We start from the raw sequence: 57,671 nt of genomic DNA on the forward strand, positions 1-57,671 counted from the left end.
CAGCGTCCCGGCGCTCCCGCACCAGGGTGCGGGCAATCTCCAGTGCGCGGCCATAGCTCACCATGGCCGCCTCGCGCTGGCCCAGGTTGGAGGCGGAAGGATCGCCCTGCACGTCCCCCACTTTCAAATATGCAGACGCGAGTTCCAGTTGCAGCGACCGGTCGCCGCCCGATTCGGCGGCCAGGCTGCTGAGGTAGGTCAGCGCCTTGTCGACCACCAGTTGCCGCGCCTCGGTCGAACCCGGCAAATTCGCGATCCTGTCGTGAAACTCGAACAGGAATGAGTTGGCGAGGCTGCGGACCTGCTCGAACCGGCGCTCGGCGCGGCGCGCCTGATGCAGGCTGACGGCTATGCCACCTGCGAGGCTCGCGATGACGGTCATACCGGCGGCCACGCCCCACACATTGCGCCGGACAAACTTCGAGAGGCGGTAGGCCGGCGTGTCGGGGCGGGCCCGCACAGGCAGTCCGGCCAGGTGGCGGCCGATGTCGGACGAGAACTGCTCCACTGAGGCGAAGCGGCGCGACGGCTCCTTCTGCATCGCCTTGAGGATGATGTTGTCCAGGTCGCCCCGCAGTGCCTTGCGATGGGCCGGCACGGCGGCCGTGCTGGGTTTCGGGATCTCGCGCTGGCACACGACCCGGGCGACGGACAGCGGGTCGGTGGTCGTGATGCTCTGCGCCTTGGCACCGGTCATCAGTTCGAACAGTACCGCACCCAGCGAGTACACATCGGTGGCCGCCGAGACGGGTTCGCCGCGCACCTGCTCAGGGCTCGCATACTCGGGCGTCATCATGCGCATGCCGGTAGCGGTCTGGGCCGCGGCCTCGGGATGCCACTCGGGGTCTTCCAGCTTGGCGATGCCGAAGTCGAGCAGCTTCACCCGGCCGTCTGCTGTCACCAGGATGTTGGAAGGCTTCAAATCACGATGCACGACCAGATGCTGATGGGCATATTGGACGGCTTCGCACACCTGTTGGAAGAGCTCCAGCCGCTGGGGCACGGTCAGTCTGTGATTCTCGCAGTAGGTGGTGAGCGATTCACCCTCGACGAACTCCAGCACGATGTAGGGCAGGCCGCCGGATTCTCCGCCGTCGATCATGCGGGCGATATTGGGATGCTCGAGATTGCTGAGAATCTGGCGTTCGTAGCGGATGCGGGCCAGCGCGAACTCGCTCTCCAGGCCGTGGCGCAGCACCTTAATCGCCACCTGTTTCCTGTACTGGTCATCGGCGCGGATAGCGCGGAAGACTGAACCCATGCCGCCTCGACCCAGCACACCCGTAATCAGCCACGGGCCGATGCGGCGCCCGTCCGCGGGTTCATTGCCTGCCTCGGCCACGGTCCGCAACGCTTCCGAGTCGACCACCTGGCGCAGATCGCGCCCGTCATCGGCATCGGCGGCGAGCATGCGCTCGATTTCGACGCGCAACTCCTGATCTTCGGCGCATTCGTGTGCCAGGAAGGCGGGACGCTGTTCCGGTTCGAGTGCCAGCGCGGCTTCGAATAACGACTCCAATCGCTGCCAGCGATCGGGCGTCATTGCATGAGTCTCGCCTTCAGCCAGGCCTGCGCCATGCGGAGGTCCCGCGCCACGGTGTTGACATGGATCCCCAGGACCGAGGCGATCTCTTCGCGGGTCATGCCGCCGAAGAAATACAACTCCACGACCCGGGCCTTGCGCGGGTCCACAGTGGCCATTTCCGATAATGCGTCATCCAGGGCGAGAAGGTCGCCCGACCGCTCGGGTTGGAAGATGGTCGCATCCTCCAGGGCTACCGGTTGAACGCCGCCACCCCGCTTGTCCGCGCGGTGGCGCCGCGCATGGTCCACCAGCACCTGGCGCATATGCTGGGCGGCCACGGCGGTGAAATGGGCGCGGCTCTCGTAGTCCGGAACGGACTCCTTCACGAGCTTCATGTAGGCCTCGTGCACCAGCGCGGTGGGCTGCAGCGTGTGCCCGGGCCGTTCGCGCCGCATGTACGCGCCGGCCAGGCGGCGGAGTTCCTGATAGACCAGCGGAGCCAGTTCCTCGGCCGCTTCCTCGCGTCCGTCCTTCCACTCCCGCAGCAAGCGCGTCACATCCGGCATTTCCAGAAGAGTTTAGCTGAAAAGGAGGGATTCCGTATGAAGGGGTGAGTTTTGCTGGATTGATTCCGGTCTCAACCGGTAATTACGTCCTGGAAGAAGTCCAGGCTGCGGGCCGCAATGCGCGACCAGCGGTAGCGTTCCAAGGCGCGCTGACGGCCGGCCTGACCGCGCCGCACGCGTTCTTCCGGGTTCTCCAGTAAAGCGGTGATGGCGTCGCGGATCTCGGACGGGCTCCTCGGGTCCACCAGGCGGGCCGCTTCACCCGTGACTTCCGGCATCGAGCTGACATTCGACGTCACACAGGGGACACCGGCCGCCATGGCCTGTGCGAGCGGCAAACCGAAGCCTTCGTAGAGGGACGGGTACGCCAGCAGTGAGGCGCCGCGGGTCAGTTTCGGCAGGTCGTCCTCAGCGACATAGCCCAGCCAGCGGATGCCCTCCGGTACTGATTGCAGCCGCGCCACGGTCTTCTCTGATGCCCAGCCGGCAGGCCCGACGATCAGGAGATCGTAGGCGTGGCGCAGATCCTCGCGCATCAAGGCCCAGGCGTCCAGCAGGCCGTCGATGTTCTTGCGCGGCTCGATGGTGCCCACCGTGAGGACATAAGGCTTGGAGCGGACTGGCGGGCCGGAGACGTCGAAGTAACTTTCGCTGATGCCATTCGGGATGGCGACGATTTTGTCGGGGTGGATGCCCAGGATCTCGATGGCATCCTTGCGCGTATGTTCACTGACGGCGATGAGGCCGTCGGCGCGGCACAGGACGCGCTCGGCGTAGCGCTTGTCGGCGGTCACGTTTGCGGCGGTGTGCAGTTCCGGCATCTTCCAGCAGGTGAGGTCGTGGATGGTGGCCGTGAGCTTCATGCGGCGCGGCGGGGTCCGCACCTGGTTGGAGCAGTGGAACACATCCATCCCGTGCGCCGCCAGGGCAGGGAAAGGCAGCCCGAGGCGCTGGTTCAGCACGGCCATGGAAATGCCTCGGATGGTGGCCCACTGCGAGGTGACGCTCTGCTGGTGATCGAGGCCACCGATCTCGGGCATGGGCGGATAGACGCGGATCGACTTTCCGCCGGCGAGTTCCCGCATGGCGAGAATCCAGTGGTACAGCACGCTCTTCACGCCCGCGCTGCGCAGCAGCAGGGCCGTGGCGTCGATCATCACCTTCATGGTTGCTGGTTCACGAACAGGTACTTGCCTCCGCTTTCCAGAACGAGATGGAGGTCTTGTTTGCCGAGCAGCGATTCAATCGCAGGCAGCTTGGGCCCTTCCAGGATCAGGTAGGCGCGCTGCGGAGCGTGCCAGTAGGCACGTAGCTGCGCGTCATCGACAAAGACGTTCGGTGCGCCGGGCGCATAAGAGCCGTACTCCAGGTTATTGTACCGGCCGTTGAGCAGCAGAGCTTGTTTTAAGTTGGCGTAAAAGAAGACCGAGCTGAAATTGTAATACTGATCACCGAAAATAACGAGCCCCGGCTGCGACGCCGTCAGGCGCGCCGCAATCGGCTGGGAGCTGAGGTAAGGGTCGAAGGTCTTCATCGCCACTCGCGCGGCGTTGAGGAACAGGACCATCATCAGAGCCAGCCCGTAGTGCGTCATCCGCTCCCGGTAGCGCAGCGTGACAACGGTTCCGCAAAGGAAGGCGAGACCGGCCATGACCAGGGGCAGCTTGAGGTAAGCGAACGACTTCAAGGTGAGGTCGCCCATGTGCCCCAGCGAGAGCGTATACATGTCGGGATTCTGCGTCAACGCCTGCGAGATATCACCCGGCGTGGGCAGATTCCAGACATTGACCAGGATGAAGCCGATAGCCGCAAACGCCAGGCCCGAAACCACGGCCAGCACCTTGGTGGCATGACGCGCGTAGTTGTTGCGCTCCGCCATGGCGCAGCCGATGAGCAGCGCAAAGGCCGGGTAGGTCGGCATCGAGTAGTATTCCTGCGTCGTCGAGAACGTGAAGAAGATCAGGATGAAGCCGATCCAGCACAGGCACAGCAGCCGCAGCCGCTCCGCCCGGCCCGCGCCGCGGTAGTTGAACTTCACGAGCCTCGGCAGGTAGATGGACCACGGGAAGAACCACAACAGATGGAACAGCCAGAACAGGTAGCGCGGCACGGTATTGTAGTCGCGCGGCCAGCGGCGGTTCAGGAAGCGCAGAATGTGTTCGTTGAAGAAGTAGAACCAGAAGAAGCCACGGTAATTGCCCGGACCCGAGGTCATGGAGAAGTCGAAGTAGGGAGGATTGGCCAGCGTGGCCAGGATGTGCCAGGGAGCGGCCACCAGCAGGATCAGCAGCGTGCCGGAGAAGGGCCGCAGCCGCTGCCACGTCTTCCATTGAAAGAAGAGACCCGAGAACAGCAGGTAGCAGAGACCCGCAGCCACCGGGAAGACCAGCGCGATCAGTCCCTTCAGGAGCAGGCCGACCCCCATGGCCACGGCCATGATGGCCGCCCACAGGCGCGGGTGCTGCTCGTTTTCGTCGAGAGCCCGCAGCAAGCCCCACAGGGCCAGGGCGATGGTTCCAGTGAGGATGATGTCGGGAATGAGGATCCGCGTGAAGAGGAATAGCCCGATGCAGGTGGAAAAGGCCAGGGCCGCGTAGAAGCCCGCCAGTTCCGAAAACGCCCAGCGGCCCATGTAGAAGATCAGCGCGGCCAGGGCCAGGATCGAGAGCACGACGGGAATGCGCGCCGCCCAATCGTGTACGCCGAAGATCGCGTAGGAGCACGCCATCATCCAGTACTTGAGCGGCGACTTCTCCAGATAGAGAACGCCATCGAGCCGCGCCGAGACCCAGTCGCCCGAGTCCAGCATGTTGCGCGCGATCTGCGCCTGCACGGCATCCACATCGTCCATCAGATGCGGCGGAGCGAGCAGGGTCGGGATATAGATGGCCGCCGCCACCAGCAGGACAAACGCGACTAGGTAGCGGTTTCGACTTTCCATCTTTTCATCCATAGGAACAGCGTCAACAGGCCCCACAACTGATAGCCGAGGTTAGCGCGCCGGCCCACGTGGTCGCGCTTCACCTTTTCGATCACTTCACTCCGGAACAATCCGGTTTCGTCGACGTTCGCCTTCGAGAGCGTCTCTTCCATCAGCGGACGCAGGACGCCGCGGAACCAGCGGTGTGCCGGAATGTCGAAGCCTTCCTTCTTACGCGTCAGTACGGCCGGCGGCAGCTTGTCGCGCATCAACTCGCGCAGCACGTGCTTCAGTGAGCTGCCCTGGATCTTGAGCGACTCCGGCAGTTGCCCCGCGAAATCGACGATGCGGTGGTCCAGGAACGGCGGCCGTACTTCGAGGGAGTGCGCCATCGACATGCGGTCGCACTTATACAGAATGTCGTCGGAGAGGTAGTAGCGCTGATCCAGCCACAGGAACCTGTTCAGCTCGCCGCTGGAGAATGCTTCGGTCGGCAGCGTGTTGATCAGTTCGCCCGGATTCGGATAGCGCCGCGCCTGGTAGAGCGCCCGCTTGGTCTCCTCGTTGAAACTGCCGTTCCAGAAGAGGTGGGCCTCGGCCGGCTTCAACAATGAGCCTTCCAGGAACCGCTTGGCTTTGTACTCGAAACCGATCTTCTCGTCGGACACTGGCAGCATGCGCGCTACACCCAGGCCCAGACGCCGCATCCAGCGGGGATACTTCTGCGCCTGCGCCGCGTAGCCGTCGGCGACATAGGTCAGATAGCCTCCGAAAAGCTCGTCCGCGCCTTCGCCGCTGAGTGCCACGGTGACATGTTTGCGCGTCATTTCGGACAGGAACCACACCGGCAGCGCGCCCGCGTCGGCGGAAGGCTCATCGGAGTAGTAGCTGATCTTGCCGATCGCATCGACCAGTTCCTTCTCCGGATTCAGGTCGAACTCGTTGTGGTTCGTCCCATACTGGGCGGCCACCTGGCGGAAGTACTCGCTCTCGTCATGTCCCTGGCCTTTGAACGAGACCGAGAACGTGTTGAGCTTCGGAACTTCCTGCGCCGCGTAGTGCAGTACCGCCGACGAGTCCAGTCCGCCGCTCGCCCATACCCCTAGGGGCACGTCGGAGATCAGGTGCTCGCGGATGGAAAGCCGCAGCAGGCGGTCGAGCTCCTGCTTCCCGTCCTCCAGCGTGATGGTGGAGTCCGGCTTGAACTGAATCGACCAGTAGGGAGCGCGCTGGATGTAGCCGTTCTGCCACTCCAGGAACTCGCCCGGCAGCAATTTCTCGAGTCCTTCGATCAGCGTGTACGGAGCGGGCACGTAATTCAGCGACAGGTAGTAGCTGAGCCCGTTCAAGTCCAGCTTGCGCGGGATCTCCGGATGTTCGAGGATCGTCTTCAGCTCGGAGCCGAAGTACAAGTCCCGCCCGCGATGGAACATGTACAGCGGCTTGATGCCCATGCGGTCCCGCGCCAGCACCAGCCGCCGCTTCGACTCGCTCCAGATCGCGATGGCGAACATGCCCCGTAGCTTCTTGAAGCTCTGGGTATCCCACTGGACGAACGCCTTCAACACCACTTCGGTATCGCAGTGTGTTTCAAAGGAGTGGCCCAGTTCTTCCAGCTCCCGGCGCACGTCGGCGTGGTTGTAGACCTCGCCGTTGTAAACAATGACGAGATCGCCGTTCTGCGCGTAGATCGGCTGGTTGCCCTGCGACGACAGGTCGATGATGGAAAGCCGGGCGTTGCCCAGCGCGATCAGGTCGGACTCATGCGTCCCCTGGTGATCCGGGCCCCGGTGATGAATGGTCTGCACGATCCTGTCGATTCGGCCGCGTTCGACGGGATGATCCAGCTTGGTAAAACCTGCGATTCCACACACAAACTCCCAGGATAGCGAATACGGCTCGATCAGAGGTATTCTTGCGACATATGAAACACCTGCTGTGTCTGGGTTTGTTGGCCGTATCGGTGCTGTCTGGGGCCGAACGCGACAAGAAAATCGGAGAACCTGGCCAGTTTGATTACTATCTGATGACCATGTCCTGGTCGCCGGCCTACTGCGCGGGAAAGACGACCAGGCCCAACGATCCGCAATGCGGGACGGGCCGCAGTTTTTCTTTTGTTCTCCATGGGTTGTGGCCGCAATACACCCAGCCGAAGAACGGCAGCGGCTGGCCTCAGTTCTGCACCACCGACAAGGGATTGTCCGATCCCAAGACCATGCTCGACATCATGCCGTCCCTGTCACTCATTAACCACGAGTGGACCCGCCACGGCACGTGCAGCGGCATGAATGCGGACAACTACTTCAAAACCGCGCGCAAGGCCCTGCAGAGCATCAAGGTGCCCGCCAGGTTCCAGGCGCCGAAGGAGTACTTCACCATCAGCCCCGTCGAAGTGAAGAAGGAGTTTCTGCAGGCGAATCCGGGCCTGACCGCCGGCATGATCGCGATTTCGTGCAGCGCGAACTTCCTCAGCGAAGTCCGGGTCTGCCTGGACAAGAATCTGAAGCCGATCCCGTGCACCGGCCAGCGGGAGTGCAAGGCGAGCAGTGTGCGGGTGCCGCCCGTCCGCTAATTGACCGCCAGTTGAATCTCCGTCGTGGCGCCGTCGCGAAGCATCCGCTCGATGGGCGCCTGCGACGGGGTGGTTGCCACAACCTTCAGTTGGGCCCCTTCCCGCGTCACGGCCAGATCAAACGATCGGCCGAACGCCTGCACGCCCTTTAGCTTCATCCCGGGCCAGTCTTTGGGGAGCCTTGGAGTCACGCTGAACGAGTGCAGCCCAGTGGGCCGGATCCCGAACAGGCCCTCCGTGAAGATCCGGCAATACAGGGCGCTCTCCGCCGCGAGGTGCCGCTGGTTGCCCTCCGGCCAGGCTTCCACCGGGTAGGGCACGTGATTGCCCAGCAGGCGCAGTCGGGAGTAGTAAGACAGGAACTCCATCGCCTTCTCCGTGGCGCCTGCCGCCAGGACACCGCGCAGGGCGTAGAGGGTCGACCGGTCCCAGAACGTCTTGTCGCCCGCCTGCGTCGCCAATCCGTTCACGGTCCATAAGGTCGGCGAGAACAACGCGTCGATCGTGCCCGGCGCGCGATCCATGATCCCCATTGCCAAGGGGATGCAGATCCAGGACCGTAGCACCGTGTTGCTGTCGTAGTAGCGGTAGGTGTGAAAGCCCGAGACTTCCGCCCCGAAGTAGCCTTCTATCGCGGCCCGCACGGCCTTGGCGCGATCGGCATACTCTACCAGCTTGCCCGCGGGTTGCCCTAACTGCCGGCCCAGCATCGAGGCCGACAACAGCGCATCGTAATACAGCGAGGATGTGGACAGATTCGCCTTGCCTGCCGGGAAGCGGCCCTCCAACTCATCGCTGTCCGAGGCCACCACGCCAGCCGGCGTGACCTTTCGCTTGCAATACTCCAGGCACCATTCGATCAGCGGCCAAAGTTCCCGGGCCGTCTTCTCGTCGCCATTAGCCAGAGCGAAGCGGGCTGCTCCGTAGGCGATCATCGCCATATCGCCGCGATCGCCCGCGCCGTTCCAGAACGACAGCCCGCCTGCGATGATCGAACTCGGGATCGGCTTGTACTCCGGATTCATGTAGCGGGCGAAGTGCCGGTAGGCGTTCAAGGCGGATTCGTTGCCCGCCGCATCGCCCAGGAACGGGAAGAAGGGGTTGGCGTACTCCGCCTGGTCGTTGGCCCAGATTGCGGCGTAATACGCTCCGCCGCCCGGACCGTGCATCAGCCCGCCTACCGTGTCGTAGATGCTCTCTGTCGTCCGGATCTTCGCGAACGCAAAGGCCGTGTTCAGCACCGGATCCGGGGTCTCCAACTGGAGTTTGGAGAGGAACCCGGCCACCAGGGCCTGGCGGTCGCGTTCCTCGGCCGGTACGTCGAATTGAGGTTCTGGTTCCGCCGCGCGCCCGGCGGTAAAGACCACGCTGAAAGTCGTGCTGCCTCCGGGCTGCAGGGTACGCATGCCCGCGTCCAGCGTTTGGGCCGAGATCAGGAACGCTCCGTCCACCCCGCGTCCCGCCGCTGTCGTCACCACCTGGCGAGTCTCTTCCAACTCCACCGTCAAAGGCTTGGTCGACTTGTTCGCAAAGGTGTAGGTGTTGAACGCCGCGGGGCGGCGGGTGGAGGGGAAGATCCTGCGGGTCACCGTCACGTCCTGCTGCCGCCCGATCGCGCTTTCCATCGTCAGCATGCCCAGGTGGTGCATCCGTGTCGTCACTTCGCCTCGCACCGGCCGCCCATTCACGAAATAGCGAGGCGCTGCTTCCGCGGCGAAGGTATAGGAAAGGCTGGCGTGCGTGTCGTTCGGGACAGTCCGCAGGGAAGGGAACACCAACTGGTGTCCGGCGTAGGGCGTCCCATCGTTCCGGACGCCATAGGTGACGATCACCGACACCTGCCGCCCGCTCATCTCGATCTGGTCCTGATGCGCCTCGCCAGGTTTGACGTTCCAGGCGATACCGCCATCCGGAGCCAGGCTCCAGCGCGGCGCGGTCTGTCCGGATACAAGGGATCCCAGCAGGAACGAACTCAGGGCAAGGTGGCGGAACATCGGCGAACTCCCCTGCCAGGGTATCGTAACCGCCCGTCGTGGATGGAGTTTGTTAGCGTCCGGCCCAGCGCCGGCCTTTGCGCCCGTTGACGATCATCAATCCTATGACAACCGCGCCCAGCAACATGAGGAGGAGGAGTGGCAGGCCCATTCGCAGTTAGAATAGGCCAGCCATGTGACAGTTTGATGAATCCTCACCGTTACACTTCGCGGTCGCGCACACCCACCAGATAGAGGATGCCGTCCAGCCCCAGGCTGTTCAGGGCCTGCTTCGCATTGGCCCGCACCACCGGCTTCGCCCGGAAGGCAATCCCCAATCCGGCCAGCCGCAACATGGGCAGGTCGTTGGCTCCATCGCCCACTGCGATCACCTGCTCGAGGCTCAGGCCTTCCTGTGTGGCCAACTCCTGCAGAAGCTGCGCTTTGCGCGCCCCATCGACCACGGCGTCCACCACCTCGCCGGTGACGACCCCGTCCCGGATGGCCAGTGTGTTGGCATGCAGGTAATCGATGCCGAGCTTCTGCTGCAGCACGCGGCCGAAGAAGGTGAAGCCGCCGGAAAGGATCGCGGTCTTGTAGCCCAGCGTCTTCAGCGTTGATACCAGCCGTTCTGCTCCGTCGGTCAGGGGAATCCGATCGATTACGTTCTGCAGCGCCGACTCCGGCAAACCCTTCAATAGAGCCACCCGGCGCCGGAAGCTCGCCTGGAAGTCCAGTTCGCCGCGCATGGCCGATTCCGTGATCGCCTGCACCTGCTCGCCCACCCCGGCCTCGCGCGCCAGTTCGTCGATCACTTCGCCCTGGATCAGGGTCGAATCCATGTCGAACGCCACCAGCCTGCGGTTCCGCCGGAACACCGAGTCGTGCTGGAACGCGATGTCGATTTCCGCATCGTCCGTCAGCGCCGCCAGTTTCGTGCGGACTTCGTCTTCGCGCACGGCCGCTCCGCCGCTGGTGCTGAACTCCACGCAGAACCGGCCCGGCTCTTCCGGAGCCGTCAGCGGCGACCGCGAGGAAAGCCGGTCAATCCGGTCAATATTCAGACCGCCCTCGGCCAGGATGCCGCTCACTTTGGAGATATGGCTGGCCTCAATGGTTGGACCCAGCACGGTGACGATGAACCGCTGTTTGCTCGCTGCCGCCACCCAGGTGTCGTACTCATCCGCCGACGAAGCAGAGAATCTGATCTGGACGCCCAACTGGTGGGCCGTGAGGAGCAATTCGGTCAGCAGGGCCGAGGAACGCATCTCCTGCGTGAGTTCCACCAGGATGCCCAGCGCCAGGCCGTCGTGAATCACTGCCTGGCCGATGTCCAGGATGCGGACGTTGTACCAGGCCAGGATTTCGGTCAGGGCATGGGTCAGACCCGGCTTGTCGTGGCCGGTAATGTGGATCAACAGGGCGCCGGACGCGCCGGAATTGCTCATACTTCTAGCTTACAGGTGAGGCCCGGCGCCGGCCTACATGCGGGCCAGCCGGATAGGGCCATCCCCCGTGCGGATCCGAAGCGTCGGTCCGCCGCCGTTCAATTTCCCGTGCACGTCCTTGCCGCTGTCCAGCTTGGAGGTGCTGATGGGAAACTCGAGTTCCACCTTGCCATCGCCAGTATGGGCATCCAGATCGGCGGCGAACTTCTCGGGCAGGCGCACCACTACGTGTCCGTCGCCGGTATTCACCTCCCAGCCGCTGGCCATCTTCGAGCCGGGCATGACGTCGGCTTCGATCCGCCCATCTCCTGTACGTAGCATGAGCACATCAAAGCGTCCTCGGGTGCGGATGCTGCCGTCGCCGGTCTCGGCGTCCAGCTTTCCATCCAAGCCTGTCGCTTCGATGCTCCCATCGCCCGTCCGCAGCCGGATCGACCCTTGCAGATCTTCCGCCAGGACCGAGCCGTCGCCGGTGCGGATGCTCGCCACCAGGTTCCGGGGCACCCGCAGTTCCACGCGGAGCGACCGGTTGTTATTGCCCATCCAGTTATTGAATCGGGGTGTCCGCACGTCCAGTTCGATCCGCGAGCCTTCCTGCCGCGGCGTGACCTGCACTCCGCCCGGGCCGATCTTCCAGCCGGTCGTGATGATGCGCGCCTCAATCTGGTTGGTATCCGCGCCGCGGACAATCACCCGGCCGTCGTCCACTTCCACCCTGAGGTCGGCCTGCCCCTTGACGGGCCACTGCTTCGTCCATTCTTCGCCCATCGCCGGCGTTGCGACCATCGCCGCCACCGCCGCTACCGTCATCCAAAGCACGGGCACACGCATTGTCAGCCTCCCCAATTGTTCATGGTACTGCTGTGAGTACGATTGGGACCGCTCCGATGTTCCAATCAACCGGATAGACGTTACAATCGCTCATACCCTGGTGGCACGCCCCACAACTCTCGCCCGCTGGATTGCCTTGGCCGCGCTTTTAAGCACGCTCGCCCAGGGCCAGTCTGCCCGTGTGCGGATTGGCGCCATTGAGTTCTTCGGCGCCTCGGGGCGCGACATCGCGGCTCTCCGCGCGGCGCTTCCGTTGCGCGAGGGCACTGAGGTCGACGCGCGGGAAATGAATGACCTGGTCGCCAGGATGCGTGCCACAACTAAGGCTGCCGATGTCGCGGTTGTCTGCTGCGAGCGGCAGTCGGCGGAGGAGTCCTGGACCATCTTCATCGGCTGGCCGGATGGACCGGGCGAGGGGTTCCGCTACGCCCAGGGCCCGCGCGCCAAACTGCGGTTGCCCGCCGAGGGCCTGAACCTGGCCCAGGTGTCCTGGGCGGTCTGGCAGGAGGCCCAGTCGGCTGGTCTTTCCGAGAACGGGAAGCCCTCCTCCGACCTCGATAACAAACTCCGCGCCACCGAACTGGCGATCCGCCAATACACGATGCGCCATGTGGAGGAGCTGCGCCGCATTCTCCGGACTTCGAGCGACGCCCAGCACCGCGCCATCGCCGCTCATTTCCTCAGTTATGGGCGACGGTCGCGCGCCGTCGTGAGCACCCTCGCCGGGGCTTGTCACGATCAGGATGAAGGCGTACGGGACAATGCCGCCCGCTCGCTGATGGTGCTGATGCGGACGGATATGCGTGTTTCTGCCTGGGTTCCGGCGGCGGATTTCGTGGCGATGCTGCACTCCGGGCACTGGTCCGACCGCCAGAGAGCCGCGGTCCTCCTGCTGCACCTCAGCGCGGAGAACAATCCGAAGCTCCTCAGCGAGATCCGAGGCCGTGCCTGGCCTGTACTGTTGGAGATGGCCCGCTGGCGCGGCGCCGACCAGGCGGGGCCGGCGAGGCAGCTTCTCGGCCGCGCTGGCGGACTCGACGAGCCTCGGCTGCAGGCCCTGCTGCGCGGCGGTAATGTCGATGCGCTGCTTGAAGCCGTCGCTACGATCCACTAACTAAGCGCGCAGGTACCAGCCCTTGCGATGCAGCCCGTAGGCGACTGCGAACATGGAAAGAGTGAAGGCCACGGCGTACAGCAGCGAGGCGTTGTAGGGCGAGGCGATCGGCGTGAACACGCTGGAGAAGATTGCGGATTTCAGTGAGCCCGAAGCGGTGTGAATCGAACCCAGCGATTCCGCCACCAGTTCCGACACCATATAGATGCTGATCGCGTTCATGCCCAGGATCACGAAAGGCCGCGTCCAGCGCTTGTAGCCCTGCGCATCCACCAGCCACACGAATGACGCAAACACCACGAAGTCCATGCCCGCCATGAACAGGGCAAAGGAACTCGTCCATAGCTTCTTGTTGATGGGCAGCCAGGGATCGATCATCAGGCCTAACGCGATCAGCACGAGTCCGGTCAGGAAGAGCCAGTTGGTGCGTTCCGCCAGTTCCTTGCGCAATCTGAGGATGTGGCCGGCCATGACTCCGAACAAAGCCGTCGCAATGGAGGGCAGGGTACTGACGATCCCCTCCGGATCCCAGGTCCTCGTCGAAGCGTAGTTGTGCCGGCCCAGCACAATGCTGTCGATGTAATGGGCGAAGTTGCCTTCCACGTCCAGCCGCCCGGCGCCGAACCCGGGTACGGGCGCATAGGCCATCAGCAGCCAATACGAACCCAACAGTCCGACGATCCAGGCGATTTGCCCCCGGATTCCGCATGTAAGGTAGATTACAGTTACGATCAGGTAGCAAAGGGCAATTCTCTGTAGTACGCCCAGTACTCGCTGCGTCGAAAGATCGAAGTGCGGGAACGCATAGACCAGCAGCCCGAGTCCGTAGAGGATGATGGTGCGCTGCACCGCCTGACGCAGCAACTGCATTTTGGCCGCGCCGTTAGCCAGCCGCTTCGCCATGGCTAGCGTCATGGCGACACCGACTATCCAGAGGAAGGAAGGGAAGACCATGTCCGTCAAGGTCCAGCCATGCCATTCCGCGTGGTTGAGCGGCCCGTAGGTGTGCGCGCCGTCGCCGGAATTGTTGACCAGAACCATGAGGGCCATCGTTGCGCCGCGAAAGGCATCCAGTGAGGTGAGGCGGTCTGAAGTGCTTGTTGTGGGCATGTGGCGAAGTGATCTATAGAATAGCTTGCCTCACCGCGGTTGCACTCTGGTTCTCTCAACCTCTCTTCTGATTCCGTACTTAATAATCCGAAATTAAAATCTTAAGTCGCGATAGAAGATTCTGTTAAGTCTGTGACACATTCTGCCGATGGTGCACGGGAAAGCAGTTTGACGGGTATTACATGATCTCCTTGCGAAAGCACATCCTGGAAGCCGACGACCGGCATCGACTCTGTTCTGACCTGGAGTCGAGCTACGTTGCGGCGGTAAGCACCATTGGCGAGTCCCTCGTGCCAGTCTCCGAGACACTCACTGCCCATCACCGCCAGCAGTTGCGGCAGTTGGCGTCTGAGCTGAAGGAGGGCATCACGATCGACTCTCTCCAGTCGGCCCGTACGAGGCTGGAGCAGGAACTGGCAACGTACGCTGAGAAGTCATGCCGTTTGCTGGGCCACCAGGAGAAAGAAGTCAAAAAGATCCTCCTGTGCCTGTCCCAGGTAGCCTCCGTTGTCGCGGCCCAGGGCCAATCCAATAGCAGCCGGTTGGGCGAGTTCACCAAGAATCTTGAGACCATCTCCCAGATGTCCGATCTGCCCGAGATCCGGAAGCGGTTGGCGCGCGAGATCGTGGAACTCCGCCAGGTGGCGGTTCAGGTCAGCAAGGGGTCAGAGGAAGCAGTGGAGAAGTTGCGGGAAGAGCTTCGCACGTTCCGCAGCAAGCTCGACGAAACCGAACAACTGGCCAACACGGATCCACTCACCAAGGTCGCCAACCGGCGGGCCGGGGAACAGCGCATTCAGGACCTGATCACGAGCAATCGCCAGTTCTCGTTGTTGATCTTCGACATGGATCGCTTCAAGGGGGTCAACGATCGGTGGGGGCACCAGGCCGGCGACCATGTCCTGCTTGAGTTCTCGCAGCGGCTCTCCTCCGCGGTGCGAGGGCAGGATACGATCTGCCGCTGGGGCGGCGACGAGTTTCTGGCCATTCTGCCGGACTGCGGCCTTGTGAAGGCCAACGAACGGGCGACCCAGATCCGTTCACAGTTCAACAAAGAGTACACCTTCAAGGCCGACGGATCCTGGATCAAGGTCATGATTCTCGCGTCCGTCGGCGTGGCTGAATGGAAGCGCGGTGAAACCGCCGACTCCATCTTTCGCCGCGCCGACGAACAGCTTTACCTGGCCAAGGCCCGCCGCATCGCCTGAGCGCTAGAAGCTCAGGCGCAATCCCAATTGAATGGTCCGGGCCGGACGGGAACTTTGAATCGTCCCGAAGTCGGCTGCCCCGAAGGTGTGCCCCGGCACATCGAAATTCACCGTATTCAGCAGGTTGTAGAACTCACCGCGCAGGTCCGTCCGGAACCGCTCAGTCAGTTTGAACTGCCGCGAAACCGTGGCGTCCACCGTTTTCTGGAAGGGACCCCGCAGGCCCGAGCGGGGGCTGTTCCCAAAGGTGAACTGACGCGGCGACTGGAACGCCGCCGTATTGAACCACCGCGAGAGAGTGCGCGTGCCGCTGGAGGGATCGGCAACCAGGTCGGGGCGAACGGCACCGGCCGGGAAGGCGTTGGTCGTGTTCGAGGCGGTGACCACCGTGTAGGGGGCACCTGACTGCAAAGTGATGAACGTACCCAACTGCCAGCCGCCCAGCGCCTTGTTCCAGAGGCCGTGCAGCACGGGCACTTCGTAGAGCGCGCTGACCACCGTGCGGTGCGTCACATCGGAACCGCTCAAGCCCTTGTCCAACCGGCGGTTGTAGGCGTCCATGTAGCTCTGCGGGTCACCGTACTCGTTGCCGGAGGCCACATCGTCGATGAACTTCGAGAACGTGTAATGGGCCAGGAACGATACGCCCCGCGCGAAGCGCTTCTCCGTCCGGATGAATCCGGCATGATAGGTCGAGTTTCCAATGGCGGGGTTGATCCAGTACACGTTGCTGAACTGCGGGAAGGGCCGGCGGGCCTGCGCGTCACCGGCGCCCATCAGTTCGGGCCGTACCTGGTTGAGTGTCAGGTCGTTGGCTGTCAGGTGGTGGGAGACATTGGCCAGATAGCCGGTCTCCAGCACCGTGCCCCCAGCCAGTTCTCGCTGCACGTTGAAGTTGTACTGGTAGCTGATCGGCGTGGGCCGGTCGAGTTCGAAGAACCCGACCGAAGTGTTCGGCTTCTGGCCCAACGCCACGGCGCCAAAGCTGGAGTTCAGCGGCTGGCGCGGCAGCAGCGGGACGCCGTTGCGCAGTTGGATGGCGCTTTGCAGGTCGGCTTGGGGCACGACCAGGGAGATCGCATCTGAGAAGCCCGTGGAGGCCGTGTCTCCAATGGTGTTGCTCACCGTGGGTCCGTAGAAGACGCCGCCGCCGCCGCGCACCACGAAGCCATGTGCGGCCTTCCAGGCGAAGCCCAGCCGGGGCCCGAAGTTGTTCAGGTCTGTCTTGAAGGCACGGCGCGGAATGCCGTTGACGCCGGAAAACGTGACTACGCCCGGGGTACCCGAGACGGGGTTGATGGCCGCGACGTCGAACGAATTCTGGGCGTTGTTGTCCACATAGCGCGGCAGTTCGGATTCCCAGCGCAATCCGTAGTTGATGGTCAAGTTAGAGGTCACGCGCCAGTCGTCCTGCACATACCACGACCAGTAGGAGGCTTTCGACAGGATGGGATCGGAGGCCTGGATGTTCACCGAGTTCACTTCGCCCAACAGGAAGGAAGCCAGCGAGTTGCCTGTGTTGGCGACACCCGGCAGGCCGGTAATGAGAGGGGTGATGCCGAAGCTGCCCGACGAGGTGCGGTCGCGCGTCTCGTTGTTCGAACCCATGCGGTATTCGGCTCCGAACTTGAAGGCGTGCTTGCCGCGCAGCCAGGACAACGACTCCAGGAACTGCGTATCCCGGATCGGGGTCTGGTGCCGCGACATCGAGTTCGAAGAGAGGGATGCGTAGCCGGGCAGATTGAAGTTGGGGAAAGCCGCCGCGCTGACGCCGGTCAGGCCGACCTTGGAGGCCAGGTTGTCAAAGGCGCCAAAGCGGTCGTCGATGAACTTGCGCTGCAAATAGGAGACTTTCAGTTCGTTCACAAGGTCCGGACGGAAAATGTGCGTGTGGCCGACGAGGATGCTCTGGATACGGGCGTCGTTCCAGTTGGCGTCGGGCGCCGCCACGGGATTGGTGAATGAACCGGTGTTGGCGATGTAGGAGTCGTTGATGTAATAGCGGGCCGAGAGCTGGTCGGAGGATCGCAACTGGTGATCCAGGCGGCCGACGACAATGTTTCTGGTCAGTGAGGAGTTGGCGTTGGCGGCGTAATTGTTGGCGCCGTTGGCCGAACCGGCGCGGTTGGGCAGCGGGTAGTAGCCGAGAACATTGCGAGCCACCGCATCGAAACGACTGTCGGGGATCGTGTTGTTCACGAAGGGCTGGCGGACGCGACCAACCGTTGTGGCGGGGTCGTAGATCGCCGGCAAGCCCGAAAAGTCGCCGGCTCGCTGGGCAAGGGTGGGGACCGTCTGCAGGGCGATGGTCGACGACACCTGGCGCGTCTGTTCCCAGGTTAGGAAGAAGTGGGTCTTGTCCTTCTGGATGGGTCCGCCCAGGGAGGCGCCGTACTGGTTGAGCCGCAGCGGCGGGCGCTGCGCTGCGAAGAAGTTCCTGGCATCCAGCACGTTATTGCGAAGAAACTCAAAGACGCTGCCGTGGTACTCATTGGTGCCGGAACGCGTGGAAAGCGTGATCACACCGCCCGTGGAATGGCCGTTTTCCGCCGAGTAGTTGTTGGAGATCACGCGGAACTCCTGCATGGCGTCCATTGGCAGGGAGGTCATCTGCTGCGGCCGCGTCAAGCCGACCGCGTTCGTCACGTTTCCACCGTCCAGGGTGAAGTTCTGGTTGCGGGCGCGGCCGCCGGCGATCGCGAAGACGGGATAGTTTTCCGCGCCCTGGCCGGAATCGATCATGACGACGCCCGGAGCCAGCGCCACCAGGGAGGTAGCTGCGCGGTTTGGCATCGGCAGACCGGCCACCATGCGCCGGTTCACCAATTGGCCGGTGCTTGAGCTTTGTGTCTCGGTCAGCGGCAGGTCTTCCTGGACAGTGACGGTATTGGAGGTCTGGCCGAGCTGCAGCGCGAAATCCACCGCCAGCACCTGACTGACATTCAATGGGATTGGGGTGCGCACGAAGCGGTCGAAGCCGGCGAGTTCCGCTTCGAGTTTGTAGGTGCCGGGCGGTAGTGAGCCCAGGCGGTAAGTGCCTGATTCATTCGTCACGCTGGAAGAACGTGCGCCGGTGTCGTTGTTGGTGAGGGAGATGACGACGTTGGGCAGGGCGGAGCCACTGGCATCAGTGGCGGTGCCCGTCAATACGCTGGTTCCAGTTTGCGCATACGTAGCGCAGAGGAAGACTCCAACAAGGAGCGGCAATCTAAGGTTCACTAGTGGTCTCCGGTGGTAAGGCGTTGAAATACTTGCTGTGCGGCAGGACGGCTTTCGTTGTTCAGGAGATGAAAGACTTCGCTGTCAAAGCGATTGCAGTCGCGCTGCAGCAGCCCTTGCGACTTGTGCTCGGCGATAACCCAGTTGACGACGATGGAGTAATCCAGCTCGCGGTTCTGGGGTAGGGGAGCGTGGCGGTTCAGAACGAAATCTGCGCGGGGATCGGGGCCATTAGGGGCAGTAACGGCCCCGAGAACCGCTGGCCGCGTGGCGTCAGGAAGCGCCGCGACGGCATCCAACACCAGCGCTGCAGCTGCCTGGTGATGACCGTGAGTGGAGGCTTCGGGATACAGCGTCAAAACGGCTTGGTAGTGCTCCTCCTCCAGGAGCGCCACCAGGCGATGGCGGATCAGCGCCGTATCCCAAAGTCGATCGAGCGCTTCTTTGGAATCGAGCGTGAAGCGCTCGTCCCGCTGCTGGAGGAAGTAGTGCTTGCGGACGCCCAGGATCCGGCCGGCGCTGCGGGTTTCCTTCTGGCGGATCTCCGGCAACCGTGAGCGGCCCGTGGCTTCGTCCGTCAGAGAGGCGCCATAGAGCGATTCGGCCAGTTTCGAGTAACGATAGCCGCCCTCTCCGTTGGTGATGACGACATGGTCGACGATGGCGCCGAGTTCGTGAGTGAGGCGGTAGACCGTAGCGGCCACCACGGACTCGTCGTCTGGGTGGGCGAAGACCAGCAGCACCTTCAGCGGTCCAGCGGCTTGCAGTGCCGCCACGCCGGCCAGGCTGATCACGAACTCCTTGCGCGTCAATTGCATGGGCTTAGGCGCTCAGGCGCACCGCGCGGGTATGCAGCAGGACCAGTTGTTCCGCCAGGACTGAGGCGGGTTTGCCGCTGGAGCGGCTTTGCGATTCCAGCCAATCCCGCGCCTGCGCTGAGGTGAGACCGTGACGGCTGGAGAGGATCCCTTCCGCGCGGGAGAGGATCTTGCGGTCGTCGAGCCGGGCCCTGAGCTGTTCCAGTTCCTGCCGCAGGCTGCTGCGACGGGAGCGCAGGCGTGCCCGGCCCAGCAGGGAGCCGAGTTGCTCGCCCAGGAAGACGGCGAGACGCTGAGCAGCCTCGGGCGACAGCGGTGGATCGACGAAGCCGACAACGATGCGCCCGATTTCCTGTCCTTTGTCCTTCAGCGCAGCGGTATATAGAAGTTTGGCCTGATTGGGGGCAGACAGGAACTGCTGCACCTCCTGCCGTGCAAGCGGCGAACTGGTTTCCAGATCCACCAGCAGCAGCTTCAGGCCGGCTTCCCGCTGGAGCAGCGACTGCGTCTTCTCGACGGCCCAGGTGAAGGCCGGAGCGTTGTGCGCTATGTGGCTGATTTCATGAAGGATGGATTCTTCCAAATTGGAAACAGTGCGAGTAGGGGCAAGTAGTTCGGACATGATTAGATTCCTCAAACGACCGCGGTGAAGGGGATTTGAATTGCGTTGAGGCAGGGTCAACAACAACAGCTGCCGGTTGTGGGGAGAACCGGTGGTTGCAGACGGCGATGGGAGTGATGGGTCATCGGCGTTTCTAAATTCAAAATACCTTTAGTGGACAGGAAATGTCAACTATAAAATATGAATGTCGATAGGCTATGTGTAGATTGAGCGCGGCGACGATGGTTGGCGCGGTTGCGACTCCCTGACACGCCTGGCCGGAAGGCCTTTTGCAGCTGAGTCTCGCGGTGGGCTCCAGATGGGTGTGCGCAATGCAGTAATGTAGTTGCTTGGCTTGTCACGATCCTGGTGCGATCTGCCGAGATCGGGTTTCCTGTGCGAGGCCTTGGGCGGTATGGTCCACGTCGAAAAGGAGTCCGAGTGAATTCGATTGTTAGCGCCATTGGCTGGCACATGGTGGGCGCCGCGTCGGCCGCCTCTTTTTACGCTCCGATTGGCAAAGTGAAGAAGTGGTCGTGGGAGACCACCTGGGCGGTTGCCGGTATCTTCTCCTGGGTTCTGCTGCCCATTGTGGTGAGCTTCTGCCTGCTGCCCGACTTCCGGGCGTTCTACGCCGCGCTGGATTCGAGCGTCGTCCTGAAGGCATTCCTGTTTGGTTGCATGTGGGGCGTCGGCAATGTGAACTACGGCCTGACGATGCGCTACCTGGGCATGTCGCTCGGGATCGGGATTGCGATCGGCACTACTCTTGTGGTCGGTACACTGCTGCCGCCCTTCCTGCACGGGCAGTTCCTCTTCCTGTTCACTTCGAACAATGGGCTGGTGACGCTGGCAGGCATCCTGGTCGCGCTGGTGGGCGTGGGGGTTGTGACGTACGCGGGCCATCAAAAGGAGCAGCAACTGGGGCTCACCGCCGCGGAGTTCGACCTGAAAAAGGGCCTCATGCTGGCGCTGATGTGCGGATTCTTCTCTTCCGGGATGTCGTTCGCCATCGACGCGTCGAAGCCGATGGAGCAGGCAGCGCTGCAGTTGGGTGTGGATCCGCTGTATGCCGCGCTGCCCAGCTACGTCATCATCATGGGCGGCGGCGCGCTGGTCAACTTCGCCTACTGCATCGGGCGGTTGGTGATGAAGAGCGAGCTGTCCTTCCGGGCCGACTGTTCGCAGCCGATGGCTGTGAACCTGAGAAACGGCCTGCTGGCGGCGACCGGCGGGACCATGTGGTACCTGCAGTTCTTCTTCTACGCCTGGGGCGCGGCCAACATCCCGCAGAACCTGTCGTATGTGAACTGGATGCTGCACATGAGCGGGTATGTGCTGTTCGGCGGGTTGGTCGGCCTGGCGCTGGGCGAATGGGCCCACGTGAAGCGGCGCCCGATCGTGATCCTGTGGATCGGGATGTTGATCATCATCCTGGCGGCGAACCTGGTGGGATTGGGGATGGCGATCTAGGCCGGGTCGACGTCGCGCCGCCTAGTTGCGGACGCCGTCTGGAGCCACCAGCGCAGTTCAGAGCATTGCAAGAGAAGGCGGGACGGCGTCCATCCGCGGGCTTCAATAACGATTTCCACGGCCATCCCGCCGACTCCGTTAGCTGCTGCGATATGTCCCAAACGCAAGTGCGTGCTTGTAGCTACTCGCCGACAATGCGAAGATCAAGCGTATTTGGCGAGTTCGGGCAGGAATTCTCGTGATAGATCCAAATCGCTTTGCCGTTGTCTGCCGCCAGCATGTTCAATACCTTCGAGATGGTCATATTTCTGATCTCAACAGGTCTGGGAGGTGTCTTGGGTTTGTCCGTTGCCCAGATGGAGCGGGGAAGTCTATAGTTCAGCTTTGTATCTTCAAGATATTTGCGAGCTTCTGCGGATTGTATCAGGTGATCCAGTGAAAGCCAGAGGTTTGTGGTGTCCGTAAAAGAGAGGCGAGCTATGGGGACGTCGAGGAATCTCGGCCGGTCGGCTTGAAGCGCAACGTTGATCACCCCGTCGGCAACCGTCCAATGGGCGCCGCCGCCGGTGATGGTGGCGATATGCGTCAGAGCATCGCCGAGCGTCATTTCTCCCGTCGCTCGGAACGCAACACTAGCTTCTGGCTTGCACGAACGGGCCGAGATGATTCCTCCTGGAACTCCGGCGGCGAGTAGCGTATGGAACACTGCCTGGGTGAAGGGGCGTGTCCCCTCGACGGTATGTCCCAGTCGCCGCTCCTGAGGCTCAGAAGATGGCGTGGTGACCGGTTGTGCCAGGAGTGACAGAGCAAAGAATGGCAGGGCCGCCAACTTGACGGAGGTTTTGGAGTTAAGCATTGGTGAAATTCTCCTGCTCATTGTTACGGAGTCGTGATCGTGCCAGCTACATTAGGGTCCCCGGAATAATATCCGCGCTGAATGTTGATGATTGTTGTAAGGTTGTAGGACTTACCTTGAATCACTATTAGGGAGAATGCGATTAAAAATTACCATGCAAAATGAGAGATGTCAATGGATGTTTTATTTGATATCTATCGAAACCGAGAACCAAGAGGTCAAGATAGGAGAAGTGGACGAACTGCCGTATGACATATCCTCGCGCAAAGCACTGCGCGGATTATCAGGCCGCGAATGGTGCGATCATCGCAAAACGGGTTCAAGCTAGCGGTCGCTGCCGTTCTCGGTTGTGACAGTGCCTGCATGTTTGACCCATGGAGGGACGCCTTTCGGCTGGGGGCGTTGAACACAAGGGTCGCGGGCTTAATGTCCGTGGAACCCGGCGGAGCGTGGCGATCTCAGCCCAGAACTACGACCCTGGCCGTACTGTTTGCGAGGCTTTCCAGTTTGCGATCAAACGTGAGAAGGGCGGCATGGTGGGTGGCCGCGACTTGCAGGAGATAGGCGTCCGTCACCTGTTGATGTCTGAAGAGCCCCGCAAACGCACTCCGCCACTCTCCGGAAGTTGGTGCGGGGAGGGAGTCCAGGTAGACATGCAGGGGATCGCCGACCAAATCCGCCAGCAGAGCGACGGCTTGCTGCGGGCTCTTGGCCGGTCCGACGACGGCGGGATTTGAGGACAATCGGACAGACCCGAGCTGCGGGAGAGCGCAGGTTGCCCAACGGTTGCGGCGGGAAAGCGCCGCAATGGCCGCGGAGTGGAACTGGTGGTTCGGCCAGGCGATGGCCAGCAGGACATTCACGTCCAGCAGCAATAGTTGAGAAGAGGCCGTCTTCATCGATCGCTCGCCGAACCCGCGAGGCCGGGATCACTGGAGCATTATCCGGGACGTCAAACACCGGGAATCGCCGTGTTGAACGGCGCGGCTGCGAACTCTCCGGATTGAGCGCGCGACGTGCAAGGGCGGACAGCACCTTCCCGAGGCGCTCGCCCGACGAGCGCGAAAGGTGCATCGCCGCCTCATAGACGTCATCGTCGAGTGTGACAGTGGTCCGCACGATTTTCAGTGTGATGTAGTGATGCACTGATGCCAAGCGATCATCGGCCAAGACATTGACGACACAGTGTCCCGATGCTGATAACCTTCTGGTGGTCACGAAGGCCGCCAGTGGGGCATGCGCGGGCGGTCGGGCTCATCGAGGAGAGAATGGATGTTTGCTCATCTTGATCGGGTATTCTGGGCGCCGATCGGCTTTGCCGTGATACTGCCCTGTTCGGCTGCTGCTGTGGAACCACCAGGACCGTGCGCCATCGAGCTTCAGCGTGAGACCGGCCGGCGGATCAGCGACTTCGCTGAAAGCGGATCAACTCCGGAGGTTTTGCGCAAGCTCGTGCGAAGTATGTCGATGCGCGGAAGGATCCTAGGGGTCTTTGGATTTGAGAATGTTGAGGGCCCAGTCCGCAAGGTTTTTCTGGCTGCGAACGACGAGGATCTTGATACCCTAGTTCGGAAACTCTGCACGCAGGACCCTCGCCTGCGGCTCATGGAGACGGGCAATCCTCATCTCGTAAATCTGCTGGCCGCTGATGCCGGTGGTCCGGGGCGCGCGATCCTGGACTTCAAGCTGTCCAAATTCGACGTCGAAACCGACGCCTCGCCCGAGGACTTGGTCGTTACGCTGCCCACGTATTCGGCGGACCTGAACGATTACCTGACGAAGGTCTTTACGGCGGGCGGCGGGTCGCCGGGTGGCGGGGCGGTGATTACGGGGATCGGGAACGCGAACCCCCCCCATTTTTCCATTCACCGGAAGAACCTCACCGTCCGGGATGCCTTGAACGCGATCGCGGCTGAGTCGTACCGGCTGTATGTGGCGAACGGGTGCCGGGACCCACGGTTGGTATCGGATCACAACGAACTGTCGTTCGGCCCGACGGGTTGGGAGTTCCACTACGTGCCGCCCGCCGGAATGGGCTATCCGCAGTGGGTTTGGACGATCTTCCGGCCGTTGCAGTAGTTCGCGGCAGTCCGCGAGCCACCATGGCTACTCGTATCGCAGCGTCTCGACCGGCGTGATCTTCGTTGCCGAGCGCGCCGGATAGAGCGTCGCGGCCAAGGTGACGGCCAAGGCCGTGGCCGAGATCCAGAGCGCGTCGATGGGACGGGCCTCGAATGGCACGTAGGAGAGGGAGTAGATCTCCTCATCCAGCGCAAAGAGCCGGTAATGGTCGGCCAGGTAGGACAGGCCATAACCGAGGGTCAAGCCAAGGACAATGCCGGCGGCCGCGATCATCAGGCCTTGCGCGATAAAGATCTGCGCAATCTGGCGGCGGCGCGCGCCCATCGAGAGCAGTACCGCGATGTCTCGCCGCTTCTCCATTACGCTCATGAAGAGAGCGGTGAGGATGTTCAGCGCGGCGACGAGCTGAATCAACGAGATGGTGACAATGGACACGATGCGCTCCATCTTGAGCGCATTCAGGATCTGGCGGTTCTGCTCCATCCAACTGGTGGCGCCCAGTTCCTTGCCGGCCTGCGCTTCCGCGAGGCGGGCCGTTTCGGGTGCGGCTTCCAGGTCGTTCACCTTCAACTCGATGGAGTTGACGACATCACCCAGCGAGAAGAGCTTCTGGGCCGCGGGCAGGGTAGTGAAAGCGAACTGGTTGTCGAGGTCGTAGAAGCCCGATTCGAAGAGGGCCGCGACGCGAAAGCGCGTTTGGGAGGAGCGTAGTCCAAACGGGGTCAATTCGCCTTGGGGACTGATGAGACGGACGACATCGCCCACACGCATACCGATGCGGCGCGCCAGATGCGTCCCCAGGACGACACCGGGCAGGCCGCGGACATTGCTGAGATCACCGACTTCGCCGGCCGTGATGTGTTCACGGAAGTCCTGTCCATCCAATGGCATGCCCTTGATGGTCGCCTCGGCGGACTGGATGGGCCCGGCGGCCAGCACCTTGCCGTAGAGCGCCGGAGCGGCGCGCCGGACGTTGGGTACTTTGGCGAGCCTGGCACACAGATCGCGCCAGTTGGCGATGCCGGAGCTGGGCTCCTTTTCCAGCAGCACGACGTGGGGCGTGGCGCCCAGCAGGCTGCGCTCGAGCGAGGTGCGGAAGCCGTTGTTGATGGCCAGCGCGATGACCAGCGCCATGACGCCCGCCGCCACCCCGATCACCGAGATGACGGTGATCAGGGAGATCACGGCCTGACGGCGCTTGGCCCTCAGGTACCGGGAGGCGACGAAAAGTTCAAAGGCCTGAGTCACTTGGCAGATGCTTCCCGCAACCACTGGGCGATACCGATCTCGCCTTCCGGCCGCAGGAGCGGGAAGAGGATGACGTCGCGAATCGACTTCGCGTTGGTCATCAGCATGGTCACACGGTCGATACCGATGCCCTCACCGGCCGTGGGCGGCATGCCGTAGCACAGGGCTCGGATGTAGTCCTCGTCCATCTGGTGGGCTTCGTCGTCGCCCTTTTCCCGCATGGAGAGCTGCATTTCAAAGCGCTTGCGCTGCTCGTCCGGGTCGTTCAGCTCAGTGAACGCGTTGCCGATTTCCATGCCGGCGGCGAAGATCTCGAAGCGGTCGGTCATGGCCGGCTCTTCGGGGTTCTGCTTGGCCAGCGGGGAAACTTCCACGGGGTACTCGTGGATGATGGTGGGCTGGATGAGCGCGTCTTCACAATGACGCTCGAAGATGTCGACCAGCGCCTCGCCGGCCGTGGTCTTTTCCGAATGGGCCAGCAGCCATTCCGGGTCGCGCACATTGTCCATGGAGGGCTTCACCGGACCCTTCCAGTATTCACAAACGGCTTCGCGGATGGAGTAGCGGCGGACGTTGCCGAAGTCGAGCGATTGGCCCTGGTATTCGACCACGGTGTTGCCAGTGGCGTCGAGTGCTACCTGCTTCAACAGGTCGCCGGTGAGCTGCATAAGGTCGCGGTAGTCAGCATACGACTGGTAGAACTCGAGCATCGTGAACTCGGGGTTGTGCCGGGTGGACACGCCCTCGTTGCGGAAGTTGCGATTGATTTCGAAGACGCGCTCCATGCCGCCGGCAATCAGGCGCTTCAGGTAGAGTTCGGGGGCGATGCGCAGGTAGAGATCGATATCCAGCGTGTTGTGGTGGGTGACGAAGGGTCGCGCGGCGGCGCCGCCGTAGAGCGACTGCATCATGGGCGTTTCGACTTCCGTGAAACCGCGGTCCTCCAGTTGGCGGCGGAACGAGCGGACGACCTTGGCGCGGGTCTGGAAGGCCTGCTGCACCTCGGGGTTGGCAATGAGGTCGAGGTAGCGCTGGCGGTAGCGGATCTCGACGTCCTCCAGGCCGTGGTACTTCTCTGGCATCCCCATCAGGTTCTTGGAAAGGAACGTGAGGGTTTCGGCGTGAACGGAGAGTTCGCCGGTGCGGGTGCGGAAGAGGTAGCCCTCGACGCCGATGATGTCGCCCAAGTCCAGCAACTGCCAGAGCTTGTATTCGTTCTCGGTGACCGCGTCCTTCTTGATATAGACCTGGAGGCGTTCGCCCGACTGCTGGATGTGCGTGAAACCGGCCTTGCCCATACGGCGGATGGTCTGGATGCGGCCGGCGACTTTGACAGTGACGCGGTTGGCTTCCAGCTCTTCTGCGGTCTTCTCTGTGTACGTGGCGAGGATGGCGCCGAGGGTATGGGAGAAGTCGAAGCGTTGGCCGTAGGGGCGGTAACCCAGGGCGGCGATTTCACGGATGCGCGCGAAGCGCTGGTCGAACAGATCCTGTTCCAGGGACAAGGCAAAACTCCTAGGGAAAACCCCATTATAATAGGGAGCTTGCGGTCTCTTTCGATCATCATTCCGGCATACAACGAAGAGCAGCGTCTCCCCGGTAGTCTCGAGACGGTCAAATCCTATTTAGATTCAAAGGGTTTCGACTTCGTGGAAGTGGTGGTGGTCGATGACGGATCGAGGGACAGAACGGCCGAAATCGTGCGCGAAACAGCGCTGCGGGACAGCCGGGTGCGGCTGGTTTCGAATCCTGGCAACCGTGGCAAGGGCTATGCGGTGCGGCACGGCATGCAGGAGGCGAAGGGCGACTGGGTGCTGTTCAGCGATGCCGACCTTTCCGCTCCGATTCAGGAACTGGACAAACTGATCGCCGCGGTGCGGCGCGAGAAGGCCGATGGCGCGATTGGGTCGCGCGCGTTGGACCGCTCGCTGGTGGGGAAGCACCAGTCTTTTCTGCGGGAGTTCGCCGGACGTTTCTTCAACCTGATCATGCGCCTGGCCACGGGATTGCCCTATCGCGACACGCAGTGCGGTTTCAAGATGTTACGCGCCGACGTTGCGCGCATCGTGGCGGCCCGGCAGCAGAGTGAAGGCTTCGGCTTCGATGTCGAGATCCTCTATATCGCTCATAAGCATGGTTTTCGCGTGGTGGAAGTGCCTGTCCGGTGGTTCAATGCCGAGGGCACGAAGGTCAGCATGTGGAATGGCCTCACCGCGTTCGCGGATCCGTGGCGCGTCCGCCTGAACGATCTGAAGGGCCTGTACAAGTAGACACTCCGAAAACGGAAGAGGAGAGTGAGTGATGCGCAGACGCACGTTCCTGCAGAGCCTGCCTGTGGCGGCCGCGGCCGCTCCGATGCCCCCGGTGAAGAAGAAGAGCAGCTTGCGCATCTGGTTTGATGAACCGGGTTTGAAGTTCCAGCAGTCGCTGCCGCTCGGGAATGGGCGGTTGGGCGCCATGGTCTTTGGTGGGGTTCCTGAAGAACGCATCGTCCTGAACGAAAGCTCGGTGTGGGCCGGGAGCAGGCAGGACGCGGACCGGCCCAATGCGGCGGAAGTGCTGCCGGAGATCCGCCGGCTGCTGCTGGAAGGAAAGAACTTTGAAGCCGAGGCGCTGGTGAACAAGAACTTCATCTGCCAGGGGGCCGGTTCGCACAATCCCAAGGGCGGCATCGTGCCGTTCGGCCGGTACCAGATCCTGGGCAATCTTCGATTGAAGTTTCCCCAGGGCGGCGAAGTGAAGAACTACCGCCGCGAGCTGGACCTCGAAACCGCCATGGGCCTGGTGGAGTACGAGCAGGACGGAGTCAAGTACACGCGGGACGCGTTTGTCAGTGCTCCGGACCAGGCGATCATCGTGCGGCTGACGGCATCGAAACTAAGGAACTTGACGTTCGAAGCCAATTTGGACCGGCCAGAACGAGCTGCGGTGAAGGCCGAAGGGCGCGACACCCTGTTGATGACAGGGCAGTTAGACAACGGGACGGACGGGAAAGGCGTGAAGTTCGCGGCGCGGCTGCGGCTGATGGTGCGCGGCGGGACGATGACCGTGGACGGAGACGCGATCAAGGTTCAGGGGGCGGACGCGGCGATTCTGTTCATCACCGCGGCGACCGACTACCAGGGATTTGGAGGACGGAACGTCAAGGACCCGGTGGCCGCGACACGGGCGGACATGCTGAAGCTGGCACGGCGTACGTATGTCGGGCTAGTGAGCGCGCACCAGGCGGATTACCGGAAGTACTTCCAGCGGGTCTCGATCGATCTGGGGCCGGGCAACAACGAGTTGACCACGCCGAAGCGGCTGATCAAGGCGTTTGAAGGAGCTCAGGATCCGGGGCTGGCCGCCCTTTATTTTCAATACGGCCGGTATCTGCTGATCTCGTCGTCGCGGCCGGGCGGGCTGCCCGCCAATCTGCAGGGTGTCTGGGCCGAGGAGTTGGAGACGCCCTGGAACTCGGACTGGCACCTGGATGTAAACGTCCAGATGAACTATTGGCCGGCTGAGTCGGGCGGGCTGAGCGACCTGCATGCCCCGCTGTTTGCCCTGATTGAGTCGCTGGTGGAGCCGGGATCGAAGACGGCCAAAGCGTACTACAACGCGCGCGGCTGGGTGGCGCATGTTGTGACGAATCCCTGGGGCTTCACGTCGCCGGGGGAGAGCGCTTCCTGGGGTGCGACGACGAGCGGATCGGCGTGGTTGTGCCAGCATTTGTGGGATCACTACCTGTTCACCCAGGACCGGGCGTATCTCGAGAAAGCCTATCCGGTGATGCAGGGTTCAGCGCGCTTCTACGCCGACATGCTGATTGAAGAGAGGTCGCACCAGTGGCTGGTGACGGCTCCGGCCAATTCGCCGGAGAATGCCTTCCAGTTGCCGGACGGGCGTCGGGCGCATGTATGCATGGGGCCGGCGGTGGATATGCAACTGCTTCGCTACCTGTTCGGGGCCTGCATCGAGGCGTCGAAGGTTTTAGGCATTGATGCCGACTTCCGCAAAGAGTTGGAAGCGAAGCGGGCGCGGCTGGCACCAACGCGAGTCAGCTCTGACGGACGGATCATGGAATGGCTGGAAGAGTATCCTGAGCCGGAGCCACACCACCGGCACGTGTCGCATTTGTGGGGGCTGTATCCCGGATCCGAGATCACGCCGGACGGGACGCCTGAACTGGCAAAAGCCGCGGTGAAATCGCTGGATGCGCGTGGAGACGCTTCGACGGGCTGGTCGCTGGCCTACAAGATCAATCTGTGGGCGCGGCTGGGGGATGGGAACCGGGCGCATAAGTTGTTGAAGATGCTGCTCGCTCCGGTGGGTTCAAACAGTACAAAGACGAACTACTCGTCGGGCGGCGGCAGCTATGAGAATCTGTTCGACGCGCATCCGCCGTTCCAGATTGACGGCAACTTCGGTGGCGCGGCCGGGATCGCCGAGATGCTGTTGCAGAGCCACAACGGGGTGATCCGCCTGCTGCCGGCCTTGCCGGACGAGTGGAGCAAGGGCAGCGTGAAGGGTTTGCATGCCCGCGGCGGCTATGTTGTCGATATGTCCTGGAGCGGCGGAAAGCTGGAGTCGGCGACCTTGCATTCGACTTTGGGGGGCACCTGCAAGGTGAGCGCCGGGGGTAAAGTGACTGAACACACGACCAAGCCGGGCGAGACAGTACGGATTGGTTAGGATTCGTGAGATTCTAGAAGCATGCCTTATCCAGAGCCATTGATCATTCCCATGCGGGAAGATCTGACCAAGTTCGGTGTGGTGGAAGCGCGGACGCCGGAAGCGGTGGACGAAACCGTAGCGACGCCCGGCACTGTGTTGATGATCACAAATTCGGTGTGCGGTTGCGCCGCCGGTAAGGCTCGTCCGGCGATCGGCATGGCGCTGCAGCATACCAACCGGCCCGACGTGGCCGCGACCGTTTTCGCAGGTGCGGACGTGGCGGCTACGGCTGCGCTGCGCGAGAAGCACCTGAAGGGGATTCCGCCCTCGTCGCCGTCGATGGCTTTGTTTCGTGACGGCCAGTTGGTTTGGGCGCTGCACCGCTTCGAGATCGAGAGCCGCCAAGCTCCTGAGATCGCGAAGATCCTGGTGGAAGCGTTCGACCGTTTCTGCACGAAGACTCCTGCGTAAGCAGGCGGCTGGGATGACGAATTTGAGAGCCGGCCCCTGTGCCGGCTTTCTTTTTGTCTGAGGGCCGCGGTTAGCGGAAGAAGATCATCTGGGCCAGCAGTACGATGACCAGGCCGACTCCGGACGTGATGACCTTCATTGCCGTCCAGGAGCGTAACGTCTGCGGCACGGTCATTTCAAAAGACTGATTGACCAACCAGAAGCCGGCATCGTTCACGTGCGACAGGATGGTGCCGCCACAGCACAAGGCGAGGACGATCATCTCCGGCGTGTAGCCGGGGATTCCCTTCACCAGCGGTGCAACGATGCCCGCGGCGGTGATGATGGCCACGGTGGCGGAGCCCTGGGCCACGCGCATGGCGGCGGCAACCAGATAAGCCAGAACCAGCGGGGACATGTTGGAATCCGCCAGCAGCTTGCCGGCGTACGGTCCGACACCGGAATCCACGATCACCTGCTTGAACGCGCCGCCGCCGCCCATGATGGCCAGCAGCGCTCCGATGGGGGCCATGGACTCGTTGGCCATGCGGGCGATATCGGCGCGGTTGAGGCCGCAGCGGAAGCCAAGGAAGAACATAGCGGCCAGGGCCGTAACGGTGAGCGCGGTGAACGGGTGTCCAAAGAAGGCGAACACCTCTTTGCCCGCGAGAGCGTTCGCGTTGGAGATGGTGGCGGCGAAGATCAGAATCACCGGCAGCAGGAGGAGCAAGATGACCAGGGGCACGGGCGGAGCGGGGCGATTGGAGCACTCCACCACTTTGGCGGCGCGCTCCGGTACGGGGATGAAGAGGCGCCTGGCGATCCAGCGGCTGTAGAAGATGCCGCCGGAGATGGCCATTGGGATAGAGACCGCGATGCTGAAGAGGATGGTCTTGCCGAGATCCGCGCCCAGCAGTTGGGCGGCAGCGGCCGGCGCCGGGTGCGGCGGGACCATGGCATGCGTGACAGTCAAGGCCGCGGCGAGCGGCAAGCCGTAATACAGGAGAGACTTTTTAGACTCGCGCGCCAGGCTGTAGACCAGCGGCACGAGGATAATGAAGCCCACCTCGAAGAAGATGGGCAGACCGATCAGGAACGAAGAGAGCAGGACGGCCCAGGTGGCGCGGCCGGGCCCGAAGCGGGCGAGGACCCAGTCGGCCAGTGCGCGGCCGCCGCCTGAGTACTCCAGGAACCGCCCGATCATGGCGCCGAGCGCGACCACCACGGCGATGAAGCCCAGCGCCTCCCCAAAGCCGTTCTGGATGGACTTCAGGAGTTGGAGCGGCTTCATGCCGCACGCCAGCCCGAGCGCCATGCTGGTGATCATCAGGGCGAGGAAGGCATGCAGCCGCGCCCAGAGGATGAGGACCAGAAGGAGTCCGATGGAGCAGAGCGTAAACAGGACAAGCGTATTGCCGTTAGGCATGAGCAGCCATTCTATTACGCATCCTGGTCAGCGCGTCAGCAGGGGGCGGCTGCGGCCATCACTACGGTACTGATCGAGTAGTGCTGTCAGCGACTGGACCACGCTGGGTTTGTCCGCCCAGAGATTGCGTGTCTCCTGCGGGTCGTCGGCCATATTGTATAACTCGCCCTGCGGTTCGCCTGCCGCGGGGGTGATGGCGGCCGGTTGAGTGAAGCCTCCGGAGCCGCGCCCCAACGCCAGTTTCCAGGGGCCGCGGCGGACGGCGAAGAGTCCCTGGGCAGAGTGATGGATGACGGCGTCGCGGACCGCGGTGACGGGCCGGGTACCAAGCAGGGCAGGGGCGAGGGAGAAGCTGTCTTCGGCGGAGTCGCGGGGCAATCCGACGCCAGCGAGTTCGGCGGCTGTGGCGCAGAGATCCGTGAGGCAGCCCAATTGTTTGGATACGCCGCCGGGTGTGATCCGGCCGGGCCAGCGGGCGAGGAAGGGGATGCGGTGGCCGCCGTCGTAGATGTCGGCCTTCATGCCGCGCCAGTTGGCATTGGCGCGATGGCCGGTTTCGTCGATGTTGGCGGGCTTCCAGTAGGCCCCGTTGTCGCTGGCGAACAGGACGAGCGTACTGGCGGCGCGGCCGGACTGTTCGAGGGCCGTGAGGATGCGGCCCACCGAGTCGTCGACCTGGGTGACGAAGTCGCCGTAGAGCCCGGCGCGCGACTTGCCTTGCTGCTCCGGCTTGGGCGCCCAGGGGGTGTGGGGCGCTGTCAGGGGCACATAGAGGAAGAACGGGTTGGCGGCGGCCCGGCGGGCGCGAAGGAACTCTTCAGCCTTGCGCGTGATGGTGGGGAGGACTTCGTCGATTTTGAAGGAAGGAGAGATGGCGCCGCCGCGATAGAAACGGCCCTGGGAACCGCCGAAGCCGGTGTCGCCGGGCGTCTCGGCAGTGGGCGGTTCGGCTGCGTGGTCCTGGTCGACCCAGAGGTAAGGCGGCATGTCGAGCGAGGCGGGAATCCCGTAGAAGGTTTCGAAGCCGTGGTCGACGGGGCAGGGATGCAGCGGCCTGGAGTAATCGGTCTTGGCGGCCGTGCCCAAACCGAGGTGCCATTTGCCGAAGGCGGCGGTATTGTAGCCGGCGTTCTTCAGTAGAGAGGCCACGGTGGGGCGGCCGGGCTCGATGAGATTGGGGGAGTAACCCTGGAGGACTCCGGACTTGAGGGAGGAGCGCCAGCAGTAGCGGCCAGTCAGAATGCCATAGCGGGTGGGCGTGCACACCGAGGAGGGGGAGTGCATGTCTGTGAAGCGGACGCCCTGCGCGGCCAGTTTGTCGAGGTGGGGGGTGGGAATCTTTGATTCGGGATTGTAGCAGCCCAGGTCGCCCCAGCCCATGTCGTCGGCCAGCACATAGAGGATGTTTGGGCGGGCCGCGGCGGGTTGCGCGGCCCAGGCCGCCGCTGGTAGGGCCTGGAGGAAGGATCGGCGCAGCATGGTGGTGGGGCGAGCATATCACAGCGTTCTCCATCAGGCCGCGGAACGGGTTATTATTGCCAATGACCGGGTCTACTGAGTCTGATTTTGGAATTAACCACAAAAGGGTGAACGAATGCTTTTGAGAAATGCCGCAGTGTTCCTGCTGTGTCTCTCGCCAGTCTGCTTCGGCCAACTGACGACGGATCAGAAGGTATCGGATTTTCTACAACTGGCGGGGTTGTACGCGAAAAACTACGCTCCGTATGAGTGGAAGCGCGACGTGATGGGCTTTGACCTGTACAATGTCAAGCCCTGGGTAGAAAAGGTCAAGACTTCAAAGAGTGATATAGAGTTTCTGGATCTGTGCGTGCGCTATGTGGCGAGCCTGCAGGACAGCCATGACGAGTTCTATATTCCCTCGGACTTCGTTGCGGATATGCGGATTCTGGTGGATATCTATGATGGCAAAGTCCTGATTGAAGGTGTGGACCGGACGACTCTGCCAAGGCGCCTCTTTCCGATTGATGTGGGCTCCGAACTGGTTTCGGTGGACGGGATTCCAGTTGAGGACCTGATCCAGCAGTTCGTCCCCTATGCGGCTGACGGGTCGGGCAACGTGATCACGCGCCGCCGGCTGGCAGCCGATGCGATCACATACCGCCTGCAGACGCTGATGCCTCCGGCCGGCCTGATCGGCGATTCCGCCGTGATTGTGGTGCGCGGCCTGGATGGCACGGAAGCGACCTACACCGTGCCGTGGGTGAAATCGGGCACGCCCATGATCACCGTCGGGCCGGTGCCCGGCTTTGACCTGAGCTCCTACAAACGGCCGGATCCGGTGGCTGCCACCCGTGCGCTGCTTTCCCGGCGCGGCATCGACAAGATGGATCGTCATTCCACGGGCAGTGCATTTCGCGCCGCGGTGGCTGCCGGCCGCAACGACCGTGGCCTGACTCGGGAGAAGGCCGCACCGGTGGAAGAGTCAGTGCCCGAGTACATGGTGCCGCTGAAGGAATTTCAGACGATGGAAGGCATCCACACGAAGGTGGGCTCCACGGGGTTCAGTTACTTCTATCCGATGTTCGACCTGCCTGGGAACTTCCAGTACCGGCTTGGGTTTGGCAGCACCGATGAGTTCTTCTCCGGCACGTACAAGTCCGGCGGCTATAACATCGGGTTCATCCGCATTCCGGATATGACGCCGACGAACTCGACTTTGGCGCTCACGCAGTTCGCTTCGGAGATGGCCTACTTTAACGCCAATACGGATGGTCTGGTGATAGACGTCATGAACAATGGCGGCGGAAACCTGTGCTATACGCAGTCGTTGGAGCAGTATCTATTCCCGCAGCCGTTTCGCGGCGTCGCCTACGAGATGCGCGCGACGCAGACCTGGGTGAACTTCTTCTCTACGACCCTGACCGCGGCGAAGAAGGCCAATGCTCCGCAGTACGCGATTGACCTGTATACCGCGTACCTGAACGAGGTGAAGGCGGCGCTGTCGGAGAATCGCGGCCGGACCGGTTCGCTGCCCGTTTGCACGCTGAGCTTCGAGAACGTTCCTCCGGCCACGGACAAGACGGGCGCGGTGGTGGCGTACAAGAAGCCGATTCTGGTGGTGACCGATGAGTTTACCATCTCGGCGGGCGAAGCCTTCACGATGATGCTGCAGGATGGCGGCCGCGCGACTGTGTTCGGCATGCGGACCGATGGCGGCGGCGGCAATCCAGCCGCGTACAACGCCACCACGTACTCCGAAAGTGCGACCCGGGTGACGCGCACGTTTGTCACGCGCAGCAAGCTGGCGGTAACTCCCGACTTTCCTCCGGCCAATCACATGGAGAACGTCGGAGTGTATCCCGACATCCTCATGGACTACATGACGAAGGAGAACTTCGACACGTTCGGAGGTCCGTTCGTGGATGGGTTTACAGCGGCGATCGTCGACAAGATCGCGAAGGGTCAGTAAGCGGAGAGGACCGGGGCGGGCGGTACGCCGCTCGCCCCGATTCAGACTGAGTGGTCCGGAAACAGGCTAAAATAGAATCATGCGCACTCCTTTGATGGCCGGCAACTGGAAGATGTTCAAGACGCCGGCGGAAACGAAAGCATTCTTCGAAAAGTTCCTGCCGCTGGTGGCCACGTCCACGCATGCGGACGTCGCGATTTGCCCTCCCTTTGTCGACATCGCCGCCGCCGTGGAAGCGGCCGCGGGCAGCCGCGTGGGTATTGGTGGCCAGAACTGCTACTGGCAGAACAAGGAAGGCGCTTTCACCGCGGAAGTTACGCCGGCCATGTTGAAGGCAGCCGGTTGCACGTATGTGATCATCGGCCACAGCGAACGCCGCCAGTATTTCCACGAGACCGACGAGACGGTGCTGAAGCGCACCAAGGCCGCTCTGGAAGCCGGGCTGATCCCCATGGTTTGCGTGGGTGAGCTCCTGGAAGAGCGCGAATCCGGCCGCACAAACGAAGTGCTGGCCACGCAGTTCAACGGCGGGATCGCCGGCCTGACGCCGGAAGAGTTCGCCAAAATCGTGATTGCCTACGAGCCTGTTTGGGCCATCGGCACCGGCAAAGTAGCTACCCCCGAGATCGCGCAGGACACGCACAAGGCGATCCGCGACCTGGTGGCGGCGAAGTTCGGGGCGGAGGCCGCGGCGGCGGTTCGCATCCTCTATGGCGGCAGCGTGAAGCCCGACAACGTGAAGGGCCTGATGGCGAAGCCGGATATCGACGGCGCGCTGGTGGGCGGAGCCGCGCTGAAGCCGGAAGACTTCGCGGGCGTCGTGAACTTCTAGTCAGCTCTCCAAGGATTCAGGGCGCGGCTCCGGCAGCGGGGCGGCGCCCTTTTTCTTTTGTTCTTCCAATAGCGATTTAAGTAGCACTTTGATGTCCGCGACATCCTTGCTCATGGCGTAGACTCGCCACAGGATGTAGGGGACCACACCCACCCAGAAGGCCAGAAGAACGAATTGAATGATCCACGCCACCGGGCGTGCCACATTGGGAGACATGGCCGGAGTCTAGCAGTTTAGTCCGGCAGAGCGAAAGAGTAGTAAGAGCCGCCCGAGTGGCCCTTCCACTTGCCCCCGCCCGCCCCCATGACAACGTATTGCTTTCCGTTCACTGTGTACGTGGAAGGGGTGGAGTTGCCGGCGGCGTCCATGGTGAATTCCCACAACAGTTTGCCGGTGCGTTTGTCGAAGGCGTGGAACTTGTTGTCGGCGTTGGTGGCTCCGATGAAGAGGAGGCCGCCGGCCGTGACGACGGCCCCGCCGTAGTTCTCGCTGCCGGTGTTTCGCACCCCCTGGGCGACCAGTTCAGGGATTTCGCCAAATGGGATCTTCCAGGCGTACTCGCCGGTGTCGATGTTGACGGCGTTGAGGGTGCCCCATGGCGGTTTCACGGCTGGGTAGCCGTCGGGGTCGAGGAACTTGTTGTAGCCATCCATCGTGTACTTGAGGTCGATGGGGGAGGGCGGACCCGAGACGGTCTGGATGACCTCCTTGTCTTCACCCTTCAACAAGTAGCGGAGGATGGCGTCGAGGGCGGGTTCCTTGAGGTGAGCGAAGCCGGGCATGCGGCCGGCGCCTTTGTGCATAATCTGGGCAACCTGTTCCTCGCTACGCCTGGAGATCAGGTTTTGGAGGGAAGGGAACTCGGGCGGACTGCCTGCCATGTCTTCGCGGTGGCAGCCGGCGCAGTTGCGGTTGTAGAGGATGCGGCCGGTGGCGATCTTGCCTGCGTCCTTGGGGACGAGGCGGAGGATCCAGGCCATCTCGTTGGCGTTGATATAGAGCAGGTTAGTCTGGGGATCGTAGGAGGCTCCACCCCATTCGCCTCCGCCGTCGAAGCCAGGGAAGACGACGGTGCCCTGACGGCTGGGGGGCGTGAACTGAGGGCCGCTGCGAACCTGCTTGAGGCGTTCCAGGACGGTGTCGTGCGCCTCCTTTGTGCGGTTGGTGACCTCGTCCTCTGTGAACTGCTGGCGGGCGAAGGGGGCCGGCTTGAGGGGCAACGGCTGGGTTTTGGCGAGGAGTTCGCCGTCGACGTCGGAGGGCGGGACGGGCTTCTCTTCGTACGGAAAGAGGGTCTTGCCGGTGACGCGGTCGAAGAGCCAGATCCAGCCGGATTTGGTGATTTGGGCTACTGCGTCGACCGGTTTGCCGTCGCGATTCACGGTGACGAGCGTGGGGGCAGTGGGCAGGTCACGGTCCCAGGTGTCGTGATGGACGAACTGAAAGTGCCAGAGCTTTTCGCCCGTCTCGGCCTTCAGCGCGAGCAGGCAATTGGCGTAGAGGTTGTCACCGATGCGGTTGGCGCCATAGAAATCGAAGGCTGCGGAGCCGGTGGGGACATAGACGATGCCGCGTTTTTCGTCCATGGTGATGCCGGCCCAACTGTTGGCGCCGCCGATGTAGTCCTGGGCGCCTTTCGGCCAGGTGGTGGCGGCGGGGTCGGACGGCGAAGGAATGGTCCGGAACATCCAACGCAGTTTGCCTGTGCGGACGTCATAGCCCCGGATGTGGCCGGGGGCGGCGGGCAGACCCTCGCTCACCAGGCTGCCGATTACCAGAATGTCCTTGTAGACTACGCCGGGGGTGGTTACGGTGATGGAGAGATTGGTGGCATCGCGGCCCAGGTTCTGGCGCAGGTCGATGCGGCCGGCCGTGCCGAAGGAGGGTACGGGCTGGCCGGTGTCGGCATTGAGGGCGTAGAGCCAGTTGCTGGACGAGAAGTAAAGCCGGCGGTCGGCGCCGCTCTCCCAGTAGTTGAGGCCGCGATTGCGGGTCTTCCCGGTGACGGGCTTGTTCCTGTTGGGATCGAAACTCCACTTCAGCTTGCCGGTGGCGGCGTCGAGGGCAAGGATGCGCAGCTTGGGTGAGCTGACGTACATGACTCCGCGGACAATGATCGGGTTGCACTGCATCTCGGAACCATCGAAAGCGTCACCGGTGTCGTAGCGCCAGGCGAGTTTCAGGCGGCTGACATTGGCGGTGTTGATCTGGTCGAGAGTGGAGTACTTCGTATTGGCGGCGCTACCGTGATAGGTCGGCCAATCCTCGGCCAGAAGGCAGAGGGAGACGAGGGAGAGGAGAAAGGTACGGCCCAGCATTGCAATGACGGCTATTATAGTGCGTCACGCTGAGAGGTTCCATCGAGGGCTCTGAATAAGGAAGGCCGGCAGGCAGGATCGTGAGGGCTGCCCGAGGCGTCGGGGAGTGAATGGCGACGCCCCGGGCGATTTCGAGGGCGATGCGCGTTACAGGAAGACGCGGGCGATATGGCGGTCGAAGAGGTTCTCGGTTACGTTGCGGGCGACGCTCTCCTCGCACTCCCGTACCATCCGCAGGTAGCTCTCGCCAAGCTTGGCGGCGACTTTGTAGCCGACATGCAACAGTTGGCGCAGGTTGGCGTTGAAGGCCGGGTTGCCCTGGTCGTGGCGCAGCGCGGACGCGTAGTCGGTGGCGCTCCATTCATTCACGGTTGCGGGTGAAGGAAGGCTTGCCTCGTGGATGTCGATCACCGCGGCGTAGGGGGCGCAGAGTTCCGCGCTGTGCGCGAAGGCTTCGGCATAAACGAGTTTCGCCATGGCCAGTCCCTCGCCGCCGGCTTCAGCCAGTCCGATGAGTTCTTCCAGCCAGGTGGTGCCCGCAGTTTTGAGGTGGACGCCCGCTCCGGTGGACTGCATGGCGCGGCGGATGGCGGGATAGATGGAGAACTTGTCGCTGCCCGAGTGGACACTGAGCTTGAGGTTCGCGGGAAGGCCGAACTCCTTCACCGCGTGGGCGATGACGGCGATGTCGTCAAGGAACTCGCGCTCGAACTGTGCTGGGTCACCGACATAGTCGACGCCCTTGTTGAAGCGGCCGGTGAATTTGGGGGCGATGGTTTGGGCCGGGATCTTCTGGTCGGCGAGCGCGGCCAGGATCACCAGGAGTTCATCCGGCGTCTGAGGGGCGTCTGTTTCGTCGCAGGAGACTTCCGTGACGAAGGTGCCGGCGCCTCGCGCGGACTCGATGCGGCGGTAGATGCGGCCGGCATCTTCCGCGGCGAACAGGTATTTGACGGCCGCCTTGTGAACCTTCTCCCTGGTGAGGCCGAAGGCTCCGCCGAAGTCGCCGTGACGTTGGACGAAGGCGTCCACGGCGTCAGGCTCGGCGGACTTACCGATGGAGTCGGCGACGTCGAGGGTAAAGAAGTCGCTGGCGGTGAGGAAGCCCTCGACGGTACCGAGATTGATGTGATCGGCATCCACGTGATAGGGCTTGGTCCAGCCGAGAGCAGCGACAGCGGCATCGGCCTCGGCGCGTACGCTGGGCGGCTTGGATCCGACGATCATGTGCTCGCGGTTGCTCTTGTTCCAGACGGGAATAATTTCGGCGCCCAGGGCAGCCGCTTTGGCGCAGGCGGCCAGTTGAGCGCGGCCCTGCTGGGCGAAACGGTCACCCATTCCGAAGGAGTACTTTGCCAGTGCTACTGCATTTTCCATAGCTGTGAATTAACATATCAGTAATCACTCCACTATGTCAGACACCACTGGGTTCATGTCTCTGGCGGAAGCTTTCTCACTGGAAGGCGAAGTCGCGTTAATCACAGGAGGCGCCACCGGCCTGGGCCGGGCGATGGCGCACGCACTGGTGGCGGCGGGGGCCCAGGTGATCCTCGTCGGGCGCCGCAAGGAGAATCTGGAGGCGGCGGCCCAGGAACTGGGACCGAAGGCCGGCTACGCCGTTCACGACATCGCGGAGACCAGCCGCGCGGGTGAACTGGTGGCCGATGTGAAGGCACGGTATGGCGACGTTTCGATTCTGATCAACAACGCCGGCAACCATTTCAAGAAGTCGATTGAAGAGACCGAAGAGGCGGAGTTCCGGCAGTTGATGGACACGCACGTCACGGGCGCGTACACGCTCACCAGGGCGGTGGTGCCAGGAATGGTGGAGCGTGGGCGCGGCAACATTCTTTTCACGGCGTCGATGACTTCGTTCTTCGGCGTGCCGCGCGTGTTTGCGTATACGACGGCAAAGTCGGCGTACTTGGGCATGGTGCGCTCGCTGGCGGTAGACCTGTCTCCGAAGGGGATCCGCGTGAACGGAGTGGCTCCGGGGTTTATCGAGACGGACATTTCGAGAAAGGCGATGGCGGGTGATCCGGCGCGGAAGCAGAAGGTGCTGGACCGGACTCCGCTGGGGCGATTTGGTCTGCCGGAAGACATCGGCTGGGCGGCCGTGTATCTTTGTTCCCCGGCGGCCCGGTTTGTAAATGGTGTCGTTCTGCCGGTGGATGGAGGTATGCTGGTCGGTTTCTGATGCTCAACCGACGCAGTTTTCTCTTTTCGTCCGCAGCCGTACTTCTGAAGGGCGAGCCGGTGAAGATCCGGGCGATCACCAAGGCGCCTGGTTTTCACTGGTTCGGCTATTACGACAAGCTGCAGTTCGATCCGGCGTCGCGGCGCGTGCTGGGGATGCAGGTGGACTTTGAACACCGCTCCCCACGGCCTGACGATGTGATCCAGTTGGGGGTCATCGATACGGGGAATGGCGACCAGTGGAAGACGATCGGCGAGACGAGGGCGTGGAACTGGCAGCAGGGGGCGATGCTGCAGTGGCTGCCGGGTTCGCGCGATGAGGTGATCTGGAACGATCGCGTGGACGGGCGGTTTGTGTCGAAGGTCCACAATCTGAAGACGGGCCGGACGCGGCAACTGCCCGCGCCGGTCTATACGCTGAGCCCGGATGGGAAGACTGCGATCTACCCCGATTTCCGGCGGCTGAACGACTGCAGGCCGGGGTACGGTTATGCGGGGCTGCCGGATCCGAACAAGGACAAACTGGTTCCGGAGGATGCGGGCATCTGGCGCATGGACCTGGCATCGGGCCGCAATGAGCTGTTGATTCCGTTCTCAGAAGCCGCGCGCATTCCGTATCCAGGCGGGTATTCGAACGGCGCGAAGCACTGGTTCAACCACCTGCTGTACAACACCGACGGGTCGCGGTTCATCTTCCTGCACCGGTGGCGCGGCGACAAGGAAGGGACGGGCTTCTCCACGCGGATGTTCACGGCGAACCGCGAGGGGAAGGAGTTGTTCATCCTGGATCCTCACGGGAAGACCTCTCACTTCATCTGGCGCGACCCGGATCATGTGCTGGCCTGGGCGTGGCATCCCTCGAAGGGCGAGAAGTTCTATCTGTACAAAGATAGGACGGAGCAGGTGGAGTGTATTGGTCCTGACGTCATGACCGTGAACGGCCACTGCACGTATCTGCCGGGTGGGCGGTACATCCTCAACGATACCTATCCTGACAAGCAGCGCAACCAGAACGTCTTTCTGTATGAACTGGCGACAGGCAAGAAGGTGCCGCTCGGCAGTTTCCCCGCGCCCAAGGAGTATGTGGGCGAATGGCGCTGCGACACCCATCCCCGGTATAGCCCGGATGGCCGCAAGGTGGTGATCGATTCCGCCCATGGCGGGACCGGCCGGCAGATGTATCTGATTGACCTGGCCTGATTATTTTGGATCAGGCAGGATAGCGCCAAAGAAACTGAGGAACTCGTCGCTGCCCCAGAGGCCGATGAGGGTATGGTAGCCGTCGCGCCGCTCCAGTTTGGCTTCGAATTCGTCCCCGAAGGCCTCTGATTTGGAGTAGAAGACGCCGTCTTCCTGGCGTTTGAGTTCAACGCCCCATTCCTCTTCGGGGCGGCCTTCTACCGGCCACACGAGATAGACACGCTCGTCGCTGAGCTCGAAGCTCGCCAACTCCTGCCGGTTCCAGCGCGAGGCGGTTGCGGTGGCATCCGGGAAGTCGTCGGAGTAAAAAACGACTGGCTTGTCGAGGTCGTTGAGCCAGCCGGCTTCGAATCCGGCGGCGAGGAAGCGCAGCCGCAACTCATCCACCGGGCGGGTGGGGCTATCGGGGGCGGGCACCTCTTCGGGTAGAGCGGCGAGTTCCTCGCCTAAGGCGATCTGGTCGGCGCTGGGGCTGAAGTTGATGTTTTCGATGGGCTGATGGAACTCGCGGTCCTCCCAGCCAGTTTCGTCCCCTGTCCACTCGATCGAGGTCTCCTGGGGGACGTTGTCGTAGTTGCCCAAGGTGGCGACGAAGCTCCATTCGCCTTCGTGCCGCACCACCCGGCCGAAGTAGAGGCGCGGGCTGAGGGCGGGATCCGAGTAGACGGTAGGGTTTCTCTTGTACTGAATGGTGAGGGCTGAGCCGATGGCGGGCAGTTCCATAAAAAACACTCCACGAGAACTATCAGGGCTCTTCCATTCTAGAAACTCCGGAAGCCGGGCAGGGTAGGAGACTGCTCCAGAAATCCGCCATGTCCTGGGCGAGTGGAGCTTCAAATACCAAGGGGCCTGATTCCAGCTCGAAAGTCAGCGCGGCCGCGTGTAGAGCGTGCCGGTGGAAGGGCAGGGCGGCCTGCAGGTGTTCATCGAAGCCGTGATCGATGAAGCGGAGGAAGAGCGTTTCGTCGGGGCCGTAGAGTTTGTCTCCGGCGACCGGATGGCCGATGTGGGCCGCATGGACGCGGATCTGGTGGAGACGGCCCGTCGTTGGGCGCACGCGGGTGAGAGTGTAGCCTCCAGACTGTTCCAGGGGTTCAAACCGGGTGTGCGCCTGCTGGCCGCCTGGGGTTACCGCTCGCTTCAGGCGAACGACCGAATCCGTTGAGATGGCCAGGGGTTGGTCCACCTCGATTGGAGCGTCGAGGCTGCCTTCGAGAATGGCTAGATAGCTTTTTCGCACCTGTCCGTTCTGGATGGCCCTTTGCAGGCGGGAGCCGAGGTCATGATCGCGGGCCAGCAACATCACCCCGCTGGTTTCGCGGTCCAGGCGGGAGGGCATGTGCAGGACCTCGGCGGATAAGTACTCGCGGCAGGCGCCGACCAGGCTTGACCATGGGCCGTGCTTTGAAGGGTGGCAGAGAACGTGGCCTGGCTTGTTGATGACAAGGAGATGCTCATCCTGGGACAGAATCCAGGATTCGAGTTCTTCAGGCGTGATCAACCAGCCCCAGGCAGTCCTTGGCATCCATTTCAGTGTGCTGGTTGGCCGGGGGCGGCAGCAAGCAATACTCCGCAATCACCAGGCTCAGAGGTGGAATGCTTCGGCACCCCGGGCGCCTGTGACGGGCCAAATCTCCGGCGCCTTCTGCGTGGAACGGCTGTAGGAGTCGATGACCGAAGCGCGGAAGGCGCTGGTTTGGGCGGCGTCCACGAGGGCTACCATACAGCCTCCGAAGCCGGCTCCGGCCTGTCTGGCGCCGAGAACACCTGGAGCGCCCAGCATGCAGGCCATCATTGTTTCCATGGCCGGGGAGACGATCTCGTAAAGGTCCTTTGCTCCGGCAAAGGATCCTGCACAAAGCGCGGCGACGGCCTTCCGGTCGTCTCCGGACAAGGCCTGGGCCAGGAGCTCCACTCGCGCACTTTCGGCGACGATGAACTCGCAACGCCTGGCCACGGTGTCGCTGAGTTGGTGGCGTCCGGCCGCGAGATCCCCGGGTGCGAGATCGCGCAGGGCCTTTACGCCGAGGATGGCCGCGCCCTGTTCGCACTCGGCCCGGCGCTGGGCGTACTCGCCACCCGACAGACGGCGGCGGCTCATGGTGTTGCAGATGACGACGTGGATGTTCTCGGCGATGTGCACGGTGCGCGTGGACAGATTGCGGCAGTCGAGCAGCAGGGCGCAGCCGTCCAGGCCCAGGCAGGCGGAGTACTGGTCGAGGATCCCGCAGTTCACACCAGCGAACTCGTTTTCGGCCCGCTGGCAGAGCTGGGCTTTGCGTTGCGGCAGCAATCGCCAGCCGCCAAGCGCCTCGAACACAGTGGCCAGGGCGCATTCCAGTGCGGCTGAGGAGCTCAAGCCGCTCTCCAGAGGTACGGTGCTGTGGACGATTGCGTCGCAACCTTTGAGAGCCAGGCCTTCCTGCCGCAGGATCGCGGGAACGCCGCGAATGTAGTTGCGCCACTTGGCATCGTCGGCCCGGTCAATCTGGCCGAGGTGGAACTCATCCGCGGCGCTGAGGTTCATCGATCGCATGCGGACGAGGTCGTCTTCGCGGGGCCTTGCGGCGATCCAGGTGTCCTTGCTGATGGGGAGGGTGAGTACGAAGCCGAGGTTGTAGTCGGTATGGCTGCCCATGAGGTCGACGCGGCCTGGCGCGCGAGCCCAGAGGGCGGGTTCCCCGCCGAACTCCTGCCGGAACTGCTCTGTGATGCGCCGGGCGCGGGCGCGCGAATCGACGGTCCATTCAACGGACTGCAGTGTTGAGAGCATTGAGCATCGCCTCCACGTTCACTGTTGGGATGTCGGACTGCATGCGATGAGAAGCGCCCAGGATCAGGCCAGTGCCGTCGGGCGCCAGGTTGCGGGCGCAGGCCAGAGTCGCGGCTTGAACTTCTTCCGGAGTTCCGTTGGGCAGCACGCCCTGGGTGGAGACGCCGCCGTAGAAGCTGAGCTTAGCGCCATACTCGCGGTAGAGCCAGACATGGTCGAGAACCTCGGGCTGGACGGGGTTCAGGGTGGTGAGTCCAATCTCGATGAGGTCCGGCAGAATGGCGCGGATGTCGCCGTCGGAGTGCAGGATTACGGGCAGCCCTGCGTCGGTGAACACCGCGAACATCTGCGCCAGGCGGGGTTTGAACAACTTCCGCCACATGCGTGGGGAGAACAGCATGGAGCGTTGCGCTCCGTAATCGTCGCCGAAGTAGCCGCCATGGACCCCGGCCGCTACAAATCTCTTCGCGAGAACGCATTGGATCGCTGTGATGCGGTCGAGGAGGTCCTCCACCCATTCCGTCCGGTCGATCATGTCCATCAGGAATGCATCGAAGCCACGGAGAGACCATGCTCTTTCAAAGAGGCACATGCCGAGATTGGGGGCGATGAACTGTTCGCCGCCGAAACGTTGGATAGTTCGCGCAGCTGCATCGAGCAACGATTGTTGGGTCGGGTCGGGCCACCGGAAGGCATCGAGGTCCAGCGCCTCATGCAAAGGGGCAAAGGAATGCCAATAGCCTTCTGTTCGTGTGTCCCAGCCGGCGCCCCACCAGTCGAATTCGATCGAGCCGTCGTCGTTGATGGAACGGGTGTGGCTGATGTCCACACGCAGCAGGTGGTTGTCCAACCGCTCAGCCAGGGAAGCCTCGTCCGTTTGAAAGTGGCCGGCGAGGGTCCGCGCCATCACCTTGGTGTAGTTGGACTGAGTGGGGAGACGATCGACGGGCTCGCGGTGAAGGGCGCGCTGCACCCTCTCTTTTCGCGTCAGCGCGGAGGAATTCACTGACGCGGTACTAGCAGTCTGTTTATCCGATTTTGCAGGTGTCAAATCAGTTGCTCTCTGTAGTTCCACGCGAGCCTACCAGAAGATCAGGTTGAGGATGAGGAAGAAGACGGCGACCACGATCGCCGCAAAAATCGACCGGCGGTAGAACGGGACTCCCGCCTCGGTGGGCATGTCCGACAGGCCGTAAACGAGACCCTGCAGTTCCGATTCCGGCTTGGGTTTCGTGGCTAGGCTGACGATCACCGTGACGATCATGCACACCAGCCAGGACCAGATGAAGCGGTAGAGGTTTTCGGCCATGGGTTGCGCGTCAGCGGAGAGTGCCAGGATGGCGAGCGCGGCAGGATTCACCTTAACGACCAGCCAGAGCAGGATGGAGGACGAGGTTCCGGCCAACAGACCCCAGAAGCCTCCGGCGGGTGTGGCCCGCTTCCACAACATCCCAAGGATTACGGTGCCGAACAGGGGAATAATGAAGAATCCGAACAGTGCCTGGACATAATCCATGATGCTGGCGAACTGCATGACCAGGTAGGCCGCGCCAATGCTGGCTGCGAGCCCGACGACCGTGCACCAGCGGCCCACGCTGAGGCACTTCGCATCATCCGCCAGGCGGTTGAACACCGGCTTGTGGATGTCATAGGTCCAAACTGTGGCGAATGCGCTGATGTTGCCCGCCATGCCGGACATGAATCCGGCGATCAGGGCGGTGACCCCGATGCCGAGGAATCCGGGGCCCAGGTAACGGGCCATCATCAGCGGCATCACTTCATTGAAGCTGTGGCCGCCGGTTCTCAGGGCCTCGGCCTCGCCAGTCAGGCGCATGGGCAGCACTGCCAGGCCCAGCAAGCCGGGCAGGATCACGATGGCGGGCAAGAGCATCTTGAACGCCGCGCCAATGGTGGTAGCGATTCTCGCGGCTCGGAGGTCCTTCGCTGCCATGACACGTTGGACTACCAGGAAGTCGGTCGTCCAGTAGCCGAAGGCTCCGATGAAGCCCAGTCCAAAGACAATTCCGGTCCAATGGACGCCCATCGGGTTGTCGGCCGCGGCGCCCATGTTTCGCCAGATGTGGGTGTAGTCCTGCGTGGGGGCACGCTGCGCGATGCGAGCGACCATGCCGCTCCAGCCGCCCGTCTCGATGAGCCCGAATACTGGAATGGCGAGCGTTCCAGCCCAGATCAGTACGAACTGAACGACTTCGTTGACGATGGCGGACAGGAGCCCGCCGAGCGCTACGTAGACACCCACCGTGATCGTGGAGACCAGGATGCTGAAGTGGATGTCCCATCCCAGAATCACCTTCATCACCACGGCCATGGAGTACATATTGATGCCGCTCATCAGCACCGTCATGACCGCGAACGAGACGGCGGAGAGGCGTCGCGAGCCTTCGCCGTAGCGCAGCATCAGGTAGCCAGGCACCGAGTGGGCCTTCGAGACGTAGTAGAACGGGATCATGACGAGGCCGAGGAACAGCATTGCCGGCACGGCGCCAATCCAATACCAGTGCACGGCCAGCATCCCATACTGATAGGCCGAGGCTGACCAGCCCAGCAGTTCCAGCGTGCCAAGGTTCGCGGCGACGAAGCTCAGCCCCGCCACCCACGCGCCCACGCCCTTACCGGCGAAGAAGAAGTCGTCGCTCGCCTTGATGCGGCGTTTCAGGTAGACGCCGATGGCCAGCACGAGCAGGAAGTAGAGGCAGATCACCGCGAGGTCGGCGGTCGAGAGGCTGATCAGGCTGGATGCTGGAGTGGCTGGGGCCGCGGTCATTCCGGCCTCCGCCGCGGTTGCGGCCGCGAACAGGCGAATGGCTCTCCGGGAGTGAACCCGATATCGGTTAAGGACGGAGTTCAACGCGTTTCTCCGGTACTCTGGAAAACGTTTTCCACGCAAAAACTATCAGTTGGAAAGGGTAACTGTCAATAGCCGCAATTTGCTGGAAAACGATTGCCCGGCCTGGTTCGCCGTGTTAGTTTGAGACTTGAATGGGCATCCGAGAGGTGGCGAGACGTGCTGGCGTTTCCGTCGCGACCGTGTCGCGCACTGTGAACGGCGTGCGATCCGTCAGCCCGGCCATCGCGGCCAAGGTGTGGAGCGCCGTCCACGCGGTTGGCTACGTGCCGAATACGCAAGCCCGCGCGTTGGTCTCCGGCCGCAGCCGCATTCTCGGACTGATTGTCTCCGACATCACCAACCCGTTCTACCCCGAGCTGATTCAGGGGTTCGAACAGTTCGCCGTGCAGGCCGGGTACGACGTCCTGTTGGGCGCCACCAACTACGATCCGGCCATCATGGCGACCACCGTCCGGCGGATGATCGAGCGGAAGGTGGAGGGTGTGGCGGTGATGACCTCCGAGATCGAACCGTCGTTGATGGAACAACTCACCGGCCGGAGGATCCCCCTGGTGTTCGTCGACATCGGTCCGCCCGGTCTCCGGATCGGCAACATCCAGGTGAACTACGAGGCGGGTGTCCGGCAGGCAGTCCAGCATTTATACCGTTTGGGGCACCGCCGCCTGGCGTTCATCGGCGGACCCAGCGACCTCAAATCCGCGCAACTCCGCCGGGACGCGTTCGTGCGCTGTACCTCCGCGCCAGAATGGATGGCTGCGCGTCCCTTGCTGCTGGCCGGCGACCACAAGCTGGAAGGCGGCTTCGAGGCGGTCCAGCGGCTTCTGAGCGCTCCGGTCCGGCCGACGGCGGTATTCTGTTCGAACGATCTGACGGCGATGGGCGTATTGCGGGGGCTGGACGTAGAAGGGCTCCGCGCCCCGCGGGACCTGTCAGTGGTCGGCTTCGATGACATTCACATGGCGGAGTACACGATTCCACCACTAACCACGGTGCGATTGCCCCGGTTGGACCTGGCACGCCAGGCATTCCAGAGCCTGATGGCTGGGCTAGAAGAAACTTCGGCGCCGGGCAGCGGGCTGACTCCCATTGAGACCAGCCTGATCGTGCGCGGCTCCACCGCGCGGGTTGAACCTGCGGCCTCTTAGCCCGTTGTCCTCCACTTGACGGCCTACTCGAGTTCCTCTAGCGCCACCTTGTCCATATCGTCGAAGTCCTGATTTTCCCCGGCCATGGCCCAGACGAAACGATAGTTGCTCGTGCCCGCGCCGGCGTGGATGGACCAGGATGGGGACAGCACTGCCTCGCGGTCGCGCACGATTAGGCTCTTGGTTCTTTCGGGTTCGCCCATGAGATGAACCACCATCTGATCCTCAAGCCCAAGATACAGATAGATTTCCGTGCGGCGCGAGTGGGTATGCGGAGGCATCGTGTTCCAGACGGATCCTTCCTCCAACTCCGTGAAGCCCATCACCAACTGGCAACTGGGGATGCCCGCGGGATGGATCGCCTTGTAGATGCAGCGGCGCGACGCATGCTGCGTATCACCCAGCGGGGATGCCTGCATGGCGGCCCGGCTGACCAGCGCCGGTGGATAGGATTTGTGCGCAGGCGCGCTGACGAGGTACAGTGCCGCCTCCCCTCCGTCTCGAGACTCCAGGAATTCGACGTCTTTTGTTCCAGCGCCGGCGTAGAGCGCGTCCATCGGGCCGAGTTCATACTCGTGCCCATCCACCCGGACCACTGCTGGGCCGCCTACATTGATGACGCCTAATTCACGGCGGGCCAGAAACGGACCGCCACCCAATTCCTTGAGCGATGGCAACCGTAGCGAGGGCGTGGGCATGGCCCCGCCGATGACCAGACGGTCCAGGTCTGAAATGGCCAGGCGCAGTTCGCCAGGCTCGAACAAACCCTCCACCAGGTAACTTCCTCTCAATTCGGCCGGTGTGAGTTGTTCTGTCTCTTCCCGGCCGGGCATTGTGTACGTTTGAACGCTTGTCATTCCGCCATTACCTCTGCTGCGTTGTCTCACTCTTGATACTCGCTCATCGTTCGCCAAGTATCACGGATGTTCCGCGGGCTCTGATAGAATTGCGCCGGGTTCGTGTGGTGCGCACGGCGGGCGGCCCTCTGTCCTTGGGCGCGTTTGAAGGCGCTGTTCCGGCTGCCGGCGTGACACCTGCACATGGCCCGCCGTAGAGAGCGCGCACCATGACTCCAGACGTTCGATATCCCGATCAATCCGCAACGCAGCCTGATTCCGAGACGCCGTCCACCTGCCTGCCTGGAACGCGGTTGATCCGCGGCGCGGCCCTTTTGCTGCTTGTGGCCTTCCTCGCCCCTGCCGCCGAGTTTCACATTTCGCCGAAAGGGAGTGACCGCAACAGCGGGACCTCTTCGAGTCCGTTCAAGACCATCTCAGCCGCCGCTGCTGTGGCGCAACCTGGGGATGTCATCACGGTGCATGAGGGGATCTACCGGGAGAGAGTCACACCTCCGCGCGGCGGCACGTCCGAATCGAAGCGAATTGTCTATCAGGCTGCTGCCGGTGAAAAGGTGACTATTACCGGAGCCGAGGTGATTCGGGGGTGGAAGTTGATCCAGCCTGGTGTTTGGAAGGTGACAATTCCTAATACCTACTTCGGCTCCTATAACCCATATAAGGATCTGATAGTCGGCGACTGGTTCACCGGCAAAGGCCGGCCGCACCATACCGGCGAGGTGTACCTGAACGGCAAGTCCTTATGGGAGACCCATCTGCTGGAGCGCGTGCTCAGCCCCCAGGTCTTTCCGGACGGCCGCGATCAGGAGGGCTCCACCTGGACCTGGTTCACTGAGTCCGACGACGTCAATACCAGCCTCTACGCCAACTTCCACGACCGGAATCCTAACGAGGAACTGGTGGAGATCAATGTCCGCGACAGTTGTTTCTACCCCGCGCAGCCTGGCCGCGATTACATCACCGTGCGCGGATTTCACCTGAAACAGGCCGCCACCCAATGGGCGGCGCCCACGGCCGAGCAGATCGGCCTGATTGGAACGCATTGGAGCAAGGGCTGGATCATCGAGAACAACGTGATCAGCGATTCCAAGTGCTCGTGTGTCACGTTGGGCAAGGATCGCAAGACCGGGCACAACGTGTGGATGAACGATCCCAGCAGGGACGGCGCGATCCACTACAACGAGGTGATCGTCCGGGCCCTGGCGATTGGTTGGTCGCGTGAGAAGATTGGCTCGCACGTGGTCCGGAACAACACCATCTTCAACTGCGAACAGGCGGGAATTGCCGGTAGCCTGGGTGCGATCTACAGCCAGATCCTCAACAATCACATCTACAATGTCTGGGCCAAGCGCCAGTTCACCGGTGCGGAGATGGGTGGGATCAAGCTGCATGCGGCCATCGATGTAGTGATCAAGGGGAATCGAATCCACAACGCGGGCCGCGGCTTATGGCTCGATTGGATGGCGCAGGGCACGCGCGTTACGGGCAACTTGTTCTACGACAATACGACCGACGACATCTTCGTCGAGGTCGATCATGGGCCGTTTGTGATAGACAACAATGTGCTGCTCTCCGAGGTCAGCCTGCGGGACTGGTCGGAGGGTGGCGCCTATGCACACAACCTGATGGCGGGCCGCGTCAGCAGTAGTCCGGAACTCAGCAGGTCGACGCCTTACCATCGTGCGCACTCCACAGCCCTGGCCGGGCTTCGCAACATCAAAGGCGGCGACGATCGTTTCTACAACAATATCTTCATTGGCGGAGCCCAACCCGCCCAGGCCGAGAGCCGCAGTCCTGCCGCCGCCCGACGCTTCGATGGATACGGATTGTGGGTCTATGACACCCGCGAGGCGAACCTGCAGGCAGGTGGGAATGTGTATTACAACGGGGCCAAGCCGTACGGCCTGGAGGCTGCGCCGACAGTCGACGCAGGCAATCCAAAGCCGGTCATCGTGGAGCAGGGAGGCCATGGCTATCTGGTACTCCATCTCGGACCTGAAGTGGCCCAGGCAGGGACACAACGGGTCACCACAGCCCTGCTGGGCAAAGCCAGGATTCCAAACCTCGCGTTTGAGAAGGCCGACGGGTCGGAGCTCTTGCTGAGCACCGACTTCGCCGGCAAGCGCCGCAGTGACTCAACGCCTACGCCGGGGCCCTTTGAGACTCCCGGCCAAGGAGAAGTGAAGATTCGAATCTGGTGAAGACGGCGCGCGGCTTAGCGGGCCACGGCCAGTTTCTCGTAGAGAATCAGCGCCGAGCCAGGCCGAGCCGTCAGTGTCACTGGCAGTCCTCCCTGCGTCAACTCCGCTCCAGTAACTACGGTGGACCGCGCCGTATCCAGGTTCGTGACCTTGTAGCGCGCACCCGCCTCGACTCCGCGTAGGCGGAACTTTGCCAGTTCGAAGGCATTGTCCGCGCGGCGGAACGCGTGGATCACTCCATCGCCGCGCTCCGGTCTGTTGAATTGCCAGGCGAGCCAGCCGGACTTCTCAGTCGTATACGGGGTCAGCGGGTAGAAGTCAGCAGCATAGAACTCCGACACGCGCTGCCACTGGGCCAGCAGTGACTTCATTCTCGGAAGGCCGTTCTCGTAGCGTTCCGCGACCATGCCGATGGAGAGCGCCGGCGTCATCTGGCTGCGGAAGATATAGGGATCCAGGGAGTTGAACGCCGAGCCAAAGTACGGAATCCACAAAGCCATGCCGTAGGTGAACTGCTGCATGGGCTCCGGGTCGTATGCAAAGTCGCTACGCCACAACGGAACGGAGCGGCGCAGGGTTTCCAGATCGTCCCGCCGTCCGCCCGAAGCGCAGTTGTCCAAAATCATTTCCGGAAACCGGCGGTGCAACTCGTCGAGGTAAGCCAGGTACCCCGCCACGTACTTGTTCTCGGTGATGCCCTGCCGGTCTTCAGTGTCGGCATTGCGCCACAGCTGCAGAGGCTCGAAATTGAAATCCTGACGGTAGAGGTCGATGCCTTGCGTCCTGATCAGGTTACTGACGTGTTCGGTCACCCAGTGCAGGGCGTCGGGATTCCCAAGATTCAGAAGCTTGTCCTTGCCATCAGGACCCAGCAGCCACTCGGGGTGGTTCTTGTGGAGCCAGGTCCCGTCGGTCACGCGCTCGGGTTCAAACCAGACGATGATCTTCGTGCCGCGCTTGTGAGCAGCCTCGGAGATCGGTACGAAGCCGCGTGGAAACCGGGCCGGGTCCACCTCCCACGTGCCGGTCTTGTACCAGCCTTGCTGATATGGGTACCAACCCGCATCCATCCACCAGTAATCCAGCTTCAGCCCTGCATCGAGGGCGCGATTCAGGTAGAGGACCTGGTTGGCTTCATTGGCTTCCTGCATCTCTACGGTCTGCCGCGAGCTGCCGCTGGAGAGCATCGGTGGAGGAAGTTTCCCTCCTGGGCGCGGCAGATTGTGGTCCAGCATCCAGCGCCGCCACACATTCTGCGCATCAATCCAATCGCCGCCGCGCCAGAACTGGAGTACAACCAGGGGCGTGCGAATCTCCTCACCGGGCAGCAGGCGCAGGTGTGTCAGCTCCTGGCCGCTGCGGACTCGCACCTTCGTCGCCTTGTCGCGCACGAACTCTGCGGACCACTGGGCTGGCCACCCCACCGTGACAATGGCCCCTCCACCGGCCCACTCGAGATTGAAATTGCCCAGGTCCGTGTCCGTCGGCCGGCCGCCCCGGGCCACGAAGGCCTTTCGCGAACCAGGCGCCAGCACAGTCTCCAGGGGCCGGAAGTCAGTGGGCGAATTCGGGCTGCCGATGCTGTGATGGAGCTGGAATTCACCTTCAGGCGTGCGCTCCAATTGGGTGTCGATGGCTTGGATGTCTTCCAGAATGGGAGTTGGCTGCGTGCCGGTGTTCCTGAAATAGACTGTCCACTCGACGGTGGGATAGTCGGCATAAGCCACTGCTTCCGCGCGCGCCTGCAGGCCCGATGCGGCATCCGTATAAGTGACACGGATCCTGGTCCTATTGGCATCTATGGCCCGGCTTTCCCGTTCCACCTTCCACTGGCCGAGAAACTCCGCGGAGGGCCGTCCGCCGTAGCGGAAGGAGAACGGCGCTTCGACGGCATAGGGCGCCGGCAGCGGCCCGGCAGGCAGATCAGCGAGCCAGACTACGGAACCGTCAGCCATGGTGACGCGCGCCTCCGCCCAGTCCAGTTGGTCCCACTCCCCCTGATAGGTCCGCAGCCGGTTGCCCACGGCTGCCAGTTTTAAGCGGAATTCGGTGGCGCCGCCCAGTTCTGTATGGATAGCGACTCCGGGCATGCCCTCCTTCAGGGTCCCGGACTGAAAAACCTGGCGGCTGCCGCATTCTACGGAGGCCACTACGCTGCCGCGTCCGGCATTGTCGTAGTAGCCCAGGTCGTTACTATCCACGCCAGCTATTGCGTCAAAGGATTTGGCGGGCGCTGCCAACTGGACAACGATCTCGCCGGGTGACGGCATGGCGATGCCGCGTTCGTATTTCTTGCCGGCGATGAGCATTTTCCGGTCCCGGCGGCCATTGCGGTCGAACTTGCCCTGCTTGGTCCGGGCGATGAGTTGGGCCTGGACGGGCCGGGCGTCCGGCTGTGCCATAAAGCTGGCCGCGGTCCAATGCCGGGCCTCGAGTAGTGCGGATTTCCGGGATGGGTCCTCCGCGGTGAGCAGGGTGGGAAAGAGAGCAAAGAGGGCGAGTACGGGGTATGAAGTAGAACGAAAGATGCCTTGCATGGAGGTTTAGACCACTATAGACAAAGGGCGGGTCCCAGGTGTAGCGGCCTCGATGCCGCACCGCGTCTGATCGCCATTCGCGCATCCGATCAGCGGGCCGCAAACGGCCGGATGCTGGAGATCTTGCTTACTGTGTCAGATGCCCCTTGGGGCAGGCCGTTCCGATTCTCGGGCAGACGGAAAAAAGGCGAATATACTAGAATGTGATCGGTCACTTATGCGTGTAATGTCGCTGTGCCGGATCGTTCTCTTCTGGTCGTTCTCGGCAAACTTCTTCCTTTTCGGGCAGACATCCAATGCCGAAAAGTTCACTCTTTCAGGCAGTGTTTTGAACAGCGCAACCGGGGAACCCGTCAAGCGTGCCCTGCTGACGCTGAGCCCGATTTACCAAGGTCAGGCTTTGGCGCCCCGGGAGCTTACGCCCAGCCCGGTTTTCTCGGACCCGGGCGGGGCATTTTCCTTTGCAGGTCTCAGTGCCGGCCGTTACCGGATTACAGCCCAGAAACCGCAATATCGTCAGGATCCGGAAGCAGGGACGATTGAACTGGGGCCGTCCCGGGCGAATTTTGAGGTGAAACTGGATCCGCTGGCAACGCTTGAAGGAACCGTACTGGATACCGCGGGCAATCCCATTCAGGCTGTCAGCGTTCAACTCATTCAGGCATCTGTCTTGTCGGGCCGGCGCACCTTTCGGGTGGACCGCTCTGTCTCAACCGACGATCGCGGGCGCTACCGGCTGTGGAACCTGCAGCCCGGGTCGTATTACGTCCGCCTCTCGGGGCGTGCGGGCGGCACCCGAACCTTCATGGGCGAGAACGCTCCGCTAGTCGACTGGCCTCAAGTGGTCGCGCCCATCTACCATGGCCGCGCCGTCGATCGCGCTTCCGCCACGCCACTGGTTCTGGGTCTTGGCCAGCGCGCCACCATTGATTTCAATGAGCCGCTCAAGCCCGCCTTCAAGGTCAAAGGGCTTCTCACTAATTTTGTGCCGCATGCGAAGACAGTCGTCCAGTTGTTGACGCCTGACGGTCAGCCGGTTTCGGCCCGGGTGGCTGTGAACGAAATCAACGGCCGTGTCGAGGTGAATGATGTGACAACCGGCGACTACCTGCTGAGGGCGACGCAAGGCGAAGGCGACGGGCGCCTGCAGGCTGAGGCGGACGTGCGGGTGTCAGCGAGTCATGTGGAAGGTGTGGAACTGCAACTCCAGCGTGGGATCGAAATCCAGGTCTCGCTGAACTGTGACCAGGATAACCAGGCCAGGGATCGTGTGCCCTGTCGGGGATCCATGGAACTTCGGTCAGCCGGCGAATCAAACTACGCCGTGTCCGACGGCGGAGGACGCCTGAAGTTCAGGAACGTGAATCCTGGCGTCTATTCGTGGAGAGCCACGAGTTTTGGGGGCTATGTCGCCGCCGCCTCAATTGGCGCCGAAGCGCTCACTCCCGGGTCCACAATCCATGTGCGTGCAGGGCTTCAGCCGGAAAAGGTGGAACTCGTCGTCCGCTCGGATGGTGGTGTGATCGAGGGAGAAATCAGCCCCGGCATTCGCCAGCCTTCCCTCGGCATCCTGGCGGTTCCCAATTTCGAATCTCTTTCGGGTCCCACAGAAGGTCAATCGCTGCCGGATGGGCGATTTTTCGTGCAGCCATTGGCTCCAGGCGACTACACGGTCTATGCGCACCCCCGATTGAGGGAGATCCCCTATCTGGAGCCTGAGGCTCTGCGCAACCTCACCAATGGTTTCCGCGTGACGGTCACCTCAAAAGGCCGGTCGGAAGTGAAGATCACGGCGGTATCCGAATGAAACGGTTTCTTCTCGTCTTTCTTGCGGCCGCCGTTTGTGCCGGCCAGGACAGGGCCTCTTCTTACACCATCGCCGGTACAGTCACTGATTCAGTTTCGGGGCAGCCATCGGCCCGGGTCCGTGTGGTCCTGGCCCCTGCAGAGCGTCCCACCTCCGAACTGTCGTCGGGAATCACGGCCGGGGACGGACGCTTTCACTTCGAGGTCAGCAAAGGGAAATATCAGCTTCGCGCCGAGCGAAATGGCCTGCCGGGGCAACCGTACGGAGCCGAATCCATTTTTTCCGGTTTTGGCATCGCTATTATTGCGGGACCGGGGCAGAACACGGCGAACATCGTGTTCGCCGTGCATCCGCCATCCACCATCTCCGGCATCGTGCTCGATGAAGCCGGCGATCCGGTGGAGAATGCCATTGTGCAACTGATGTATGTCCAGGTTGTCGCCGGACGAAAGAGCGTCAGTACGCTGGGCTGGGGCAGAACCAACGACTTGGGGGAGTACCGGTTCAGCGGGCTTGCGTCGGGCGAGTACTATATTGCAGTCACGGGCAAGCCCTGGTATGTGTCGAGCCCGCATTCCGCGCCCGATGATCCAGCCTCCGGCAGCGAGATTGTGCGGGCAGCGTTCGTGCCCGCCTTTTATCCGAATACGGCCGATCCTCGCGCTGCTGCTCCCATTGAGGTGAAGCCGGGCCAGGATGCTGTCGCCAGTTTCTCTTTGTTTACGAAGCCGGGCTTTGCGCTGACTGTCGAGTGCGAATCGTGCAGCGGGAAGCAGATGCGCCTGGATCTCATTAGCGAAGGAGTATCGGGCACCCAGGCGTTCCATCGGACCGAGTACATTCGTGGCCGGTCGGTGATGCCCGCGATCTCGCCGGGCATGTACACGGTGAAGATCAGCAATCAGGACATGGGCACCCCCCTCGTGGCCACTGCCACCGCGGACCTGACTGCCGCCGATGCCGAAGTAGTTCTCACTCCACAGGAGAGCGCCCGTGTCTCGGGGCAGGTTACCCTGCAGAACGCCGACCCTCGCCTTCTCAGCCGGATGTTCATATCCCTGCGTAGCGAGGATTTCCGCACACCGAGCTTCAGCCGGGAAATTGCACCCGATGGGACCTTTCAGATCCCGGTGTCCTGGCCCGGCAGGTTTCGTCTCTGGATCACAGGCGTGCCGGGTGTCTTCGCCAGTCGCGTCACCTCGGAAGACAGCGCGTTCCAGAACGGTGTTCTCACCATTGGAGACGGCACTCTGGTGAAACTCAATGTGGTGGCCAGTGGAGGCATGGGGCGGGTGAGCGGTTTCGTTCGTCGCAACGATTCTCCGGCCTCTGGTGTTCTAGTTGTCCTGGCCTCGGCCGCACTGCCTGCTGATCCAGGGTGGTACCTCGGCTTCAAGACGGACAGCGACG

44 protein-coding genes (2 of these 44 only partly in view) are annotated in these 57,671 nt (G+C 62.4%); 16 read left to right on the forward strand and 28 right to left on the reverse strand.

The window, feature by feature from the left end; all coding sequences use genetic code 11:
• From IRI77_RS37140 to asnB, 5 genes are all read right to left on the reverse strand, one after another.
• Positions 1-1,543: the 5' portion of a serine/threonine-protein kinase gene (locus tag IRI77_RS37140; protein WP_194449962.1), read on the reverse strand. Its footprint begins 1,250 nt before the window's first position; only the first 1,543 of its 2,793 coding nucleotides appear in the window; its start codon is at positions 1,541-1,543; the stop codon falls past the left edge of the window.
• The gene (locus IRI77_RS37145; protein WP_194449963.1) at positions 1,540-2,091 is read right to left on the reverse strand and encodes a sigma-70 family RNA polymerase sigma factor; all 552 of its coding nucleotides are present in this window, start codon (positions 2,089-2,091) and stop codon (positions 1,540-1,542) included. Before IRI77_RS37145 ends, IRI77_RS37140 begins: the two co-directional genes overlap by 4 nt.
• A 71-nt stretch (positions 2,092-2,162) precedes the next feature.
• Positions 2,163-3,257, reverse strand: coding sequence for a glycosyltransferase family 4 protein (locus IRI77_RS37150; RefSeq protein WP_194449964.1), 1,095 nt, complete (start codon positions 3,255-3,257; stop codon positions 2,163-2,165).
• Positions 3,254-5,032: an ArnT family glycosyltransferase gene (locus tag IRI77_RS37155; RefSeq protein ID WP_228486518.1), complete on the reverse strand. Its 1,779-nt coding sequence runs from the start codon at positions 5,030-5,032 to the stop codon at positions 3,254-3,256. Before IRI77_RS37155 ends, IRI77_RS37150 begins: the two co-directional genes overlap by 4 nt.
• A complete protein-coding gene (gene asnB, locus IRI77_RS37160) occupies positions 5,008-6,885 on the reverse strand; it encodes an asparagine synthase (glutamine-hydrolyzing) (RefSeq protein WP_194449965.1) in 1,878 nt (625 codons plus the stop codon). Before asnB ends, IRI77_RS37155 begins: the two co-directional genes overlap by 25 nt.
• Before the next feature lie 50 nt (positions 6,886-6,935).
• On the opposite strand from asnB, the gene IRI77_RS37165 reads away from it, so the two are divergent.
• Positions 6,936-7,583 (forward strand): ribonuclease T2 family protein, encoded by a 648-nt coding sequence (locus tag IRI77_RS37165; RefSeq protein WP_194449966.1) that lies wholly within the window; start codon positions 6,936-6,938, stop codon positions 7,581-7,583.
• On the opposite strand, the gene IRI77_RS37170 is transcribed toward IRI77_RS37165, so the two are convergent.
• The 3 genes from IRI77_RS37170 to IRI77_RS37180 all read right to left on the reverse strand — a co-directional run bounded on the left by IRI77_RS37170 (position 7,580) and on the right by IRI77_RS37180 (position 11,835).
• Complete coding sequence (locus IRI77_RS37170) at positions 7,580-9,577, reverse strand: glucosidase family protein (protein WP_194449967.1); 1,998 nt, start codon at positions 9,575-9,577, stop codon at positions 7,580-7,582. The genes IRI77_RS37165 and IRI77_RS37170 overlap by 4 nt on opposite strands.
• 200 nt (positions 9,578-9,777) lie before the next feature.
• Positions 9,778-11,004, reverse strand: coding sequence for a phosphoserine phosphatase SerB (gene serB / locus IRI77_RS37175; RefSeq protein ID WP_194449968.1), 1,227 nt, complete (start codon positions 11,002-11,004; stop codon positions 9,778-9,780).
• Between the two features lie 33 nt (positions 11,005-11,037).
• Positions 11,038-11,835: a DUF4097 family beta strand repeat-containing protein gene (locus tag IRI77_RS37180; RefSeq protein ID WP_194449969.1), complete on the reverse strand. Its 798-nt coding sequence runs from the start codon at positions 11,833-11,835 to the stop codon at positions 11,038-11,040.
• 136 nt (positions 11,836-11,971) lie between these two features.
• Between IRI77_RS37180 and IRI77_RS37185 the strand changes: the two genes are divergently transcribed.
• On the forward strand, positions 11,972-12,949 hold the full coding sequence (locus IRI77_RS37185; RefSeq protein WP_194449970.1) for a hypothetical protein: 978 nt from the start codon (positions 11,972-11,974) through the stop codon (positions 12,947-12,949).
• On the opposite strand, the gene IRI77_RS37190 is transcribed toward IRI77_RS37185, so the two are convergent.
• Positions 12,950-14,059 carry an acyltransferase family protein gene (locus tag IRI77_RS37190; RefSeq protein WP_194449971.1) on the reverse strand — a complete coding sequence of 370 codons (1,110 nt, stop codon included), beginning with the start codon at positions 14,057-14,059 and terminating at the stop codon, positions 12,950-12,952.
• Between the two features lie 182 nt (positions 14,060-14,241).
• Between IRI77_RS37190 and IRI77_RS37195 the strand changes: the two genes are divergently transcribed.
• On the forward strand, positions 14,242-15,267 hold the full coding sequence (locus tag IRI77_RS37195) for a GGDEF domain-containing protein (protein WP_194449972.1): 1,026 nt from the start codon (positions 14,242-14,244) through the stop codon (positions 15,265-15,267).
• A 3-nt stretch (positions 15,268-15,270) separates the two neighbouring features.
• Here the strand turns inward: IRI77_RS37195 and IRI77_RS37200 are convergent, their stop codons facing one another.
• The 3 genes from IRI77_RS37200 to IRI77_RS37210 are packed head-to-tail and all read right to left on the reverse strand — an operon-like array spanning position 15,271 to position 19,926.
• The gene (locus IRI77_RS37200) at positions 15,271-18,486 is read right to left on the reverse strand and encodes a TonB-dependent receptor (RefSeq protein WP_194449973.1); all 3,216 of its coding nucleotides are present in this window, start codon (positions 18,484-18,486) and stop codon (positions 15,271-15,273) included.
• On the reverse strand, positions 18,486-19,298 hold the full coding sequence (locus tag IRI77_RS37205; RefSeq protein WP_194449974.1) for a PIG-L family deacetylase: 813 nt from the start codon (positions 19,296-19,298) through the stop codon (positions 18,486-18,488). Before IRI77_RS37205 ends, IRI77_RS37200 begins: the two co-directional genes overlap by 1 nt.
• A 10-nt stretch (positions 19,299-19,308) precedes the next feature.
• Complete coding sequence (locus IRI77_RS37210; RefSeq protein WP_194449975.1) at positions 19,309-19,926, reverse strand: ANTAR domain-containing protein; 618 nt, start codon at positions 19,924-19,926, stop codon at positions 19,309-19,311.
• A gap of 420 nt (positions 19,927-20,346) precedes the next feature.
• On the opposite strand from IRI77_RS37210, the gene rhaT reads away from it, so the two are divergent.
• Entirely contained in the window at positions 20,347-21,378 is a 1,032-nt protein-coding gene (rhaT, locus tag IRI77_RS37215; RefSeq protein ID WP_194449976.1) for an L-rhamnose/proton symporter RhaT, read from the forward strand.
• Positions 21,379-21,559: 181 nt separating this feature from the next.
• Here rhaT and IRI77_RS37220 read toward each other — a convergent pair whose 3' ends face one another.
• The gene (locus tag IRI77_RS37220; protein ID WP_194449977.1) at positions 21,560-22,234 is read right to left on the reverse strand and encodes a hypothetical protein; all 675 of its coding nucleotides are present in this window, start codon (positions 22,232-22,234) and stop codon (positions 21,560-21,562) included.
• Positions 22,235-22,692: 458 nt separating this feature from the next.
• On the reverse strand, positions 22,693-23,133 hold the full coding sequence (locus IRI77_RS37225) for a TA system VapC family ribonuclease toxin (RefSeq protein ID WP_194449978.1): 441 nt from the start codon (positions 23,131-23,133) through the stop codon (positions 22,693-22,695).
• A 706-nt stretch (positions 23,134-23,839) separates the two neighbouring features.
• Between IRI77_RS37225 and IRI77_RS37230 the strand changes: the two genes are divergently transcribed.
• Positions 23,840-24,313, forward strand: a complete 474-nt coding sequence (locus IRI77_RS37230; protein ID WP_194449979.1) for a hypothetical protein — start codon at positions 23,840-23,842, stop codon at positions 24,311-24,313.
• A 27-nt stretch (positions 24,314-24,340) separates the two neighbouring features.
• On the opposite strand, the gene IRI77_RS37235 is transcribed toward IRI77_RS37230, so the two are convergent.
• Positions 24,341-25,564 carry an ABC transporter permease gene (locus tag IRI77_RS37235; RefSeq protein WP_194449980.1) on the reverse strand — a complete coding sequence of 408 codons (1,224 nt, stop codon included), beginning with the start codon at positions 25,562-25,564 and terminating at the stop codon, positions 24,341-24,343.
• Complete coding sequence (lysS, locus tag IRI77_RS37240; protein ID WP_194449981.1) at positions 25,561-27,069, reverse strand: lysine--tRNA ligase; 1,509 nt, start codon at positions 27,067-27,069, stop codon at positions 25,561-25,563. The genes IRI77_RS37235 and lysS overlap by 4 nt, the downstream gene beginning before the upstream one ends.
• Before the next feature lie 39 nt (positions 27,070-27,108).
• Between lysS and IRI77_RS37245 the strand changes: the two genes are divergently transcribed.
• The 3 genes from IRI77_RS37245 to IRI77_RS37255 are packed head-to-tail and all read left to right on the forward strand — an operon-like array spanning position 27,109 to position 30,691.
• Positions 27,109-27,834, forward strand: a complete 726-nt coding sequence (locus IRI77_RS37245; protein ID WP_194449982.1) for a dolichyl-phosphate beta-glucosyltransferase — start codon at positions 27,109-27,111, stop codon at positions 27,832-27,834.
• Positions 27,835-27,865: 31 nt separating this feature from the next.
• Positions 27,866-30,238 carry a glycoside hydrolase family 95 protein gene (locus tag IRI77_RS37250; RefSeq protein WP_194449983.1) on the forward strand — a complete coding sequence of 791 codons (2,373 nt, stop codon included), beginning with the start codon at positions 27,866-27,868 and terminating at the stop codon, positions 30,236-30,238.
• A gap of 21 nt (positions 30,239-30,259) precedes the next feature.
• The gene (locus tag IRI77_RS37255) at positions 30,260-30,691 is read left to right on the forward strand and encodes a BrxA/BrxB family bacilliredoxin (protein ID WP_194449984.1); all 432 of its coding nucleotides are present in this window, start codon (positions 30,260-30,262) and stop codon (positions 30,689-30,691) included.
• A gap of 70 nt (positions 30,692-30,761) precedes the next feature.
• On the opposite strand, the gene IRI77_RS37260 is transcribed toward IRI77_RS37255, so the two are convergent.
• Both IRI77_RS37260 and IRI77_RS37265 read right to left on the reverse strand, forming a co-directional pair.
• Positions 30,762-32,096, reverse strand: a complete 1,335-nt coding sequence (locus IRI77_RS37260; protein WP_194449985.1) for a GntT/GntP/DsdX family permease — start codon at positions 32,094-32,096, stop codon at positions 30,762-30,764.
• Between the two features lie 27 nt (positions 32,097-32,123).
• On the reverse strand, positions 32,124-33,575 hold the full coding sequence (locus IRI77_RS37265; RefSeq protein WP_194449986.1) for a sulfatase family protein: 1,452 nt from the start codon (positions 33,573-33,575) through the stop codon (positions 32,124-32,126).
• Positions 33,576-33,690: 115 nt separating this feature from the next.
• Between IRI77_RS37265 and IRI77_RS37270 the strand changes: the two genes are divergently transcribed.
• A complete protein-coding gene (locus IRI77_RS37270; RefSeq protein ID WP_194449987.1) occupies positions 33,691-35,526 on the forward strand; it encodes a S41 family peptidase in 1,836 nt (611 codons plus the stop codon).
• A 79-nt stretch (positions 35,527-35,605) separates the two neighbouring features.
• Positions 35,606-36,358 (forward strand): triose-phosphate isomerase, encoded by a 753-nt coding sequence (tpiA, locus tag IRI77_RS37275; RefSeq protein ID WP_194449988.1) that lies wholly within the window; start codon positions 35,606-35,608, stop codon positions 36,356-36,358.
• Here the strand turns inward: tpiA and IRI77_RS37280 are convergent, their stop codons facing one another.
• The 3 genes from IRI77_RS37280 to IRI77_RS37290 form a co-directional block, all read right to left on the reverse strand.
• Positions 36,359-36,574, reverse strand: a complete 216-nt coding sequence (locus IRI77_RS37280; protein WP_194449989.1) for a hypothetical protein — start codon at positions 36,572-36,574, stop codon at positions 36,359-36,361.
• Between the two features lie 17 nt (positions 36,575-36,591).
• Complete coding sequence (locus IRI77_RS37285) at positions 36,592-38,676, reverse strand: outer membrane protein assembly factor BamB family protein (protein ID WP_194449990.1); 2,085 nt, start codon at positions 38,674-38,676, stop codon at positions 36,592-36,594.
• Positions 38,677-38,823: 147 nt separating this feature from the next.
• Positions 38,824-40,053: a tagaturonate epimerase family protein gene (locus IRI77_RS37290; RefSeq protein ID WP_194449991.1), complete on the reverse strand. Its 1,230-nt coding sequence runs from the start codon at positions 40,051-40,053 to the stop codon at positions 38,824-38,826.
• A gap of 34 nt (positions 40,054-40,087) precedes the next feature.
• Between IRI77_RS37290 and IRI77_RS37295 the strand changes: the two genes are divergently transcribed.
• On the forward strand, positions 40,088-40,873 hold the full coding sequence (locus IRI77_RS37295; protein WP_228486519.1) for an SDR family NAD(P)-dependent oxidoreductase: 786 nt from the start codon (positions 40,088-40,090) through the stop codon (positions 40,871-40,873).
• The gene (locus IRI77_RS37300) at positions 40,873-42,072 is read left to right on the forward strand and encodes a TolB family protein (protein WP_194449992.1); all 1,200 of its coding nucleotides are present in this window, start codon (positions 40,873-40,875) and stop codon (positions 42,070-42,072) included. Before IRI77_RS37295 ends, IRI77_RS37300 begins: the two co-directional genes overlap by 1 nt.
• Here the strand turns inward: IRI77_RS37300 and IRI77_RS37305 are convergent, their stop codons facing one another.
• From IRI77_RS37305 to IRI77_RS37325, 5 genes are all read right to left on the reverse strand, one after another.
• Positions 42,073-42,795, reverse strand: a complete 723-nt coding sequence (locus IRI77_RS37305) for a hypothetical protein (protein ID WP_194449993.1) — start codon at positions 42,793-42,795, stop codon at positions 42,073-42,075. It abuts the gene before it with no gap.
• 22 nt (positions 42,796-42,817) lie between these two features.
• Positions 42,818-43,597: an RluA family pseudouridine synthase gene (locus IRI77_RS37310; RefSeq protein ID WP_194449994.1), complete on the reverse strand. Its 780-nt coding sequence runs from the start codon at positions 43,595-43,597 to the stop codon at positions 42,818-42,820.
• A 60-nt stretch (positions 43,598-43,657) separates the two neighbouring features.
• A complete protein-coding gene (galK, locus tag IRI77_RS37315) occupies positions 43,658-44,845 on the reverse strand; it encodes a galactokinase (RefSeq protein WP_194449995.1) in 1,188 nt (395 codons plus the stop codon).
• Positions 44,820-45,818: a uroporphyrinogen decarboxylase family protein gene (locus IRI77_RS37320; RefSeq protein WP_194449996.1), complete on the reverse strand. Its 999-nt coding sequence runs from the start codon at positions 45,816-45,818 to the stop codon at positions 44,820-44,822. The genes galK and IRI77_RS37320 overlap by 26 nt, the downstream gene beginning before the upstream one ends.
• Positions 45,819-45,926: 108 nt before the next feature.
• A complete protein-coding gene (locus IRI77_RS37325) occupies positions 45,927-47,630 on the reverse strand; it encodes a sodium:solute symporter family protein (protein ID WP_194449997.1) in 1,704 nt (567 codons plus the stop codon).
• A 215-nt stretch (positions 47,631-47,845) separates the two neighbouring features.
• Between IRI77_RS37325 and IRI77_RS37330 the strand changes: the two genes are divergently transcribed.
• The gene (locus tag IRI77_RS37330) at positions 47,846-48,859 is read left to right on the forward strand and encodes a LacI family DNA-binding transcriptional regulator (protein ID WP_194449998.1); all 1,014 of its coding nucleotides are present in this window, start codon (positions 47,846-47,848) and stop codon (positions 48,857-48,859) included.
• A 23-nt stretch (positions 48,860-48,882) separates the two neighbouring features.
• Here IRI77_RS37330 and kduI read toward each other — a convergent pair whose 3' ends face one another.
• Positions 48,883-49,716 carry a 5-dehydro-4-deoxy-D-glucuronate isomerase gene (kduI, locus tag IRI77_RS37335; RefSeq protein WP_228486521.1) on the reverse strand — a complete coding sequence of 278 codons (834 nt, stop codon included), beginning with the start codon at positions 49,714-49,716 and terminating at the stop codon, positions 48,883-48,885.
• Positions 49,717-49,925: 209 nt separating this feature from the next.
• On the opposite strand from kduI, the gene IRI77_RS37340 reads away from it, so the two are divergent.
• Positions 49,926-51,917 carry a right-handed parallel beta-helix repeat-containing protein gene (locus IRI77_RS37340; protein WP_194449999.1) on the forward strand — a complete coding sequence of 664 codons (1,992 nt, stop codon included), beginning with the start codon at positions 49,926-49,928 and terminating at the stop codon, positions 51,915-51,917.
• Between the two features lie 14 nt (positions 51,918-51,931).
• On the opposite strand, the gene IRI77_RS37345 is transcribed toward IRI77_RS37340, so the two are convergent.
• On the reverse strand, positions 51,932-54,319 hold the full coding sequence (locus tag IRI77_RS37345) for an alpha-galactosidase (RefSeq protein WP_194450000.1): 2,388 nt from the start codon (positions 54,317-54,319) through the stop codon (positions 51,932-51,934).
• A 352-nt stretch (positions 54,320-54,671) separates the two neighbouring features.
• Here IRI77_RS37345 and IRI77_RS37350 point away from each other — a divergent pair, with 352 nt between their 5' ends.
• Together IRI77_RS37350 and IRI77_RS37355 are read left to right on the forward strand one after the other, a co-directional pair.
• Positions 54,672-56,261 carry an MSCRAMM family protein gene (locus IRI77_RS37350; protein WP_194450001.1) on the forward strand — a complete coding sequence of 530 codons (1,590 nt, stop codon included), beginning with the start codon at positions 54,672-54,674 and terminating at the stop codon, positions 56,259-56,261.
• Positions 56,258-57,671 carry the 5' portion of a carboxypeptidase regulatory-like domain-containing protein gene (locus tag IRI77_RS37355; RefSeq protein WP_194450002.1) on the forward strand. Its footprint extends 170 nt past the window's final position, so 1,414 of the gene's 1,584 nt are visible here — the first part of the coding sequence; it begins with the start codon at positions 56,258-56,260; its stop codon lies off the right edge, out of view. The genes IRI77_RS37350 and IRI77_RS37355 overlap by 4 nt, the downstream gene beginning before the upstream one ends.

The sequence above is a fragment of the Paludibaculum fermentans genome (genome assembly GCF_015277775.1).
GTDB lineage: Bacteria > Acidobacteriota > Terriglobia > Bryobacterales > Bryobacteraceae > Paludibaculum > Paludibaculum fermentans.

Coding starts and splice junctions, on each gene's coding strand:
- IRI77_RS37330 (WP_194449998.1), top strand. CDS start 47,846: ATGGGCATCCGAGAGGTGGCGAGACGTGCTGGCGTTTCCGTCGCGACC.
- IRI77_RS37230 (WP_194449979.1), top strand. CDS start 23,840: ATGGAGACGGGCAATCCTCATCTCGTAAATCTGCTGGCCGCTGATGCC.
- IRI77_RS37300 (WP_194449992.1), top strand. CDS start 40,873: ATGCTCAACCGACGCAGTTTTCTCTTTTCGTCCGCAGCCGTACTTCTG.
- IRI77_RS37150 (WP_194449964.1), bottom strand. CDS start 3,257: ATGAAGGTGATGATCGACGCCACGGCCCTGCTGCTGCGCAGCGCGGGC.
- IRI77_RS37225 (WP_194449978.1), bottom strand. CDS start 23,133: ATGAAGACGGCCTCTTCTCAACTATTGCTGCTGGACGTGAATGTCCTG.
- IRI77_RS37155 (WP_228486518.1), bottom strand. CDS start 5,032: ATGGAAAGTCGAAACCGCTACCTAGTCGCGTTTGTCCTGCTGGTGGCG.
- IRI77_RS37285 (WP_194449990.1), bottom strand. CDS start 38,676: ATGCTGGGCCGTACCTTTCTCCTCTCCCTCGTCTCCCTCTGCCTTCTG.
- IRI77_RS37270 (WP_194449987.1), top strand. CDS start 33,691: ATGCTTTTGAGAAATGCCGCAGTGTTCCTGCTGTGTCTCTCGCCAGTC.
- IRI77_RS37220 (WP_194449977.1), bottom strand. CDS start 22,234: ATGCTTAACTCCAAAACCTCCGTCAAGTTGGCGGCCCTGCCATTCTTT.
- IRI77_RS37190 (WP_194449971.1), bottom strand. CDS start 14,059: ATGCCCACAACAAGCACTTCAGACCGCCTCACCTCACTGGATGCCTTT.
- IRI77_RS37280 (WP_194449989.1), bottom strand. CDS start 36,574: ATGTCTCCCAATGTGGCACGCCCGGTGGCGTGGATCATTCAATTCGTT.
- IRI77_RS37255 (WP_194449984.1), top strand. CDS start 30,260: ATGCCTTATCCAGAGCCATTGATCATTCCCATGCGGGAAGATCTGACC.
- IRI77_RS37340 (WP_194449999.1), top strand. CDS start 49,926: ATGACTCCAGACGTTCGATATCCCGATCAATCCGCAACGCAGCCTGAT.
- IRI77_RS37305 (WP_194449993.1), bottom strand. CDS start 42,795: ATGGAACTGCCCGCCATCGGCTCAGCCCTCACCATTCAGTACAAGAGA.
- kduI (WP_228486521.1), bottom strand. CDS start 49,716: ATGACAAGCGTTCAAACGTACACAATGCCCGGCCGGGAAGAGACAGAA.
- IRI77_RS37325 (WP_194449997.1), bottom strand. CDS start 47,630: ATGACCGCGGCCCCAGCCACTCCAGCATCCAGCCTGATCAGCCTCTCG.
- IRI77_RS37310 (WP_194449994.1), bottom strand. CDS start 43,597: ATGCCAAGGACTGCCTGGGGCTGGTTGATCACGCCTGAAGAACTCGAA.
- tpiA (WP_194449988.1), top strand. CDS start 35,606: ATGCGCACTCCTTTGATGGCCGGCAACTGGAAGATGTTCAAGACGCCG.
- IRI77_RS37250 (WP_194449983.1), top strand. CDS start 27,866: ATGCGCAGACGCACGTTCCTGCAGAGCCTGCCTGTGGCGGCCGCGGCC.
- IRI77_RS37165 (WP_194449966.1), top strand. CDS start 6,936: ATGAAACACCTGCTGTGTCTGGGTTTGTTGGCCGTATCGGTGCTGTCT.
- IRI77_RS37170 (WP_194449967.1), bottom strand. CDS start 9,577: ATGTTCCGCCACCTTGCCCTGAGTTCGTTCCTGCTGGGATCCCTTGTA.
- IRI77_RS37290 (WP_194449991.1), bottom strand. CDS start 40,053: ATGGAAAATGCAGTAGCACTGGCAAAGTACTCCTTCGGAATGGGTGAC.
- IRI77_RS37195 (WP_194449972.1), top strand. CDS start 14,242: ATGATCTCCTTGCGAAAGCACATCCTGGAAGCCGACGACCGGCATCGA.
- galK (WP_194449995.1), bottom strand. CDS start 44,845: ATGCTCTCAACACTGCAGTCCGTTGAATGGACCGTCGATTCGCGCGCC.
- IRI77_RS37210 (WP_194449975.1), bottom strand. CDS start 19,926: ATGTCCGAACTACTTGCCCCTACTCGCACTGTTTCCAATTTGGAAGAA.
- IRI77_RS37180 (WP_194449969.1), bottom strand. CDS start 11,835: ATGCGTGTGCCCGTGCTTTGGATGACGGTAGCGGCGGTGGCGGCGATG.
- IRI77_RS37265 (WP_194449986.1), bottom strand. CDS start 33,575: ATGCTGCGCCGATCCTTCCTCCAGGCCCTACCAGCGGCGGCCTGGGCC.
- IRI77_RS37345 (WP_194450000.1), bottom strand. CDS start 54,319: ATGGCACAGCCGGACGCCCGGCCCGTCCAGGCCCAACTCATCGCCCGG.
- IRI77_RS37295 (WP_228486519.1), top strand. CDS start 40,088: ATGTCAGACACCACTGGGTTCATGTCTCTGGCGGAAGCTTTCTCACTG.
- IRI77_RS37350 (WP_194450001.1), top strand. CDS start 54,672: ATGCGTGTAATGTCGCTGTGCCGGATCGTTCTCTTCTGGTCGTTCTCG.
- IRI77_RS37145 (WP_194449963.1), bottom strand. CDS start 2,091: ATGCCGGATGTGACGCGCTTGCTGCGGGAGTGGAAGGACGGACGCGAG.
- IRI77_RS37260 (WP_194449985.1), bottom strand. CDS start 32,096: ATGCCTAACGGCAATACGCTTGTCCTGTTTACGCTCTGCTCCATCGGA.
- serB (WP_194449968.1), bottom strand. CDS start 11,004: ATGAGCAATTCCGGCGCGTCCGGCGCCCTGTTGATCCACATTACCGGC.